This is a genomic window from Anaerorudis cellulosivorans, assembly GCF_025943985.1.
Taxonomy (GTDB): Bacteria; Bacteroidota; Bacteroidia; order Bacteroidales; family Dysgonomonadaceae; genus Anaerorudis; species Anaerorudis cellulosivorans.
This window is the reverse complement of record NZ_JAPCWE010000012.1, coordinates 57,672-100,735: the sequence shown is the minus strand read 5'-3', so window position 1 is coordinate 100,735 and position 43,064 is coordinate 57,672. Positions and strand designations below refer to the sequence as shown.

The 43,064-nt window shown below is 39.3% G+C and carries 35 protein-coding genes (1 of these 35 only partly in view); 28 read left to right on the top strand and 7 right to left on the bottom strand.

Annotated features, from left to right (window positions below; translation table 11 throughout):
- Nucleotides 1–88 (bottom strand): DUF4372 domain-containing protein (locus OLM34_RS08175; RefSeq protein ID WP_264405325.1); only part of this gene is annotated, 88 nt, incomplete at its 3' end.
- A 134-nt stretch (nt 89–222) separates the two neighbouring features.
- On the opposite strand from OLM34_RS08175, the gene OLM34_RS08170 reads away from it, so the two are divergent.
- The 6 genes from OLM34_RS08170 to tdh all read left to right on the top strand — a co-directional run bounded on the left by OLM34_RS08170 (nt 223) and on the right by tdh (nt 6,772).
- Nucleotides 223–1,677 (top strand): glycoside hydrolase family 10 protein, encoded by a 1,455-nt coding sequence (locus OLM34_RS08170; RefSeq protein WP_264406511.1) that lies wholly within the window; start codon nt 223–225, stop codon nt 1,675–1,677.
- A 66-nt stretch (nt 1,678–1,743) separates the two neighbouring features.
- Nucleotides 1,744–2,277: a Fur family transcriptional regulator gene (locus OLM34_RS08165; RefSeq protein ID WP_264406509.1), complete on the top strand. Its 534-nt coding sequence runs from the start codon at nt 1,744–1,746 to the stop codon at nt 2,275–2,277.
- Nucleotides 2,277–3,539 (top strand): adenylosuccinate synthase, encoded by a 1,263-nt coding sequence (locus OLM34_RS08160; RefSeq protein ID WP_264406508.1) that lies wholly within the window; start codon nt 2,277–2,279, stop codon nt 3,537–3,539. Before OLM34_RS08165 ends, OLM34_RS08160 begins: the two co-directional genes overlap by 1 nt.
- A gap of 110 nt (nt 3,540–3,649) precedes the next feature.
- Nucleotides 3,650–4,330, top strand: a complete 681-nt coding sequence (locus tag OLM34_RS08155; RefSeq protein WP_264406507.1) for a zinc metallopeptidase — start codon at nt 3,650–3,652, stop codon at nt 4,328–4,330.
- Nucleotides 4,331–4,502: 172 nt separating this feature from the next.
- A complete protein-coding gene (kbl, locus tag OLM34_RS08150) occupies nt 4,503–5,693 on the top strand; it encodes a glycine C-acetyltransferase (RefSeq protein WP_264406505.1) in 1,191 nt (396 codons plus the stop codon).
- A gap of 53 nt (nt 5,694–5,746) precedes the next feature.
- Nucleotides 5,747–6,772, top strand: coding sequence for an L-threonine 3-dehydrogenase (gene tdh, locus OLM34_RS08145; protein ID WP_264406504.1), 1,026 nt, complete (start codon nt 5,747–5,749; stop codon nt 6,770–6,772).
- Nucleotides 6,773–6,819: 47 nt separating this feature from the next.
- Here the strand turns inward: tdh and OLM34_RS08140 are convergent, their stop codons facing one another.
- On the bottom strand, nt 6,820–8,004 hold the full coding sequence (locus tag OLM34_RS08140) for a lactonase family protein (protein ID WP_264406503.1): 1,185 nt from the start codon (nt 8,002–8,004) through the stop codon (nt 6,820–6,822).
- Between the two features lie 174 nt (nt 8,005–8,178).
- On the opposite strand from OLM34_RS08140, the gene OLM34_RS08135 reads away from it, so the two are divergent.
- The 3 genes from OLM34_RS08135 to OLM34_RS08125 all read left to right on the top strand — a co-directional run bounded on the left by OLM34_RS08135 (nt 8,179) and on the right by OLM34_RS08125 (nt 9,962).
- On the top strand, nt 8,179–8,628 hold the full coding sequence (locus OLM34_RS08135) for a DUF5606 family protein (protein ID WP_264406502.1): 450 nt from the start codon (nt 8,179–8,181) through the stop codon (nt 8,626–8,628).
- A gap of 63 nt (nt 8,629–8,691) precedes the next feature.
- Complete coding sequence (locus tag OLM34_RS08130) at nt 8,692–9,546, top strand: phosphatidate cytidylyltransferase (protein WP_264406500.1); 855 nt, start codon at nt 8,692–8,694, stop codon at nt 9,544–9,546.
- Between the two features lie 200 nt (nt 9,547–9,746).
- Nucleotides 9,747–9,962, top strand: coding sequence for a winged helix-turn-helix domain-containing protein (locus tag OLM34_RS08125; protein WP_264406499.1), 216 nt, complete (start codon nt 9,747–9,749; stop codon nt 9,960–9,962).
- A gap of 167 nt (nt 9,963–10,129) precedes the next feature.
- Here the strand turns inward: OLM34_RS08125 and galE are convergent, their stop codons facing one another.
- The gene (galE, locus tag OLM34_RS08120) at nt 10,130–11,164 is read right to left on the bottom strand and encodes a UDP-glucose 4-epimerase GalE (RefSeq protein ID WP_264406497.1); all 1,035 of its coding nucleotides are present in this window, start codon (nt 11,162–11,164) and stop codon (nt 10,130–10,132) included.
- Nucleotides 11,165–11,351: 187 nt separating this feature from the next.
- On the opposite strand from galE, the gene OLM34_RS08115 reads away from it, so the two are divergent.
- Nucleotides 11,352–12,335, top strand: coding sequence for a GNAT family N-acetyltransferase (locus OLM34_RS08115; protein ID WP_264406494.1), 984 nt, complete (start codon nt 11,352–11,354; stop codon nt 12,333–12,335).
- Between the two features lie 290 nt (nt 12,336–12,625).
- On the opposite strand, the gene OLM34_RS08110 is transcribed toward OLM34_RS08115, so the two are convergent.
- Nucleotides 12,626–13,375: a lysophospholipid acyltransferase family protein gene (locus tag OLM34_RS08110; RefSeq protein ID WP_413777209.1), complete on the bottom strand. Its 750-nt coding sequence runs from the start codon at nt 13,373–13,375 to the stop codon at nt 12,626–12,628.
- 186 nt (nt 13,376–13,561) lie between these two features.
- Between OLM34_RS08110 and OLM34_RS08105 the strand changes: the two genes are divergently transcribed.
- Nucleotides 13,562–13,849, top strand: coding sequence for a hypothetical protein (locus tag OLM34_RS08105; protein ID WP_264406492.1), 288 nt, complete (start codon nt 13,562–13,564; stop codon nt 13,847–13,849).
- A 63-nt stretch (nt 13,850–13,912) separates the two neighbouring features.
- Here OLM34_RS08105 and kdsB read toward each other — a convergent pair whose 3' ends face one another.
- The 3 genes from kdsB to OLM34_RS08090 form a co-directional block, all read right to left on the bottom strand.
- Nucleotides 13,913–14,677: a 3-deoxy-manno-octulosonate cytidylyltransferase gene (gene kdsB, locus OLM34_RS08100; protein WP_264406490.1), complete on the bottom strand. Its 765-nt coding sequence runs from the start codon at nt 14,675–14,677 to the stop codon at nt 13,913–13,915.
- Nucleotides 14,674–16,065 carry an NfeD family protein gene (locus OLM34_RS08095; protein WP_264406489.1) on the bottom strand — a complete coding sequence of 464 codons (1,392 nt, stop codon included), beginning with the start codon at nt 16,063–16,065 and terminating at the stop codon, nt 14,674–14,676. Before OLM34_RS08095 ends, kdsB begins: the two co-directional genes overlap by 4 nt.
- 79 nt (nt 16,066–16,144) lie before the next feature.
- Nucleotides 16,145–18,352: a RelA/SpoT family protein gene (locus OLM34_RS08090; protein ID WP_264406523.1), complete on the bottom strand. Its 2,208-nt coding sequence runs from the start codon at nt 18,350–18,352 to the stop codon at nt 16,145–16,147.
- A gap of 677 nt (nt 18,353–19,029) precedes the next feature.
- On the opposite strand from OLM34_RS08090, the gene OLM34_RS08085 reads away from it, so the two are divergent.
- The 17 genes from OLM34_RS08085 to OLM34_RS08005 form a co-directional block, all read left to right on the top strand.
- The gene (locus OLM34_RS08085; RefSeq protein WP_264406488.1) at nt 19,030–20,220 is read left to right on the top strand and encodes a n-acyl-d-glucosamine 2-epimerase; all 1,191 of its coding nucleotides are present in this window, start codon (nt 19,030–19,032) and stop codon (nt 20,218–20,220) included.
- Nucleotides 20,221–20,284: 64 nt separating this feature from the next.
- Entirely contained in the window at nt 20,285–23,671 is a 3,387-nt protein-coding gene (locus tag OLM34_RS08080) for a SusC/RagA family TonB-linked outer membrane protein (RefSeq protein WP_264406487.1), read from the top strand.
- A gap of 18 nt (nt 23,672–23,689) precedes the next feature.
- On the top strand, nt 23,690–25,291 hold the full coding sequence (locus tag OLM34_RS08075; RefSeq protein WP_264406486.1) for a RagB/SusD family nutrient uptake outer membrane protein: 1,602 nt from the start codon (nt 23,690–23,692) through the stop codon (nt 25,289–25,291).
- Between the two features lie 149 nt (nt 25,292–25,440).
- Nucleotides 25,441–26,514: an SGNH/GDSL hydrolase family protein gene (locus OLM34_RS08070; RefSeq protein WP_264406485.1), complete on the top strand. Its 1,074-nt coding sequence runs from the start codon at nt 25,441–25,443 to the stop codon at nt 26,512–26,514.
- A gap of 111 nt (nt 26,515–26,625) precedes the next feature.
- Nucleotides 26,626–28,251: a sialidase family protein gene (locus OLM34_RS08065; RefSeq protein ID WP_264406484.1), complete on the top strand. Its 1,626-nt coding sequence runs from the start codon at nt 26,626–26,628 to the stop codon at nt 28,249–28,251.
- A gap of 110 nt (nt 28,252–28,361) precedes the next feature.
- Complete coding sequence (locus OLM34_RS08060) at nt 28,362–29,501, top strand: cyclically-permuted mutarotase family protein (protein WP_264406483.1); 1,140 nt, start codon at nt 28,362–28,364, stop codon at nt 29,499–29,501.
- A gap of 18 nt (nt 29,502–29,519) precedes the next feature.
- Nucleotides 29,520–31,493: a family 20 glycosylhydrolase gene (locus OLM34_RS08055; protein WP_413777210.1), complete on the top strand. Its 1,974-nt coding sequence runs from the start codon at nt 29,520–29,522 to the stop codon at nt 31,491–31,493.
- Nucleotides 31,483–32,742 carry an MFS transporter gene (locus OLM34_RS08050; RefSeq protein ID WP_264406481.1) on the top strand — a complete coding sequence of 420 codons (1,260 nt, stop codon included), beginning with the start codon at nt 31,483–31,485 and terminating at the stop codon, nt 32,740–32,742. The genes OLM34_RS08055 and OLM34_RS08050 overlap by 11 nt, the downstream gene beginning before the upstream one ends.
- 31 nt (nt 32,743–32,773) lie before the next feature.
- Nucleotides 32,774–33,697 carry a dihydrodipicolinate synthase family protein gene (locus OLM34_RS08045; protein WP_264406480.1) on the top strand — a complete coding sequence of 308 codons (924 nt, stop codon included), beginning with the start codon at nt 32,774–32,776 and terminating at the stop codon, nt 33,695–33,697.
- 174 nt (nt 33,698–33,871) lie between these two features.
- The gene (rimP, locus tag OLM34_RS08040) at nt 33,872–34,339 is read left to right on the top strand and encodes a ribosome assembly cofactor RimP (RefSeq protein WP_264406521.1); all 468 of its coding nucleotides are present in this window, start codon (nt 33,872–33,874) and stop codon (nt 34,337–34,339) included.
- A 90-nt stretch (nt 34,340–34,429) separates the two neighbouring features.
- Entirely contained in the window at nt 34,430–35,704 is a 1,275-nt protein-coding gene (gene nusA, locus OLM34_RS08035) for a transcription termination factor NusA (protein WP_264406479.1), read from the top strand.
- 69 nt (nt 35,705–35,773) lie between these two features.
- On the top strand, nt 35,774–38,752 hold the full coding sequence (infB, locus tag OLM34_RS08030) for a translation initiation factor IF-2 (protein WP_264406478.1): 2,979 nt from the start codon (nt 35,774–35,776) through the stop codon (nt 38,750–38,752).
- Nucleotides 38,753–38,922: 170 nt separating this feature from the next.
- A complete protein-coding gene (locus OLM34_RS08025) occupies nt 38,923–39,441 on the top strand; it encodes an OmpH/Skp family outer membrane protein (RefSeq protein WP_264406477.1) in 519 nt (172 codons plus the stop codon).
- A 24-nt stretch (nt 39,442–39,465) separates the two neighbouring features.
- A complete protein-coding gene (gene murI / locus OLM34_RS08020) occupies nt 39,466–40,317 on the top strand; it encodes a glutamate racemase (RefSeq protein ID WP_264406474.1) in 852 nt (283 codons plus the stop codon).
- The gene (locus OLM34_RS08015) at nt 40,311–40,913 is read left to right on the top strand and encodes a CvpA family protein (RefSeq protein ID WP_264406472.1); all 603 of its coding nucleotides are present in this window, start codon (nt 40,311–40,313) and stop codon (nt 40,911–40,913) included. The genes murI and OLM34_RS08015 overlap by 7 nt, the downstream gene beginning before the upstream one ends.
- On the top strand, nt 40,907–41,587 hold the full coding sequence (locus OLM34_RS08010; RefSeq protein ID WP_264406470.1) for a phosphatidylserine decarboxylase family protein: 681 nt from the start codon (nt 40,907–40,909) through the stop codon (nt 41,585–41,587). The genes OLM34_RS08015 and OLM34_RS08010 overlap by 7 nt, the downstream gene beginning before the upstream one ends.
- Nucleotides 41,588–41,719: 132 nt before the next feature.
- Nucleotides 41,720–43,064: the 5' portion of a glutamine synthetase III family protein gene (locus OLM34_RS08005; protein ID WP_264406469.1), read on the top strand. The gene runs 851 nt beyond the window's last position; the window shows 1,345 of its 2,196 coding nt (coding positions 1–1,345); its start codon is at nt 41,720–41,722; its stop codon lies beyond the right edge, outside the window.

Sequence of the window (43,064 nt, the reverse complement as noted above, 5' to 3'; positions counted from 1 at the left end):
CACCCTTGTGTCTAGTGATAATTTCGTTGAATTCTCTACGAGGTATGAGCTGCATAATTTGGGAGAAAACTGTTTTGCCGGAATTCATGTCGTACGCTATTTGAAGGGAAACGCAAAAGTAACCAATCCAAATCGTGTACAAGAAATTCAGGACGCATATTATTAAATATAAAATATTTACAAACAATAAACATTATTTTAACGGGACACTAGTGATTAACAATGAAGAAAATAGTCCTTCTTTTTATCGTTTTAATTACTGCTGCAGTAAAAATTTTTTCGCAGACATACCCGGCAACAGAAATAAGAGCCGTATGGTTAACGACAAATTATAATCTGGATTGGCCAAAAAATATGTTCAGCGTAGACGCCCAAAAAAATGAGCTTATTCAACTATTGGACGAGCTGAAAAGCCTGCATATCAATATGGTACTTTTCCAGACACGTACCAACGATGAAGTATTGTATCGATCGCAAATAGAACCGATGTGCCAAAGCATTGCTAAAAATTACGGAGGTGAAGCGTTTGACCCATTGGCTTTTGTGATAGAAGAATGCCACAAGCGGGGAATGGAATGCCATGCATGGCTTATTACATATCCGCTGGGGTCTAAAAAACACATAAAAAGTTTGGGCAACGCATCCGCAGTAAAAAAACACCCCCAAATTGTTACGCTATATAAAAACCAATGGTATCTTGATCCCGGGAATCCAAAAACAGACGATTACCTGTTATCTATCGTAAAAGAAATCGTTACCAATTACGACGTAGACGGCATTCATTTCGATTATATCCGCTACCCGGCCAACTGCACTAACTTTTTCGATCAATCGGAATACAATTGTTATGGGAAAAGTCAACCACGCGATAATTGGCGCAGAAGCAACATCAATCGTTTTGTAGGAAAAGTTTATGATTGGGTTAAAAGCGTAAAACCTTGGGTTATGATAAGCAGTTCACCCGTTGGAAGATATCGACCTCTTCTGAACAACCCCAATGATGGGTGGACGGCATACAACAGCGTATATCAGGATCCTATTCAGTGGTTAAATTCGGGTAAACACGATGCCATTTTCCCCATGATGTATTATCGCGACAGCCTTTTTTATCCCTACCTTAACGACTGGGTGAATAACGGAAAAGGACGTTTTGTAGTACCGGGATTGGGTATTTATCAGATTCAGGAATTGGGATGGCAACAAAAAGATATAATCGATCAGATGGAATACTCACGAACTAAAAATGCATCCGGAAACGCCTTCTTTCGTACCGAGCATTTGTTGAAACATAATCGTGAAATCCTTCATGCAATGAACACTGTGTATTATCGTTATCCGGCTAAATTACCGCCAATGAAGTGGTTATCGGATACCCTGCCGGAACCTCCTTACGACTTGAGAGCAGAAAAAACGGCAACTAATTTTCAACTTCGTTGGAAAGTAAAAGACCCTACTGCACGCCTTACTTTCAATGTGTATCGTACCAAAACCGATAGGTTGGACTTGAACAACGGTGCTACACTCCTTGCCACCGGAATAAGACAACCCGTTTTTACCTACTTCCCTCCCGAAGATGACCAAGCGTACTATTATTTCATTACTGCATCCGACTCATTTCATAATGAAAGCAGTCCCTGTATCCCTGCATTTTTCTGGCATTCCGAAACCGTAAAATAAAGAGTATCTTACAAAATAAACAACGAATAAAAAGGAAATATCATAAAAAAGAAATATTTTTGTACTATGGATAATGCAAAATTAAGAAAACAGGTGAAAGACGAATTTATGGAATATCTGACGCTCCATAAATATCGAAAAACACCTGAACGTTTTGCCATCCTCGATCATATTTATTCCACAAAAGGACATTTCGATATGGATTCATTATATAAATCCATGATTGATGTAAATTTTCGTGTGAGTAGGGCAACATTATACAACACCATTGAATTGCTCCTCGATTGCGGATTAGTTGTAAAACATCAATTCGGGAGCAATGTCTCTACGTATGAACGAGCATATGGCAATGATAATCACAGCCATCTGATCTGTATGTCATGCGGAAATGTTCGGGAAATAAAGAACGGCAATTTGTTTACACAAACTCAACAAAAAAAACTCAGAAATTTTACCGTACACTATTACAGTATGTATATTTACGGCATTTGCAACAAATGCAGTCACGATAAGAAAATGGAAATGGAGAAACTTGTCAGGGAATCGAATGACGAGAAATCTTCAGCCAACAACACCGATAAGAAACAAGACAAAAAATAATGAAAGTAGATGTAATTTTAGGCCTTCAGTGGGGTGACGAAGGCAAGGGAAAAATTGTGGACGTATTAACCCCTAACTATCAAATCGTAGCACGTTTTCAAGGTGGACCTAATGCTGGTCACACGTTGGAATTTGAAAAGCAAAAATACATACTGAAATCGATCCCGTCAGGGATTTTTCAGGAAGGAAAAATAAATATTATCGGCAACGGCATGGTGATCGATCCTGCCTTGTTCAAACAAGAAGTAGATGCACTGGAAGCTTCAGGACATAAACTTACCGACCGACTTTTCATTTCAAAAAAGGCACATCTCATTCTGCCTACCCACCGCTTGCTCGATTCAGCATCAGAAAAAGAAAAGGGAGTTTCGATGATCGGAACCACAGGCAAAGGCATAGGCCCTGCCTATACCGATAAGATAGCAAGAAACGGATTAAGAGTAGGTGATATATTTCACAATTTTGAAGAAAAATACAAACAAGCAACCGATCGACACAAAAAGATATTGTCGCAATATCCCTTATCGTATGATTTGGATGCGATTGAAAAAGAATGGTTTGAGGGTATAGAAAAAATAAAAACATTTAACATCATCGATAGCGAACATTTCATCAATAACCGCCTTTCAGAAGGAGACAACGTATTGGCTGAAGGAGCGCAAGGGACTATGCTCGATATCGATTTCGGCACATACCCTTTCGTTACTTCATCCAACACCGTCTGTGCTGGTGCATGCACCGGTCTTGGAATAGCCCCACACAAAATCGGTGAAGTTTACGGCGTTTTTAAAGCATATTGTACCCGCGTAGGTAGCGGACCCTTTCCAACCGAATTGCTTGACGATACCGGGAAATTGCTTCGGGATAGAGGTTACGAGTATGGTTCGGTGACAAAACGGCCACGTCGTTGCGGTTGGATCGACCTGGTTGCACTGCGATATGCCATCATGCTGAATGGAGTAACCAAATTGGTAATGATGAAAAGCGATGTGCTCGATACGTTTGACACCATTAAAGCTTGCGTGGCTTATGAGGCAAACGGCAAAGAAACAGAAAATCTGCCGTTTGATCTCTCAGATAACATTAAACCTATCTATGTTGAATTGCCGGGGTGGAAAACCGATATAACAAACATAAAATCGGAAGACGAATTCCCCGAAGAATTCAATTCCTATCTTGCATTCCTCGAAGAAGAACTGGGTATCCCCATCGCTCTTGTTTCGGTGGGACCAAGTAGGGAACAGACGATCATCCGGCAATAAAGTAAAAAACTTGTTGTCACATCCTTGTTACTACAACGTACTGAACTGAACTTTTCATTATAAAGAGGTGTTTTATTAACATAAACACAAGTATTAAATTATTAAGTGATATGATTATTTGGATTTTATTTATTGCCATAGCACTGGCAAGCTATGCAGTTTCGGCAACACTGCAACAACGATTTAAAAAATACGCAAAAATCCCCCTTCGCAACGGGATGACCGGACGAGATGTCGCTGAAAAAATGTTGAGAGATCACAATATTTATGACGTGCAAATCATCTCAACAAGAGGGAAACTTACCGACCATTATAATCCACTCAACAAAACAATAAACCTCAGCGAAGAGGTTTACGCTAGCAAGAGTGTGGCAGCAGCTGCCGTTGCAGCGCACGAAACCGGTCATGCCGTGCAACATGCCACCCAATATGCCCCCTTGAAAATGCGCTCTGCACTTGTACCGGTAGTTTCCATTACGTCTCAATGGGTAACATGGGTGTTGTTGGCGGGCATTATTCTTATTCAAACTTTCCCTGCACTCATCTGGATAGGAATTGCCATGTTTGCCATGACCACATTGTTTAGTTTCATTACGCTACCCGTTGAGATAAACGCTTCACAACGCGCATTAGCATGGTTGAGTCGGGCAGGAATAACCGATGTTACAAATGAGGCACAAGCTCGTGATGCACTGAAATGGGCAGCATATACCTACGTTATAGCTGCATTGGGATCATTGGCTACCCTCATTTATTATATATTAATTGCTTTAGGAGGTAACAGAAGATAAATATCATCATCAATAAAACGACTCATTCTAAATTAGCACTAAAAAGACGGCATTATTTAGCCGTCTTTTTAGTTTTATTTTGACTGAAAACACAAAAACGATTATCTTTACACAATTAAAAAAAAGAGGCACAAAAAATAACATTAATAAATATACCTAAAACGAAAAAACGATGTACGGAAAAATGCAAAAACACCTGCAAGACGAATTAACCGCCATTAAAGATGCAGGACTTTACAAAGAGGAGCGCGTTATTGTTACACCGCAAAAAGCGGAGATCAAAGTAAAATCGGGTCAACAAGTTTTGAACTTTTGTGCCAACAACTATCTGGGATTATCGGCTAGTCCGCAATTGATAGAGGCTGCAAAAAAAGCCCTCGATGAACGTGGCTATGGCATGTCGTCCGTGCGTTTCATCTGTGGGACACAAGATCTTCACAAGGAGCTTGAAGCACGAATCAGCAAATTTTTCGGAACGGAAGATACCATTTTGTATGCCTCATGTTTCGACGCCAATGGCGGACTTTTTGAGCCTCTTTTCACCGAAGAAGATGCCATTATTTCAGACACCCTAAACCATGCTTCTATCATCGATGGAATACGCTTATGTAAAGCAAAACGCTATCGGTATGCCAATGCCGATATGACCGATCTGGAAGAGAAGCTGAAGATAGCCCAATCGCAACGATTTCGCATTATTGCCACTGACGGTGTGTTTTCTATGGATGGCAATGCTGCTCCGCTCGACAAAATATTGGAACTAGCCGAAAAATACGACGCTCTTGTCATGGTTGACGAAAGCCATTCAGCCGGGGTGGTAGGGAAAACAGGGCGTGGACTTACTGAAGTATATGGTTGCAAAGGCAAGGTAGACATCATCACCGGAACACTGGGAAAAGCTTTTGGTGGTGCCATAGGCGGCTTTACCACAGGACACAAGGAAATTATCGATTTGCTGCGTCAGCGTTCAAGGCCATATCTTTTTTCCAATTCCATTCCACCGATGGTGGTTGCAGCCAGTATCAAAATGTTTGACTTGTTGGAAGAATCAAATACCCTACAAGACAAGCTTCATGAAAATGTGGATTATTTTGTAAGTAAAATGAAAGAAGCCCATTTCGATATCAAACCTACCCAATCGGCCATTTGCGCAGTAATGCTCTATGATGCGCGCCTTTCACAGGAATTTGCTGCCGAACTGCTGAACGAAGGAATATACGTAACAGGTTTTTCTTATCCGGTTGTTCCCAAAGGCGAAGCGCGCATCCGTGTGCAAATCTCCGCCGGACATGAGCGTGAACACCTCGATAAAGCTATCACGGCTTTCATAAAAGTAGGTAAAAAACTAAACGTAATAAAATAAATTTCCAAAAAGAAACTTCCATTTTCTTAAACAAATTAATGAGGAAATAAATCATGAAAGCCCTGGTAAAATTACGCCCCGAAAAGGGGATTTGGATGGAAGATGTTCCTGTGCCATCCATCGGTGTAAATGATGTACTTATCAAAATCAAAAAAACGGCTATTTGCGGTACCGATTTACACATCTATAAATGGGACGACTGGTCGAAAAAAACCATCAAAACGCCACTGATTATCGGCCACGAATATGTAGGAGAAATCGTGGATATGGGAACCGGCGTGGAAAATCTGAAGATAGGAGACCGTGTGACGGGAGAGGGACATATTGCCTGCGGGCACTGCCGTAACTGCCGAAGAGGTAAACTGCACGTATGTGAAAACTCCATTGGTGTAGGGGTCAATCGTGACGGTGCTTTTGCCGAATATCTCTCCCTACCTGCAGCCAACGTCGTTAAGCTCGATTCGCGCATTCCCGACGAGATTGCAGCCATTATGGATCCTTTTGGCAATGCCACCCATACCGCACTGGCTTTTCCGGTATTGGGTGAGGATGTACTCATTACCGGCGCAGGTCTCATCGGTAATATGGCCACCGCTATCTGCCGCTTTGCCGGAGCACGCTATATCGTTGTGAGCGATATGAGCGAATATAGGCTGAATATTGCTAAAAAAATGGGAGCTACCATCACCGTAAATTTGTCGAAAGGAGAAACCATTGACCAAGCCGTAAAAGACTTGAAAATGCGCGGATTCGACGTTGGGCTCGAAATGTCGGGTGCGCCGGCCGCTTTTTGCGATATGATCAATCACATGTACAACGGATCCAAAATAGCTCTGCTGGGCATCCTGCCGAATTCCACTACCGTAGATTGGAACACTATTATCTTTAAAGCACTTACCCTGAAAGGAATTTATGGACGCGAAATGTGGGAGACTTGGTATAAAATGGAGCAAATGCTTATCTCCGGACTCGACCTTACACCCGTTATCACCCATCGTTTCTCGATAGACGATTTTCAAAAAGGATTCGATGTTATGGAAAGCGGACAATGTGGTAAAGTGATTCTGAATTGGGAATAATTAATTTTCTCTATATTATTCTTTTCATTCATAATCCGGTAAGTCCTCTAGTCCATCGAGGCAAATTTTAAACAAACAGGCTTATTTATCAGAATATCTTGAGAGGTATTGGTCAGTAAGCCTGTTTTGTTGTTAATCGCAAATACCTGTATTTTATTATCATCACGACTAGCCACAAGTAAAAATTTACCATTAGGAGTAATCACAAAATTACGTGGATGACGTGCCGTTGATTGATAACCTACTTTTGTTAACTTCCCATCATCGGGGTTGATTGAAAAAATAGCAATTCCGTCGGCCTTCAACCGATTCGATGTATAAAGAAATTTTCCGTCGGGCGAAACATGAATATCTGCGCTGCCATGAGCTGCAACCGTATCAGAAGCAATGTCCTGCTTCATTTTAAGATGTCCTTCATTGTAGTCATATACAATTACCTTACCGGATAATTCGCCTAGCAGGTAAACGTAATCTCCGCCAGGATAAAAATCGAAATGCCTCGGACCTGTTGCCGAAGGAGTAACAAATGCCACAAGAGTACTTTCGGAAATGGAAGGTTGACCTTCGAATGCAGCCTCCATCGCATCCATACGGTATATTTTATCGGTACCCAAATCGGTGGCAAAAAGATATTTTCCGTCAGGCGAATACTGAACACAATGTACATGAGGACTTTTTTGACGAACGGTATCGGCTCCCGAGCCTTTAAACTGAATCAACGAAACCAATTCGCTCAAACCGCCGTCATTTTTTACCTGAAAAGAAGAAATGCTCCCTCCCCCATAATTAGCCGTGTGAACATTCTTCCCTTTTTTATCAATCGTAATGTAACAGGGACCTGCACTTTGTGTACTCTGTGAATTTATCATGGAAAGTTGACCGATTTTTTTATCAAACGAAAAAGCATAGGCCATGCCATCTCCTCCTGCATTCTCACCTACTGAATACACAAACTTTTCATCGGGACTTAATGTAAGGTACGATGGGTTATCAACTTCCGTCATGGATATCTCCCCGCTTTCTCCTGTTTCAGTATCAAAGCGATATACATAAATACCTTTGCTCCCTTTATCGGAAGTATATGTGCCAACCAAAAGATACATTTTTCCGGTTTGTGGAAGGACAATACCCGTCTGCTTACTTTTTTCCGAGCTCTCTTTTTCGTTCTTTTTAGCGGTACAAGAAAACAACAAAAGCATCAACGAAAGAACATAAATACTATTTTTATTCATTCTGAATAATTTATGCGATTTTGAATTGCGAATGTAATGCATTTTTCTGAAAAAGCGGATAAGAACCGAACAATTTAAGCATAATTGAAAATGAAAAGTTGCAAATATGGCTTTCTCTAACTACTTTTGCATTTTATTTGTGGTATATTGAATGATTAGTAACCTATAAACATTATGCTTACAAAAATTTTAACGGTTTCAGGAAAACCGGGATTATATAAACTCGTATCAACCGGTAAAAATTTGAATGTGGTAGAATCGTTAACCGATGGCAAACGTTTTCCTGTTTACATAACAGAAAAAGTGATCGCCTTAAGTGATGTTTCTATTTATACGGAAGAAGGCGACGTTCCTCTAAAAAATGTACTCGCCAAAATAAAAGAAAAAGAAAAGGGAGGAAAAGTTTCGCTTAATTCAAAAACAGCAAACAAAGAGCTCTTCGCTTATTTGGCAGAAGTACTTCCCAATTACGATAAAGACCGGGTATATGCCTCAGATATCAAAAAACTGATTAATTGGTACAATATTCTGATTGACAATAAGATTGATTTCGAGACCGAAGAAAAAGAGAGCTCCGAAGAATCTGCCGATAAAGGAGATATCTCTCCGGAAACCTCAAAATAAAACAAGATAAGGCATTATTTTGAAATAATGCCTTATCGATTACGATTCCTAAAAGACGTTGACTTGAATACAAAAAATCTTCTCACTCGAGCAGGCGCAGGTATCATTTATATAGTTGTCTTACTTGGTGGTATACTGGGAGGAAAATATTCCTTCCTGATTGTCTTCGGCACTATGCTGGGATTCGGATTATATGAATTTTATAATGCTGTAGAAAAAAATACATCCCATGCCATTAGTAAAATATTCAACATTGCGTCAGGAATAATTATTTTTCTTTCTGCATATCTTTATCTTGAAAACATCAATGCCTATTTGTTCCCTGCAACATCACTGACATATATGCTTGCGCTAACTGCATCTGCAGTGCTGATTAATCGGGACGATATTTTTCATGCCATCATTTATTCGGTATTCGGACAAATCTACATTACCCTTCCCCTATCTTTGCTGATGCTCCTTTCTTATCAGTATAACATTTGGGCAAAAGAATACCATTATCTGTTGGTACTTGCCATTTTTGTTCTTATTTGGGTAAACGATACGGCAGCCTATTTTATTGGCTCTCTCTTTGGCAAACATAAACTTATAGAACGCATTTCTCCAAAAAAATCGGTTGAAGGTTTTTTCAGTGGCATTATTTTTACGCTTCTCGCATCCTTAATTTTTGCCCATTACTATTCTCAATATCCGCTAAATTTTTGGCTAGGTTTTGCTTTGGTCATTTCCCTTTTTGGTACCATAGGAGATTTATTTGAATCGCTTATAAAACGAACGTATGGAATAAAAGATGCGGGAAACCTTATACCCGGACACGGTGGAATTCTCGATCGTATAGACAGCCTCCTCATTGCTATTCCTGCTATCTATCTGTATCTGATACTATTTGCCCAACTGATTGACGGCATACAACCTTAAAGACTTACGAATTCCAATTTTTTTTTAAATTTTGTCAATTCATCACTTGTTTATTGAACAAAGATAATCTTAAAAGCGTTTATAAAACAATTAAAAAGTTAATATACATATTCTCTAACAAGCTATAAAACATAAAAATTCCATAAAAAGCAAGAAACTCGATAAGAATAAACCAACATAATCTTTTAAAAATATTTGCTATGAACAAAAAAAATATCGGAATAAATGCCGGCATTATTTGGAATTTGCTGAGCGACAACGAGAAATGGGATGTAAAAAAATTGAAAAAAGCGTCCGGATTATCAGAGAAAGAAATTTATGCCGCAATAGGATGGTTGGCTAGGGAAAACAAAATTGAATTTGAAGAAGGGGAAGATAACGAGTACTATTACCTTATCATCGAATATTATTTTTAATCACATCGTTTCCATCCTTATAAAAAAGACAGTATCAAAATAAAAAATAAGCTGCAGAGAATTGAATAGTTGAAATTGTTTTCCGGTAAGGATACAAATACAAAAGAGGGTGAAATCACATGACGATATACCCTCTTTTAATTTTTGTCGTTTGGAAGTAAAAAAAATCACATAATACCCTTTTCGCGCAATTTAAGCTGCCACTTCCATGCAGAGGCCAACGTATCTTCTAGTGGCGTCTCAGCTTTCCAGCCAAGCACTTTATTGGCTTTTTCCGGATTTGCCCATATTTGTTCAATATCCCCTTCTCGACGACCTACAATTTTATAATTTAACGGCTTACCTGATACTTTCTCGAATACGCGAATCAATTCCAGTACCGAAACTCCCCTACCCGTACCTAAATTGAATATTTCCATCTTTTCATCCGACTTATCCTCTAATATACGATCCATGGCAACCAAATGTGCTCTTGAAAGATCCATCACATCGATAAAATCACGAATACATGAACCATCGGGCGTATTGTAATCATTCCCGAAAACTTTTAAGTAGGGTCGAATGCCAATGGCCGTTTGGGTTATATAAGGAACCAAGTTTTGGGGTTCACCTAACGGTAATTCGCCAATTTCGGCCGATGGATGCGCACCGATGGGATTGAAATAGCGCAAAATGATGCTTTTGATAGGAGCTCCGGAATGAATATAATCCCGAATGATTTCTTCGTTGATTTGCTTCGTATTACCGTATGGTGATGTTGCCGGTTTTATGGGAGCATTTTCGTCGATAGGATTTTTATCGGGTTCCCCATAGACGGTACACGAAGAAGAAAACACCAGCCCTTTTACATTAAATTCCGGCATCAGTTCCAATAAATTCAACAATGAAACAATATTATTCCGATAATACAACAACGGTTTCTGAACCGATTCGCCTACAGCTTTACTTGCAGCAAAATGAATGATGCCATCAATACCCGGATATTTCTCAAAAAAAGACCTCATGCCTTCCCTATCGGTGCAGTCCAGCTTTTCGAAAACAGGACGAATATGCGTTATACGGGTGATCCCATCAATAACGTCAATATTGGAATTCGATAAATTATCAACGATAAGCACCTCATACCCTGCCTCTTGAAGAACTACTACAGTATGCGAACCAATATATCCGGTTCCGCCGGTTACCAGAATTTTTTTTGCCATTTATTTTTCGATTTAATAATAAAAACGTATTGTTCTTTTCGTCACACAAATATAGAAAATAAAACAAGAAGAGATGGTAAATTCCAAGAAAATAAAAAATAAACGCATTTTTTTGACAGTATATTAAAAAGAGTGTATATTTGTAAAGTTTATCTCCAATTTTCCCCTTCATTTTTTTATTTCTTAAATGGGTTACAAATTAAAAACATATTACAACAAAGAAGATTTGCCGCCTCTGGATGATGTCAATTTTTGCCATTACTCCTCGTCATTCGATTTATATGAGAAAGTACCCTGCCACCGTCCACTCATGATTGTTGCATTTGACGATGAAAAACCGGTAGCTTGTATGTTTGCTCTCATCAAACGCTTACACCGTTTTTTATTCGGACCTCTTTTTAAACAATGTTATGTCTCTCAAAAACCCTCTTTTTTTTCGGACGACATTCCACAAGAAGAGATATTTCACCAATTAGTGAAAACGTTACTTCAAGAAGTTCGGCGCAAAGTTTTTTTTATCCAATTTCGAAATCTCGATGATCCCATTTTCGGATACAAAGCATTCCGCGATCAGGGCTTTTATTCCATCAAATGGATCAGCATAAAAAACTCGCTTCAACGAAAAAGAAAAATATGGGACCAACTTTCACCTTCGCGAAAAAATCAAGTGAATAAGGCTAAAAGAAAAGGAGTAATCGTAGAAGAACTCTCATCGGAAGAAAAATTGCCGGAAGTTTATCGATGCATCAAAAAAGAAAGAGGATCAAAATTTTTCAGGTATTTTCCTCCTTACCAATGTCTGGTAAATTTTTATCGTCATTACGTTTGCCAAAACAAAGGAAAAATATTTATCACAAAATATGGTCAAAAAATTATCGGAGGTATTATTCTAGGCTTTGAAAAAAACAAAGTATACTGTCTGTATTATTGGAGAAAAAAGAAAAAATACAAAAAATTATATCCTTCTATCTATAGTATCTGGAGTGCGTTACAATTTGCTGAAAATGAAGGTTATCTTTATTTTGACTTTATGGATGCCGGGCGTATTCACAAAAAAAAAGGGAGAGCCCTTTTTCTCCTTCAGTTTGGAGGCAAACAAAAAGCAACGAGACGTTGGAATCGATTTACCTCTTGTTTGATTAACGTCATAGCAAATTGGATTCACAATTAACCATTCTAATGGCTAATTCCATCGGCATTTCGTTATTAATGAATGCAAAATGAAAAGGTATTATTCCAATAAGCCTAATCTTATATTAAATGATGTTATAAATGGGAATTTAAGGACACAAATATTTGGAAAGAAAAAAAATAACCCGTTACTTTGCAACGTGTTTTTCATGGTATTAGATTTAAGGTTAACAATGAAGATTGGTTGTCGTGAGACAACCATTTCTTTTTTATAGGATAGGGTGTAATACTACGGCTTATCTGATTAGCTGAAAGACTCAACATAAATCCTTACTTATATTTCTCCCATAAATCGGCATAAATAATATCTCTCGTCTGTTGTATCAGAGTCGGAATATCATTGTCGGTGAGATTTTCTGTAGAAATTGGCTTGTGAATGATCAATTCCATTTTCCCCGGATGAATAATGCAACTTTGTGCATTCAATACATCGTACGAACCATTAATGGTGAGAGGGACGATCGGAAGACCCATATCAATAGCCATTTGAAACGCCCCTCTTTTAAAGCGTCCCAATTTACCGTTTCGCGTACGCGAACCCTCAGGAAACATCATCATGGAAACACCATCCACAATTTGTTTTTTTGCTTTTTGAATGGTAATTGCCCGAGATACTGCACTCGAATTATCAACAAAAACATGTCCCGCAATTTCGGAGGCTTTACCCACCAACGGAATTTTCCTCAAACTTTGTTTTTGTACCCACTTAATATTCTGATTCAAAAAACCATATACCAAAAAAATATCGAAAGCTCCCTGGTGATTAGCTACAAAAACATAGGATTGTTTGGGATCCAAATTGTCATGTTCTGTAACCTTTACACGACACAATGCCAACCAACAGGTTAACCTCGACCACCATTTGGGGGGATAATATCCCCAAAATTTGTTGCCAAAAAGAGGGGAAAAAATCATTACGGTGATCGCCGTAAGAATGGTCAAAATAATGAAGATAGGGAGAAAAACCAACCATTGATACAAAAAGAATACAACATCTTTTATGATTTTTACAACTTTCATTGCAATCAAAATTATTCTATGCAAAAATACGTAAATCCTCAGATTTTCACTAAAAAATGCCGGTTTTTTTTCTATTGTGCGATTTTTTTGCCTTTAAATAAATTTTTCTCTCAAATTATTTTATTGTTTGTCGAATTTTGTGTTTATTTGCGTTGCGAAACAAAAATATCATAATTATATACACACATGAAAGAATTAGCAAAATATTCCGGCGCAATTGTAATGCTTATTGGCATACTTGTATTGGCAATCCCATTTTTTCAGGGCACTACAACCAACACGAATTTAATTGTTGGATTCATTATTATTATTGAGGGATTTTTGGGTTACCTCTATGTAAACAATATGAAAAAAGGTTCTACCTTGAGCAATATCATATGGGCAATTTTGCTTTTGATTATCCCGTTTATCATTTTCTATTTTGCAAAGAAAAAAGCGTATAGCGAAGAAGAATTGGCACTTTACAACGAATAATCCAAAATAGCCATCGTTTAAAAGAAAAAAGAAAATGGAGAAGAAAAACCTTGAGAATATTTCTTAAGGTTTTTTTGTTTGTTGGTTCTCCAAAAAACGAAGAGCACGCTCCATGTCTTGTGGTGTATCTATACCGATAGTCTCTATATCAGTAACTCCCACCTTTATCCGATAACCGTTTTCTATCCATCGAAGCTGCTCGAGCGATTCGGCTTTCTCGAGCGTCGACTGTGGCAAAGAAACAATTTCTCTCAAAATATCAGTCCGGTACCCATAAATGCCTATGTGCTTGTAAAATACGTGGTGGTCCAACCAACGACTCTCCTCAATATCGCGAACATAAGGGATTACTGACCGACTGAAATAAAGTGCTTCAAAATTTTTATCGATAACAACTTTAGGCGATGCCGGGTTAAACAACGCTTCAATGCCATCTTTCCGGAAAAAAGGTTTGACCAAAGTGGCCAATTGTACCGCCGGCGAATCGAAACAGTTTATCAGGACTTCAATTTGTTCAGGTTGAATGAAAGGTTCATCACCCTGAATATTGATCACAACATCCGCATTGGTTCCGATTTTTTCGTACGCTTCAAAACACCGATCGGTGCCACTTCGAAGCTGAGCGGAAGTCATTACCGCATCTCCCCCGAACGATTGCACTACATCAAAAATCCGATTGTCATCAGTTGCTACCCATACATCGGCAATGGTTTTTTTCACCTGTTCATATACCCGTTGAATCATCGGCTTACCTGCCATATCGACCAATGGTTTACCCGGAAAACGTGTTGAAGCATATCGCGAAGGTATAATCGCTATAAATTTCATTGTTCACTATTTTTACTTACATATAACTGAGCGTTCTCATATTTATGGACGAAAACCGATTCTCCTTTTTCAATGAAGCCGTTAATTGAAACCGCATCATAATATTCGCCATTGACTTCTACCCTCCCCGAAGGGCGTAAAACGGAAGAAGCCACACCTGTTTTTCCTACCAGCGATGCCGGTTCTGACGAAACCGACAGATAACCTTCTTCATCGGCATGCAAAGCCACATTTTTCAATATCCCTCTTCTCCCTATCCTACTCGACAGGTAAACAATCAAAACCAGCCCCACTCCTATTCCGGCAAATGCCGTAATCAAAGCTTTATAAAAATGGCGTAAAGGGACATCTTTAAAATCGAAATGAATATTTTCAATCATGGCAAAAAACAGCCCAAGCACCATGAGTATAATTCCCGAAATCCCGGCTACGCCAAAACCCGGTATCACAAAAAGTTCAAAAACAATTAAAATTAAACCGAATACAAAAATCAAGATTTCCCAGTTTTGAGCATAGCCGGTAAGATAAAGTGGTGTAAAATATAAAATAGCTGCTGTTATGGCTACTGCTCCGGGCAAACCTACGCCGGGAGAATTCAATTCCAAATAAATACCCCCCATAATCAACATAATAAGTAATGCTTGCACAAAAGCGTTCATCAGAAACCCCCTTATCCGATCGAATGCCGTAGGATTATAGGTTTTTATTGCATAGTGGTCAAACCCCAAATATCGGGTAACAATTTCATCGATATTTTCCGCAATTCCTGCACAATAACCCAATTCAACAGCCTGATCAGCCGTAAGGGTCAACACCTGAGTAGAATCTACCAAACCGGGTATAACCACACGTTCGTCCACCATAGCCTCAGCCACTTTGGGATCGCGTTTCCATACATAAAGGGTATCTCCGTCGCGGATAATCGTATCTTTACCATGACTTTCTGCAGTAGCACGAATCATCCCCTTCATGTACGATTGATATTTGTCGGGGGCCGCTGCACCATCGGCCGTAACAACAGTTGCAGCCCCTATCGTTGCACTCCGGCGCATATAAATGTTGTCGCATGCAATGGAAATAAGTGCTCCGGCCGAAGCTGCATTATTATCGACAAAGGCATATACCGGAATTGGCGAATTAAGAATGGCTGTACGCATCGAATCTGCTTCTTTCACACCTCCTCCGTAAGTATTGATATGCAGAATAACACAATCGGCATTTTCGGCTATTGCTTTATGCAACCCGTTTTGCAAATATACCCACGTATTGCTGCCAATATTTTCGTTTATATTGATACGATAGATAAGCTTGGCATCCTGTGCAACCGCATGAAAAGGCCGGAACATTACGCCTAACAACACCAATAAAAACCACCTTATATATTTCATTCTTACCAATTTGTTGAAGCAAAGATAAATGATTTCGAAAGGAAAAAGCAGTTTTATGAAAAAATATAACCACTTGTGATCAATTCAAACGTGAAATCGACTTCACCCCTTTTACGGCACTTAGTTTTCGGATAAGCTGTTCGAGCATTTGTGTATTTGCAACTGAAATGGTGATATTTCCCTGGAAAAGTCCGTCGGTTGAATCAATGTTAATCGAACGCATGAGCACACCCTCTTCTTTGGAAATAATCGACATCAGGGTTGAAACAATATTGATCTGATCATTGCCAACTACACGCAAAACAGCAGAGTAATTGGCATTGCTCGACGAATGGCCGGACCAACGGGCATTGAGTATCCGATAACCATAGCGGGAAAAAAGATTGTGTGCATTAGGGCAATTGACCCGATGAATTCGAATTCCCTGCGACGACACAAAAGCAAATATTTCGTCTCCGTAAATGGGGTTGCAACATTTAGCCAGTTTGTAATCCACACCCGTAAGGTTTTGATCGATGATCAACTCATCGCGTGTAGTCAAATCCTGCAAAGGCGAATGCATTACAAAACTCTCGGCAGGTGCAGGGGCGGGCACTTCTCGTAATTCGCCTTCTTTACTTTCAAGTTCGAGATACCTGTCGATAATCCAATTGACATCCAGTTTTTCAGCAGCTATGTCTACATAGAAATCGGTTACGGTTTTGTATTTGAGTTTTTTGATCAATTGCATCAACACAGCATCGTTCTGCTCAATCTTGCGATTCTTCATTCGGCGCGCCAACATTTCCTTGGCAATATCCACCTGTTTTCCGGCTTCTTCTTTTAACAACTGTCGGATTTTTGTTTTTGCTTTTGCCGTAACCACAAAATTCAGCCAATCCTGTTTGGGCGTTTGGTGAGGTGAAGTAACAATTTCTACCTGGTCGCCACTTTTTAGGACATGTTTGATGGGAACATTTTTTTTGTTCACCATTCCCGATACACAAGTAGCTCCCAACTTAGAATGGATAGCAAAAGCAAAATCGAGAACCGTAGCACCTTTTGGCAGTTTGATAAGATCGCCTTTCGGAGTAAAAACAAAAATCTCTTCTTCATACAGGTTTAGCTTGAAATTGCCCAACTTCTCCTTTAAATCGTCCTCTTTATTATCGAGCGATTCCCGAAGCGTACTCAACCAGTTATCTAGCGTAGACTCTTCTTTTATCCCTTTATATTTCCAGTGTGCAGCCAACCCCCGCTCGGCAATCTCGTCCATCCGGCGGGTGCGTATTTGCACTTCCACCCACCGCGATTGCGGACCTAGGACGGTGATATGGAGCGATTCGTATCCGTTGCTTTTCGGAATCGAAAGCCAATCTCTCAAACGCATGGGATTGGGCTGATACATATCGGTGATGATGGAATAAACTTGCCAACACTGCGCTTTTTCGCGTTCGGGAGGCGAATCCAGGATAATGCGGATGGCAAAAAGATCATAGATATCTTCAAATTCCACTTTTTGCTTTTTGAGCTTGTTGTTGATGGAATAAATGGATTTTGTACGACCTTTAATATCGTATTTCAATCCGGTTTTGTCGAGTCGCTCTTTTACCGGTTTGATAAATTCCTGAATATACTTATCCCGCGAACGTTTGGTTTCATTGAGTTTGCGGGCAATGTAATCATAGGTTTCCCTGTCGGTATATTTCAACGACAAATCCTCGAGTTCCGATTTTATGGTATATAAACCCAACCGATGAGCAAGGGGAGCGTACAGATAAGAGGATTCAACAGAGAGAGCAAGGCGGATGGACTGATCTTTAGAAGCGGCATCACGCATTTTCTGAAGATGTTGGGCTATCATAATGAATACCACACGAATATCCTCAGCCAGTGAAAGCAGCAGCTTCAAATAATTTTCAGATTCGACTGCCGATTTCTTGTCACTGAACTCATTCACTTTCATCAAACCCCGCAAAATCGTCACTACTTCTTCCCCAAAATGATCCTTAACCTCCGAAATATCATAATGGCCTTTCGTTACAGCATGAAAAAGAAAAACAGCACCCACTGTCGGTTGTTTTAAGCCAATCTCATCCATGATAATGGTGGCCGTTTTCATAATAAGGAGCAATTGCTCTTCTCTCTCCTTTTCCGACATTTCAGAAGCACGGCTCATCGAATCGCCAAGAATATTTTTCAGCAACGTAACTTTCTGGGGATCCCACTCATTTCTCAGAAAACGATAGATTTTTCTGTAAAGTGCCAAAAATTCTTCGTTTTTTATTTTCACCTCGTTATTATTCATGCCATTTAAAATATCCGGGAAATCCACATTTTTATTTCCCAACAAATTTACATTTTTTTTCCATATAATCCTTCAAAGTCATGTAAAGACACCTTATTAAATTATTTAATTATAGATTGCCAATAATCATGATGTTTTTAACTAAATTATTTTTCAATTTCATTTTCAAATGATCTCGATTCCGATCAAAAAATTATCGGAACATTAATTTTCCAGACAGTGGATTTGAGTTAGTTATTGTTTACACCGGCCTTCAGAAAAGAGATAAAATTTTCGCACACACTCATTCAATTTTCCAACGAAAGATAAAAATTTATTTCGGTACAGAAGGAAAATCCGATTTAACCAATAATTCGCGAATGACCATGACAAAAATCGATTCACTACCCAAAAATACACCCCAATATCAATCTATCTCTAATATTAAAATTACCGCTAACATTAAGCAATCATTTACTCTGATATCCCCCATTTACACTTAATATATTGATATCGCAAATTATTTAACATCATTATTATAAATATTTTTATTAAAAGATTTGCATATATAAAAAATGCATCATATATTTGGCAAAAAAAATAAAAATCAAAGAGGATATTTATAAATTCCGGTGAAGAATCAATGAGAATAGTTGATTTTTTTGAAAAAAATATAATGACAAATTAATAGCGAACTTATGAATCTAACAAAACTGGAACAACAGTACAAAAACGAACTTATCGACAATATCGTCCCTTTTTGGCTCAATCAATCGCAAGACAAGGAATGCGGTGGATATTTTACATGTCTCGACCGCAAAGGCAATGTGTTCGACACCGACAAATTCATGTGGCTGCAAGGACGGCAGGTGTGGATGTTTTCCACCCTCTACAATAAAGTGGAAAAACGGTCGGAATGGCTTGATTGTGCCATCGGTGGAGCAGAATTTTTAAAAAAATACGGGCACGACGGGAATTACAACTGGTATTTTTCCCTTACCCGCGAAGGAAAACCCTTGATTGAACCCTACAACATTTTCTCTCACATGTTTGTCGCGATGGGATTTGGGCAGTTAAGTCTTGCCACAAACAATGATGAATATGCCAAAATCGCCAAAAAAACCTTCGATGTCATCCTCGCGCGAATGGATAATCCCAAAGATCGGTGGAATAAAGTCTATCCGGGAACCCGCGATTTGAAAACGCTTTCGTTGCCCATGATTTTATGCAACCTGTCGCTGGAAATCGAGCACCTGCTTGACGGAGAGTTCATCGAAAAAATCATGGATCACTGCGTTCACGAAGTGATGGAGGTTTTTCTCAGACCCGAATTGGGGGGCATCCTCGTGGAAAACGTGCATAAGGACGGTTCTCTTTCCGACTCTTTCGACGGACGACAGGTCAATCCCGGACATGCAATCGAAGCCATGTGGTTCATTATGGATCTGGCGGTAAGGCTCAACCGCCACGATTTAATCGAAAAGGCAGTAAAAACGACGCTTACAATGATCGAATACGGATGGGACAAGCAATATGGCGGAATCTTCTATTTCATGGACAGAAAAGGCTGTCCTCCTCTTCAATTGGAATGGGATCAGAAATTATGGTGGGTACATATCGAGACGTTGATATCGCTGATCAAAGGGTATCAACTGACAGGTTCTGAAGAATGCCTCTCATGGTTCGAAAAAATACACGACTACACCTGGAGTCGTTTCAAGGACCCCGATTATCCTGAATGGTGGGGATATCTCAACCGGCGAGGGGAAGTGCTTCTGGAACTGAAAGGTGGAAAATGGAAAGGCTGTTTCCATGTGCCCCGCGGATTGTATCAATGTTGGAAGACACTGGAAAAAATAAATCATACAAAACATGAATTAATCCATTAAATAATAAAGGAATATCGCACCAAAACGATATAAATATCAATGTTTAACATTAATAGGAGAGAATATGAACAAAAACAGAACATTTAATGTAAAGAGGGATTTTTTAATCATCATGACTTTTCTTTGGTTAAGCTCCCTAGCAATATGTGCTCAAAACATCACCGTTAAAGGGAATGTTGTTGATGAGCAAAAAGAACCATTAATCGGAGTTTCGGTAAAAATACAAGGGACAGCTACCGGAACCGTAACGGATTATGATGGCAATTTTGAACTTCCTAATGTTCCGCCGACAGTAAAATTGGAGTTTTCGTATGTCGGTATGAAAACATTGGTTGTACCGGTAAATGGCAGGACAGTGATTAATGTCACCATGCAAGAAGATGTTGAAATGCTTGAAGAAGTAGTTATTACCGGTTATGGAGGAACGCAATTACGATCAAGAAGTACCAATTCCATTGCTAAAGTTGAAAACAAGAAATTGGAGGTTGGAATATTTTCCAATCCTGCACAAGCTCTTTCCGGTGCAGTTTCCGGTTTACGTGTAGTCCAATATTCCGGTAATCCGGGTGCAACACCTTCTATAATATTACGTGGAGGGACAAATCTGGACGGTTCGGGTTCTCCACTGATTATAGTTGACGGACAAGTCAGAGGAAGCCTTTCGGATATAAATCCAGAAGATATCGAGAACATGCAAGTAATGAAAGATGCAGGAGCTACAGCTATTTATGGAGCACGAGCAAATAATGGGGTTATTCTTATCCAAACGAAAAGAGGGAAAAAAGGCGTTTCGGAAATGAATTTCAAAATGAAGGTTGGAGCTAACTATCTAAACCTCCCTTATGAGTTTTGCAATGCTGAAGAATACCTTACTTGGATGCGTCCATCTTATGTAAAATCGGCACAAATATGGCAACGAGAAAATGGCACATGGGTGGGATATTCGAACCCCATTACACTAACCGGAACACAACCGTATGGAACAGGAAATGCATATTTTGCCGCAGATGGTGTAACACCTTTGGAAAACACCATGAATTCTGTGTGGAGCACTATGTATTATGAAGATCGATATCAATTTTTAATTGATAAATATGGTTGGCAAAAAATGAAAGACCCTGTATATGAATACATAAAAAGCATCAGTAATGACCCAAATTCAGTACCCGAATATTTGATTTTTAAAAATACTTATCCAGGAGATTTCAACTTTAAAGATCCATCCTATTCACAAGATTACAACTGGAATATGTCGGGTGGAAACGACAAAGGAAGTTATTATGCAGGGTTAGGCTACAACTATTCACAAGGATTACCTATTTCTTCATATTACAAACGTTATTCGATTATTATCAATGGAGATTATAAAATCAAACCGTGGCTTACCTCGCTGTCAAGCTTCAACTTTAACAGGGCTAATTGGCAATCGATGCCCGCATCACAAACAAGTGAAGCCAATTATTTCAGTAGAATATTGACAGTTCCTCCTACCGTCCGCTATACCAACGACCATGATGGTTCGTACCGACTGGGAAATAATTATAGTGATGGCAATCAAGCTTATCAGCCCGAAAAGTTCTATCGCTTCAATCAAACGGACAAATTTACGATGAACCAAACATTAAAAATTGATTTTTCCAAAAATATTTATCTGAAGCTTTCTGGAAATTGGTATTATAGTGAAGGGTTTTACGAAGCATTTAATAAGGATTTTAGAGAAAACCCCACAAAGATAAATACCACAAGAAATACCTCAGGTGAATTCGGACGAACGTTGGATCAAACCTATAATGCGATTTTCAATTTCGATAAACAAATAAATGATCATTATCTTTCGGCAATGGTTGGTTCCGAATATTATGATACTTACTCATATGGCATTTATGCAGCCGGATCCGGCGCACCTACGGATGATTTTCGTGACTTGCAATTGACCTCCAGTGAAAAAGATAAAAGAAGCATTGATTCATACCATACCAAACAACGCATTTTATCATTTTTTGGTCGTGCCAATTACAATTATCAGGAAAAATATCTCCTTTCGATGGTTTTACGACATGATGGGTACTCCAGATTAGTAAACAAACGATGGGGAACATTTCCCGGTATATCGGCCGGATGGGTTTTCAGCAAAGAATCTTTCATGAAAGAATTTGACGATATCATTTCTTTCGGTAAGTTGAGAACCAGCTACGGATTAAACGGAAATGTATCGGGCATCGGCGCATATGAATTGCAAGGCAGCTATGTTGCTTCAACAAAATATAACGGACTTGCTACTTTTGTTTTAGGCTCTGTTCCCAACCCCGACCTGCGCTGGGAAAAAACAAGAACATTTGAAGTCGGACTTGATCTTAGTTATTTAAAAAACAGGTATTCCACCAATTTTACCTTTTATGATCGTCTAACATCAGATAAATTCGCCACTTTGAGTCTTCCCAGTTCATCCGGAATTAGCGGAATTCGCACAAATAATGGAGAATTTCGCAATAGAGGAGTTGAAATCGAACTTTCTGCGACACCTATTCAAAACACGAATTGGTATTGGAACATAGGGGCAAATATTTCATACAACAAAAATACGGTTGTGAGTTTACCTTATAATGGCCTTCCATTGAACCGACAAGGTGGTTTTCAAGTATATTCGGGGAAAGACAAAACCGATTTGATTTGGGTAGGAGGTTATCAAGAAGGGCAAGAGCCGGGTGTGCTCTATGTATTTAAAGCTGAAGGTATTTATAAAGATGAAAGTGAAATACCGGATGACATGATCGTAAAATCCCATTCCTTTCAAGGGGGTACTACCCGTACCCTTTATGGTAAAAGTAATTGGGCAAAAATGACCGAACAAGAAAAAATTAACGGTAGAGGATTTCCTATTCAACCCGGTGATGTAAAATGGAAAGATATCAATGGAGATAATATAATAGACGATTATGATTTGGTGAAAGTAGGAAATACAACTCCACACTGGTTTGGAGGGTTCAACACCACTCTTACATGGAAACAACTTTCGTTGTACTGTGCTTTTGATTACGCTTTTGATTTTTGGGTAATGGATTATCGTTTGCCATGGATCATGGGCAATATGCAAGGTACCTATAATATGACCACCGATGTGAGAAAAACATGGACCCCGGAAAATCCAAATGCAAAATATCCGACTTACATGTGGGCGGATCAGTTAGGAAAAGGAAACTATCGCAATTCCACTTTATTTACTTACAAAGGCGATTATTTATCGCTACGACAAGTATCGCTATCCTATTCCTTGCCGAAATCGCTTATTAATAAAGCTTTTATAGAAAAATTGGATCTTTCGATTACCGGTCAGAATTTGGGTTATATAACGGCTGCAAAAACAATTGCTACTCCAGAACAAGGTGGAATTCAAGATGCTACGTATACCTTGCCACGTACAGTGACATTCGGTTTAAATATTACTTTCTAATCTTTAATATTAAAAAATATGAAAAAAATAATTTATACATTAGGTGTGTTTATCCTGGTAATCTTTACCAATACCTCCTGTAAGGATACACTTGATTTAGCACCGATAGACTATTATGGAAGCGGCAACTTTTGGAAAACTTTGCCGCAAACGGAAGCCTATGTAAACGGCATTCACTTGGATCTACGTTCTACAAATTTTACCCGTAAATTCTTAATGGGTGAAGCTCGTGGCGGTCTCCAAAAAATCGGTACCAGCTCTCAAGGTTTATCTACCTACAACGATATTATAAAAAATAATTCTCTCGATGGTAATAATCCCGGTCTTACCTCCTGGGCAGGTTTATATGGTAATATCTTTGATTGCAATTTGGTAATTCAAATGGTAGAAGGAAGCGACATCCATAAAAATAATAAAGAAAAAGTAGATATACTTCTAGGACAGACTTACGGCATTCGGGCACTCTATTATTTTACACTTTATAGAGCCTATGGCGGAGTACCATTGGTTAGACGGGTAAAAGTACTCGACGGTCAAGTTTCACCAACCGATTTATATACCGGACGTGCTACTCCGAAAACGGTTATGGATTCTATAAAATCGGATATACAAAAATCACTGGCTTATTTCGGAACATACCAAGATGCAGGAACCATTGATAATGTCATGTGGTCTAAAGTTGCTTCACAAATGCTTGCAGCCGAAATATATTTATGGTCAGCCAAAGTAAGTTTGGGCGATCAAAAACCTGCAGCAGACGATTTATCAAAAGCTGAAAATTATTTACTGGCAGTAAAAAATGATTCTCGTTTCGGAATGTTAAATAATTTTGCAGATGTTTTTTCAACAAACAACGAAAAAAACAAAGAAATCATTTTCGCCATAAACTATGCGGATGGGGAAGCAACAAGCAATGCAGGCGATTTTGTATATGCCCCTCAAAACATGATAGGAATTTTCTACGATCGCAATGGAAAAAAGATTGATACAGATATTTTGGATTTAAGAGGAACAGGATGGCAACGCTACGAATACACAAATGAATTTTGGCTTTCATTTGAGGAAAAAGACAAAAGACGTGATGCTACTTTTATGGATTATTACAATGATAAGGGTAAATTGGAAGGTACGGTCTTGAAGAAATTTCTCGGCTCTATTAACGCCACCGGGAACAGGGTGTTCGACACCAACGAACCTTTGTATCGCTACGCAGATGTTCTTCTTATGCTGGCAGAAATCGAGAATATGAAGAGTGGTGATCCTGCCAAATACATTAATGAAATACGTAAACGCGCCTACGGAAACGACTTTGATGCTGTCACAGATGGTTATCACAATAGCGATTTCAAAACCAACGAGTTGGAAATATTAAAAGAACGCGATAGGGAGTTTGTATATGAAGGAAAACGTTGGTATGATGTCTGCCGCTTGAAAGATGCAAAAGACGGAAAACCTTTGGCATTTGATAACGCATCAACATACCGTGGTATGCCTGTGCTCAAATCCAATGAAACACATAAGCTCTTGTGGCCAGTGGATAAAAACACATTAAATGCTGATCCATTACTCAAGCAAACTCCGGGTTATAAAGTTGGTGATCAAGAAGAAGAAATGTGGTAAATAGCACTAAAATTATATTGGATATGTTCTTTAAAATTTTTAGACTACAAATTTAAATTTTTAAGCAGTAAATTTGCTATTGAGAATTTACTGCTTAATTTTTGTCCCAATAAAGTTTTCAAGTCTCGCTAAAAAAACAAGCAATCGATATGAAAAAATGGATAATTTTTTTGGGATGTATAAGCTGGTTTATCCCTACTTATTCTCAAATACGATACGTAAATGCCGATCAATTCCCGCTTATCGGAAAAATTTCCGATAAAACGGAAACACGCTATGAGCGTTTACCTGCAACGTTAAAAGAGCAATGCAGGCCCCCTTTATGGAAACTGGGTAAAAATACATCTGGACTTGCTGTCCGTTTTTGTTCGAACAGCACCACCATTGCGGCTAAATGGGAAGTGTTAGACAATACACATATGGATCACATGACCGATGTTGGTTGCAAAGGACTCGACCTTTATGCATGGGAAGGCGATCATTGGCAATTTGTAAATTCAGCACGTCCAACAGGGAAGGTAAATGAAAAACAAATTATCGCAAACATGACATCAAAAGAACGAGAGTACCTGTTATTTCTTCCCTTATATGATGGAGTCGTTTCGCTTTCCATAGGGGTTGACTCTCTCGCAACGCTCAAACAACCCAGCTTGACATACCCTAAAACCGACGCTCCAATTATTATTTATGGTACAAGCATAACTCAAGGCGGTTGTGCCGCTCGTCCCGGAATGTCATTTTCCAACATCTTAACTCGTCGTCTGAATCGAGAAGTGATTAATTTGGGATTTAGCGGAAACGGCAAACTGGATTACGAAATAGCTGAAACGATGACCAAAAGACACGATGCTGCACTGTTTATCCTTGATTTTATCCCTAATGTAAATGAGGAGCAAATCAAAGAAAAAACCGCTACTTTTGTAAAAATACTTCGGAAAGAAAACCCGAACACACCCATACTGTTCGTAGAATCGGTAATTTTTCCGCATTCATTGTACGACAAAATTGCTTTTGATGTGGTTGCAAAAAAGAATAGGGTGTTAAAACAGGAAGTCGAAAAATTGAAACAGACCGGAGATATTAATATCTACTACCTTTCAAGCGACAATTTGATTTGTGATGATGGCGAAGCAACGGTTGACGGCATACATTTTACCGATCTCGGTTTTGTTAGGATGGCCGAAAAACTGCAGGAAAAGATATTCACGATTCTGCCATATTAACGCTCCATTCTTACCCTGTCTCTTTAACTTTAAGAATTCAAAATATAGGTATATTTATCTCTTTTGGAAAATAGTAAAATAGTGTTCATGAAAACAAAAAAACCGATTGAAATGAAAAAAACGACATTGACTCTTTTATTTTTCTCTATTTTTATAGGATGCTTCTCTTCCCATAAAGAAATGCATTCCATCCCGGGAATCGAAAAAATCACAATAGATGCGCCCACACAAGCACTTTTCCGGGGAAAGCCAAATGATAATGTGGTCAGAATCCAAATAACTCCTACTCATAATAGTCGGAAAAAAATCTCCAACATTAAGTTCTCATTCAACGATCGAATTGATTCTATTTTTAAAAAAGCTTGCTTACACATGCAAAACGATGAAATAAACGATTGGATAGCCGAAACTGACAATTTCCCTTTGAATACAGAAATCCGGTTTGATTTGAATGAAGAAATAACAAATGAAAAAACACGTGTTTTTGCACTTGAGCTAAATTTAAATCCCAAAGTCAATCTGTCTGCGAAAGCTTCTTTATCCAAAATTCAAATCACCTTTGAAGACGGCAGTACGTATGTGTCGACACCTGACGCGGTTTTCAGACCGGCAATAGAATTACGGGCCGCGGGTCAGGACAATTGCCATACCTATCGGATTCCGGGAATAATAACCACCAATAAAGGTACGCTGATTGCTGTTTACGATAACCGTTATACACGAAGTAAAGATCTTCAGGAAGATATCGATATCGGCATGAGCCGAAGTGAGGATGGAGGCGAAACATGGGAACCCATGAAAGTCATAATGGATATGGATGAGTGGGGTGGAAAGCCGGAATATCTCAACGGCGTGGGAGATCCGGCCATTCTCTACGATCATAAAAACAATACGATATGGGTGGCAGCATTATGGATACATGGATTTAACAGGGATGATATGGCCTGGTGGGTTTCTCAACCCGGAATGACGCCAGAAAAGACCGGGCAATTTATGCTTGTCAAAAGCACGGATGACGGAAAAACATGGTCAAAACCCATCAATATTACTCAACAAATAAAAGACCCTTCCTGGCAGTTACTCCTGCAAGGACCGGGGCGGGGCATTTGTATGGACGACGGAACACTCGTCTTTCCGGCACAATTTAAGGCCGATATCGGCACAAAGGCGATAGATGGAGGAAAATTCACCAGCCATTCTACCATCATATATAGCAAAGATGGGGGAAATACCTGGCATATCGGCACAGGTGCCAAGCCCAATACCACCGAAGCGCAAGTAGTACAACTCAGCGATGGTAGTTTGATGTTGAACATGCGCGACGACAGAAACAGACAAATAAAAGACGATACCAATGGGCGCGCCGTAGCTGTCACGAACGATATGGGAAAAACATGGACCGTGCATCCTTCATCAAACGGCGCTCTGCCTGAGTCTAACTGCATGGCAAGTATTATCGGAGCGAATGTGTGGGTAGGAAAAGAAAATAAAAAAGTTCTTTTCTTCTCGAATCCTGCCGACAAATATCGTCGCATCAATATGACTATAAAGGCCAGTTTGGATGAAGGCATGACTTGGCCCGAACACTATCATCTTCTTATTCATGCGCCTGAAGGTTTTGGATATTCTTGCCTGACGATGGTTGACGAACAACATGTCGGAATAGTGTATGAAGGAAATAGAAATCTCATTTTTCAAAAAATACCCGTTTCGGATATAATTGCCGACCAAAAATAAAAATAACCCGTAATAATAATGATGCGAAATTCATGTCCCGATTTCAACAGATAGTAATACGCTCAACGTTTATCGTATTAATGAGCTGCATTTTTTCATCATGTAAAGAAATGAATAAAACAACAACTAATTTGACCATCATCTGGCACAAGGTCCCCACAGAAGGCCTGACAGGAAATTTACAAAAAGGTGTTTCAGCATCATATGCTGCTATTATTCAAGATAAACTTTTAGTGGCAGGAGGTTGTAACTTCCCTGATAAGCTCGGTTTTGAAGGGGGAGCAAAAGTGTACTATGACGATATCTTGATGATGGATACTACAACCCTCGACAAATGGACGTGGGTAGGCAAACTTCCTAAACCTGCTGCATACGGGGTTTCCATTCGGCTATCATCCAACGAAACACTCTGGGTCGGAGGAAACACAGGAAAAGAATCATTGAAAAATGGATATAGCGTATCGTTGCAGAGATCGGGAGAACCCAAATTGGATGCTCTCCCGGTATTACCGACAGCGATGGATAATTTTGCCGGTTGTGCCATAAAAAACTCCGTTTTTGTTGGAGGTGGAAATGTCAACGATAAGCCAAGTAACGATTTTTATTCCATCGACATAAAAAATGACTCAACATGGAAAAAACTTCCTCCCTTTCCGGGTATACCTCGCGTGCAACCGGTAATGGCAGGAATTAAAAATAATGAAAAAAATTATGTTTATTTGCTGGGAGGTTTTTTCGGGGGAGATGAAATTCACTCACCCGAAATGGCAAAAGATGTATTTCGGTATTGCGTTGAAGATAGAACATGGGAAAAAGTAGGAGAACAAATTGATCCCGACACGCAAAAACCATTCTCTCTGGCCGGAGCCGTTGCAATGCCCATACAAGACCGATATATTTTATGTATGGGAGGGGTTAATTACGACATATTCCTAAATGCCATCAACACACAATATAACATCCATTTTAATCGGCTACTTACTGACGAAGAAAAAGAACAGAAAAACAACGCATTTTCAAAAACATACATGAATCAGCCGATAGCATATTACAAGTTCAACCCCGAATGCCGAATCTTTGATACAAAAACCAATCGATGGAAAACCATAGACGTCACCCCAAATGCCGCACGTGCAGGAGCTACTCTTGTTTTTGAGAACGATACTTTTTATCTCGTACAAGGAGAATTGAAGCCGGGTGTTCGTACGCCAATCACATGGAAAGGAGAAATCAGATTAAACGCAAACTGAATGAGAAAACAACATAAAATAAAAAAACATCTTCTTATTTTCATCTCTTTTATTTGCAGTATAACAACGCTTCATGCTGATTACGTTGATCATGCTCAGAACACCTTAATGCTAATACCAAAACCTCAGTCCATAAAAATTCAACATGCAATACACACATTTGAAGATACAATTAACAACAATAAAATTACTATATACTACGTTTCCTCCATACCTCAGGCATTTGTAAATCAAAGAGAAGCATATCATTTGACAATTACTCCCGACAGTATTCTTATAAAGGCAACTGCCGAACAAGGTGCCTATTGGGCTAAACAAACATTAAACCAGCTCATTACACAATATCGCAGCAAGCACTATTTGCCGTGTTGCGAAATTGTCGACTGGCCTGCTTTTCATATACGTGGTTTCATGCATGATGTGGGAAGAAGCTACATCTCGCCCGATGAACTGAAACAGGAAATCGCAATTTTATCCACTTACAAAATAAATACATTTCATTGGCATCTAACCGAAGATTTAGGGTGGAGATTAGAAAGTAAAATTTACCCTCAACTCAATGATAGTGCCAACTTCGGTCGCCTCCCGGGAAAATATTATACCATAGACGAAGCTAAAGATATTGCGGAATTTTGCAAAGCACACCACGTGTTGCTTATCCCGGAAATAGATATGCCGGGGCATAGTGCTGCTTTCAGAAAAGCATTCGGTTGCGATATGCAAAGTCCTGAAGGAATGGATATTCTGAAACAATTGCTCAAAGAAATTTGCATCGAGATTTTTCCCGATCTGCCTTATCTTCATATCGGTACCGATGAAGTAGAAATCTCAAATCCGGAATTTGTGCCCGAAATGGTTCAACACATTCGTTCAATGGGGAAAAAAGTGATTTCCTGGAATCCCGGATATACCTACCATCCGGGAGAAATCGATAAGATACAAATGTGGAGTTCACGCGGAAAACCATTAACCAATACACCGGCTATTGATTCTCGGTACCATTATATCAATCATTTTGACAATTTTGCCGATTTAATTGCTCTGTATAATAGCAACATCGGCAACCGGGAATATGAAGAAGATAACATCATAGGAGCAATAATAGCTGTATGGAACGATCGATTTGTATATCCCGAAAAACATATTTTGATCGAAAATGCTTTCTATCCTTTAATGCTGACTTTTGCCGAAAGTTCATGGCAAGGCGGACGCAAAAAATATTTCGAACAACAAGGCACATTGTTAAAAGAAGGTACCCCGGAATACCCGCTTTTTATTGATTTTGAAAATCGATTGCTCTGGCATAAACAAAGCATATTCAAAGATTTACCTTTTCCCTATGTACGCCAAACAAACGTGAAATGGCGCATCACGGATGCTTTCCCCAATTACGGAAATCTGCAACAATCATTTCCACCCGAAAAAAAACTAAAAACACACTATACCTATCAAGGGAAAACATACCATACCCGCGAAGCTATTGGTGCTGCCATATACCTACGTCATGTATGGGGAGAGGTGATACCCTCATTTTACGATAACCCTAAGCCCAATCATACAGCATATGCATATACATGGGTTTGGTCGCCAAAAAAACAAACCGTTGGGGCATGGATAAGCACACAAAATTATAGCAGGTCGGAAAAAGATTTGCCTCCTCCTCAAGGAGAATGGGATTATCGGAAAAGTAAAATAATGATCAACGATAAAGAAATTCAACCGCCGGTTTGGAGTAATAGTCACACCATTCTCTCAAATGAAATCCCACTTGGAAACGAAAATTTTGCCGTGCGTCCACCTATTCCCGTAACCTTGAAAAAAGGTTGGAATAAAATAGTATTGAAATTGCCGATAGGCGAATTTTCCACAAAGGAAGTGCGTCTGCAAAAATGGATGTTTACGTGTGTGTTTGTTACCCTCGACGGTATGGATGAAGTGAAAGGACTTATTTATAACCCCGATAAAAAAATCAATGGAAAAAATGAAAAATAGTAAAGCTTATCCGTGGATTGTAGTAGGATTACTCTGGGTGGTAGCATTGCTTAACTATCTTGACCGGCAGATGCTTTCCACTATGCAGGCGGCAATGGCTGTTGATATTAAAGAACTGTCAATTGCAGAAAATTTCGGTCGCCTAATGGGAATATTTTTGCTTGTTTATGGTTTTTTAAGCCCGGCTGCAGGAGCCGTAGCAGATAGAATAAATCGGAAATGGCTTATTGCGGGCAGTTTATTTGTATGGTCAGCCGTAACGTATTCCATGGGTTACGCTACTTCTTTCAACCAATTATATTGGCTCAGGGCTTTTATGGGGATAAGTGAAGCATTGTACCTTCCTGCAGCATTGTCCATGATTGCCGATTATCACACGAATAAAACCCGCTCTTTGGCAATCGGTATTCATATGACAGGACTTTATACAGGCCAAGCACTGGGTGGCTTTGGTGCTGCAATAGCTGCCAATTATTCGTGGCGAACAGTGTTTCATGGGTTTGGTATCATTGGAGTTGTATACGCAGTTATTCTCATTTTGTTTCTTAATGACAAAAAAAATCATACCAATCGGATTTCTGAAATGCAACCCCAAAGCGTAAAAGCTGAAAAAGAACCTTTTTGGAAACCCTTCGTTGTACTTTTAAGTACAGCATCTTTCTGGATCATGTTATTCTACTTCATCGTTCCAAGTCTTCCCGGATGGGCAACTAAAAATTGGCTTCCCACATTATTTACAAAAAACCTGGGCATCCCCATGACAATGGCAGGACCAATGGCAACGATTTCCATTGCCGTCGCATCTCTCATCGGCGTTTTTATTGGCGGACCTCTATCTGACCGATGGGTACTCAAAAACATCAAAGGCCGCATCTACACGAGTGCTATCGGATTAACCCTGACTGTACCCTCACTCATACTCTTGGGTTTTGGGCATACCTATACAAGTCTCATTTGTTCAGCCTTTTTGTTCGGGATTGGGTATGGAATGTTCGACGCCAATAACATGCCCATTCTTTGCCAAATCATCTCTCCCAAATATCGGGCAACAGCCTACGGTATAATGAATATGATGGGAGTTTTTGGAGGATACGCCATTACAATATTACTTGGATCTTCTACCGACAAAGGAAGTTTAGGCTCCGATTTCAGCAAATTAGCTTTCTTGGTTTTATTGGCAGTCATTATGGTATTGCTTTTCTTAAAGCCTAAAAAAGAGTATACTTACACGGAAGAAAATAACATTTAACTTAATAAATCAACATATAAAAAATTACATTATGAATTTCGAAAAAATAAAAGGATTGATCGTTGCTCCGTTTACGCCATTTGATAAAAAAGGCGAAATTGATTTAAGCCCTATCGGGGATTATGCGACGATGTTGCAAAAAAACGGAATAATAGGGGTTTTCATCAACGGTTCTTCAGGTGAAGGTTACATGATGACCGTTGAAGAGCGTATGAAACTGGCAGAAAAATGGATATCGGTTGTAGATAAAGAATTCAAAGTTATCGTTCATGTCGGATCAACATGTATAAAAGACAGCTATAAAATGGCACAACATGCTGCTGAAATCGGAGCATTCGGTATAGGTGCTATGGCTTCACCTTTCCCAAAAGCCGGGCGCGTTGAAGAACTTGTGAAATATTGCGAAGAAATTGCATGTGCCGCTCCTTCCCTGCCCTTCTATTTTTATCATATCCCTGCTTTGAGTGGTGTATACTTACCAATGTTGCCCTTCTTGAAAGCAGCAGAAGACAGGATTCCAAATCTGGCAGGGATTAAATATACCTACGAAAGTTTATATGAATATAACCAATGTATGTTATACAAAAATGGCAAATTCGACATGTTGCACGGACAAGATGAAACCATCCTTTCTGCACTAGTCATGGGGGGAGCGCAAGGGGGAATTAGCGGCACCGGAAACTACATCGGTAACGTACTGGTGGGTGTAATTAACGAATTCAATAAAGGCAATATTGAAAAAGCACGTGAATTACAAAATTACGCCCAAAAAGTCATTAATGTAATTGTAAATTATCGAGGAAACATCGTTGGAGGGAAACGCATTATGAAATTAATCGGCATTGACCTAGGCATTAACCGTACCCCATTTCAAAACATATCAGATGCTGAAGAAAATTCTCTGGCGAAAGAATTGGAAGCGATAAACTTCTTTGCGTATTGCAATAAGTTTTAGTAGAATCTGATCACGAGATGAAAATTTACGAAATCAAAAGAAAAGGAGTAATGCTCCGACTAATCAAAAAATAAGAGAAACATTTTGCCAATTCATTTGAAAATAATATCTTTGCAAAGGAAAATTGAAAGGGAAGCAGAAAAGATGGCTTCCTTTTTTATTATTCATTTTGAAATGATTGATAAAAACGAGCTGAGCAAAATTGCAGAAGCCTATCTGGAAGGGAAACCCGATTATCTGGTCGACGTACAGATAGCTCCGGGAAACATCATTACAGTAGAGATCGATAACGATATGGGAGTAAACATTGACGACTGTGTGGCGTTGAGCCAGCATATCGAATCGAAGATTGACCGCAATATAGAAGATTTTGAGCTCACCGTGACATCCGTGGGACTAACAACACCGTTTAAAACGTTGCGTCAATACAAAAAATTTGAAGGTAAAGAAGTAGAAGTTCTCACGAAAAAAGGTGATAAGCTGAAAGGTATCCTGAAATCGGCCAATGAAGACAGGTTTACAATAACCATTACAAAAAAAATCAAACAAGAAGGAGCTAAACACAAAACCGAAATAAAAGAAGATTTGCCGTTTACATACGACGAAATTAAATATACAAAATATTTTCTTCACTTTAAATAGCGCCTCTTCTGCGACAAATATATTCTCGAAGAAAATCCGAATAATAAAAACGAATACATAATTTTGAAAATAAAATATTGAGAACAATCCATGGGCAAAAAGAAAGAGACCATTAGCCTTGTAGATACTTTTTCTGAATTCAACGAGCTGAAAAATATCGATAAAACCACCATGATCAGCGTGTTGGAAGAGTCATTCCGAAGCGTAATAGCAAAAATAAACGGAACCGACGAGAATTACGATATCATCATTAATCCCGATAAGGGTGACCTTGAAATTTGGCGCAATCGCACAGTGGTGGAAGACGATAAATTGCAAGATCCTAATAGAGAAATTCCCCTTTCGGAAGCAAGAAAAATAGACGAAGATTTTGAGGTTGGCGAAGAAGTGACCGATGAAGTTTCGCTTGACCATTTTGGTCGACGTACTATTCTGAATCTTCGTCAAACTTTGGCTTCTAAAATTCTGGAATTGGAAAAAGATAACCTCTACAACAAATATAAAGAGAAAGTCGGACAAATTGTCTCGGGTGAGGTATATCAAATATGGAAAAAAGAAATCTTGCTGCTTGATGACGAACACAACGAACTTATTCTTCCGAAAACCGAACAAATTCCAAGCGATTTCTTCCATAAAGGAGAACATGTTCGTGCAGTAGTCGCCCGTGTAGAAAACAAAAACAATAATCCGAAAATCATTCTTTCCCGTACATCACCGGTATTCCTCGAAAGACTTTTCGAAACGGAAATACCCGAGATTGCCGACGGATTGATCACCATAAAGGGTATAGCACGAATTCCCGGAGAACGTGCAAAAGTAGCCGTGGAAGCTTATGATGACCGCATCGATCCCGTTGGTGCTTGCGTTGGAATGAAAGGATTCCGCATCCATGGAATTGTACGCGAATTGCGTAACGAAAACATTGATGTCATCAATTACACCAATAATACTACTTTATATATTCAGCGTTCCCTCAGTCCCGCAAAAATCAATTCCATCGTGGTGAAAGAAGACGAACGCCGAGCCGAAGTGTTTCTTCCTCCCGAAGAAGTATCACTGGCAATTGGCAAGGGTGGCGCCAACATTAAACTAGCATCCATGCTTACCGGTTACAATATCGAAGTATTCCGTGACATTGAAGGCACGGACGAAGAAGACATCTATTTGGACGAATTCCGTGACGAAATAGACGGGTGGGTAATTGATCAGCTCAAACGCATTGGCTGCTCGACAGCCAAAAACGTATTGGCAATGGATCGCGAAAAACTTATACGAGAAGCCGATCTCGAAGAAAGCACCGTTGATGAAGTGTTGCAAATATTGGCTTCGGAATTCGAAAACGATGACGATGAAGACGAAAATTAATTCACACTAATTTGCATCTTCATGGCAACACTCACTGTTCACAAATCATAAAAAGTCTAATTTAATTATATGTCTATAAGGTTAATAAAAGCATCGAAAAATTTAAATGTAGGGATCAATAGTCTGGTTGAATTTCTACACAAAAAAGGTATTAACATAGAAGCTAACCCAAACGCCAAAATCGAAGAAGAACAGTATGAGTTGTTAATTGCAGAGTTTGGTAAAGATAAAAATATCAGAAAAGAAGTCGATAAAACACTCGAAAAACTTCACAATAAAGAAAGTAAAAAAGAAACTGTTGCTATTGAAGGATATGAATTGCAGGAAACCGAACAAAAAAAGAAAGTTGAGAAGGAAACCATAAAAACCGAAATACCGGAAAGTTTAAAACCCCATATCAATATTATTGGAAATATTGAACTGGACGAGCATAAGAAGAAAAAAGAAACAAAACCGGAAGAAAAGCCTCAAGAAAAAGAAATGGTAGAAGCTGAAACAGCAATAGAGTCTGCCCCCAAGACCATCATAGAAGAAGAAAAAGAAGAAATCGCAGTCGAGACAAAAAACGAACCGGAAAAAGTTGAATTTGCCGGAGAAAAAATTGTGACTGAAGAAATAGAGGGTAAAGAAAATGAATCAACGTTGGAAACCGAAACTATAAAAGAAGAAGTTGCCAAAGAAGAACAAGCTTTCGAAGAAAAAATCGTTCCGGAGGAAATAATTATCGCTGAAGAGGAATCTGCCGATAAAAGCAATAATGAAAAAGAGGAGGAAATTTTTCGCATTCATAAAAAGAAATTAGAACCCAATTTAGTAATAAAAGGCTCAATTGATCTGGATGCCATTAACGATAAAACCCGACCGGCACGGAAAAGTCGTACACAGCGCAAAAAAGAAAGACTTGAAAGGGAACAAAAAGCTCTCGACAGCAAAAGATTAAAAGAAGAAAATGTGAAGCTTTTGAAAAAAGAAAGCATCGAAGAAAAAAGAAAACCGGTCGATGAATTAGAAGATAAAGGGAAGAAAAAACGTAAACGTATTCGTAAAAGCAAAGTTAATATCGATAGACCCAATACTTTTGACTCTTCTCCCAAAGAGGTAGGGCGACGCCGTCCAATACTCAGAAAACCGAATAAAACGGAAGTAAGCGACGAAGAAGTACAAAAACAAATCAAAGAAACATTAGCACGTCTCACAGAAAAAAGGGGCGGGAAAGGTGGCGCAAAATATCGCCGCGAAAAACGCGAAGCTTTATCTTATAAACAACAACAACAAAATCTGCAAAAAGAACGCGAAAGCCATGTACTTGAATTAACTGAATTTGTTACAGCTAACGACTTAGCCAACATGATGGATGTTCCTGTAACCGATGTTATCTCCACTTGCATGAGTTTGGGGGTCATGGTTGCAATCAATCAACGCCTGGATGCAGAAACCATTAACATTGTAGCTGAAGAATACGGTTTCAAGACCAAATTTGTAAGTGCAGATGTAATAGAAGCTATCGCCGAAGAAGAAGACGATCCCAACGATTTGGTTCCTCGTCCACCTATCGTTACCGTCATGGGACATGTGGATCACGGTAAAACATCCTTATTGGATAATATCCGGAATACCAATGTAATTGCAGGTGAAGCCGGAGGAATCACACAACATATAGGCGCCTACAATGTTCAATTAAATGATGGAAGAAAAATTACTTTCCTCGATACACCCGGACACGAAGCATTTACTGCTATGCGTGCACGAGGAGCTCAGGTCACAGACGTAGCTATCATTATTATTGCTGCCGACGATGATATTATGCCTCAAACCGTTGAGGCAATTAACCATGCCAAAGCTGCAGGGGTACCTATTGTCTTTGCAATCAATAAAATAGATAAACCGGAAGCCAACCCCAACAAAATAAAAGAAAGATTGGCTGAAATGAACTATTTGGTAGAAGAATGGGGAGGGAAGTATCAATCTCAAGATATATCGGCAAAAAAAGGAATCGGGGTGCAGGAACTGATGGAAAAAGTATTGCTCGAGGCCGACCTGCTCGAACTGAAAGCAAATCCCAATCGTAATGCAAAAGGCTCCGTTATTGAATCTTCCCTTGATAAAGGCCGTGGATATATAGCAACCGTCCTTGTTCAAAACGGGACATTGAAACAGGGAGACATCGTGTTGGCAGGCACATACTATGGACGTATAAAAGCCATGTTCAACGAACGCAATCAACGTATAGAAAAAGCAGGCCCTTCAGAACCGGCACTTATTCTGGGACTAAACGGTGCACCTCAGGCAGGGGATATTTTTTACGTAATGGAGAACGAACAGGAAGCTCGTGCCATTGCAAGCCGACGTGAACAATTACAACGCGAACAGTCAATTCGTACGCAAAAATTGCTTTCACTTGACGATATTGGCCGCCGCATTGCCATCGGAAATTTCAAACAACTGAACATTATTGTAAAAGGCGATGTGGATGGTTCGGTAGAAGCACTCTCAGACTCGCTCATCCGATTATCCACCGATGAAATACAGATCAACGTTATTCATAAAGCTGTCGGCCAAATCTCCGAATCAGATGTTACGCTGGCAGCAGCATCAGATGCCGTTATTATTGGTTTCCAGGTACGTCCCTCAATGGCAGCTCGCAAAGAAGCAGAGAAAGAAGGAGTCGAAATTCGTTTATACTCTATCATTTACGATGCTATAGAAGATGTAAAATCCGCTATGGAAGGTATGCTTTCGCCCGATATCAAAGAAGAAATTATTGCCAATCTGGAAGTGCGCGAAGTCTTCAAGATTACCAAAGTGGGGACAGTTGCCGGCTGTATGGTTAAAGAAGGTAAAATCAAACGTACAAGCAAAATTCGGCTGATCCGTGACGGTATCGTTATTTATACGGGAGAATTGGATTCGCTGAAACGTTTCAAAGAAGACGTAAAGGAAGTAGCTGCAGGTTACGAATGCGGATTGAACATCAAAAATTTCAACGATATAAAAATAGGCGATATTATAGAAGCTTATGAAGAGGTGGAAGTAAAGAAAACATTGTAAAAGCAATGCTTTATAATATATTGAAAACCAGTTGACATTGTAATTTAAATTCTCTACCTTGAGATAGCAGCATCTGCTGCAACCTGCAGATGCTGCTACAACACACAGAGAAATAAGTTGCATATGTTGACTGGGAAAACAACAAACAAAATCATAAAATTGTATTTATTATGACAAAAAAAATTCTATTAACTGCAAGTGTACTCATCTTCGTGATAACCGCAACTGCAATTGCTCAAAATGCTTATGTGGTAGCTTATGTAAATACGATTGAATTGATTAATGCTGTCCCGGAAAAAACCAGAGCCACCGAAAAACTTACCACACTCAGTAATAATTATAAGGAAGAATTACAGTTGATGCAAAATGAATACAACAAAAAATATTCCGATTTCATCACGTATCAAAACTCACTGGCCGAGAACATCAAACTACGCAGAATGCAAGAATTAACTGATTTGGAAAATAAGATTAACGAATTCATGAAATTAGCGCAGAAAGATATCGAAGAACAGGAAAAGATTTTGTTGGAACCCATAAAAGAAAGAATCAAAGAAGCCGTGCGCATCGTGGGCATTGAGCAAAACTTTACGGTGATTTACGACTTAGCCGATCCGGCTATAATTTTTGTTACTCCCAATGCTGTAGATGCCAATCCATTTGTAAAAGCGAAACTGGGTATAAAATAATAGTTAACTCCAAAATAAAAGGCAGTGGAGAATAGTTTTAGCCGAAAAGAAGGAGCTATCGGTATTTTCGATTCGGGGTATGGCGGACTCACCATATTATCTGAAATCCGTTCCTTAATGCCCCGATACGATTATATTTATTTGGGAGACAATGCTCGAGCCCCCTACGGAAACCGTTCATTTGATGTTGTGTACCGATTTACACTTCAATCGGTTAAATGGTTTTTTTCTCAAGGCTGCCATTTGGTTATTCTGGCATGTAACACAGCATCAGCCAAAGCGCTACGAAGTATTCAACAAAACAACCTTCCGCATCTTGATCCCACGCGACGAGTATTGGGTATCATACGACCGACAGTTGAAAACATAGATACATATACTAAAACCGGACATATAGGAGTTATGGGTACCGAAGGCACTATTCAATCACAATCATACAATTTAGAAATCAAAAAACTGCACCCTCATCTCATCGTCACCGGCGAAGCCTGCCCGATGTGGGTACCTTTAGTGGAAAACCATGAGTACGATAAACCCGGTGCAGATTATTTTGTGAAACAACATATCGACCGCTTATTAAAAAAAGATCCCGATATCGATACCATTATTCTTGGTTGCACGCATTATCCCTTGCTGATAAAAAAAATAAAACACTATCTGCCGGAATATATTCGTGTAATTGCGCAAGGCAAGTATGTAGCCAAAAGCCTGGAAAACTATCTCGAACGCCATCCCGAAATGGATGAAAAATGTACAAAAAACGGTACAATTCGTTTTTTTACTACCGAATCGCCAAAAAAATTCTCCCAACAAGCATCACTTTTCCTTAATGAAAAAATAGAAGCTCAAAACATTAATATCGATACGCTGTGTTAAATTGGTTTGACATCATTATAACAATCGCATTGATCTGGGCCTTTGCGAGTGGATTCAGGCAAGGATTAATCAGGCAATTAATAAACCTTTGCGGACTGATTTTGGCAGTTGTTTTTGCAGGGCAAACAGCAAAAATCATTCTTCCATGGTTATTGCAAATCACGCATATGTCACAAAACACCGCATCAGTAGTCTCCTATCTTATAAGTTTTGCCATTATTATGGCTATCGTAACACTACTTGGCAGCATCATTCAAAAATTCATAGCAATCATTCATCTTGGTTTTTTTAATAAAATATTAGGCTCTATTGTATCCATAGGAACAGCTGCAGTAGTACTCAGTTTGATTCTCAACGTTGTATTGATGCTCGATCCTAAAGAAAACATCATAAAAAAAGAGACAAAGAAATCTTCTTTTTTTTTCGAACGCATACAAATAGTTATTCCTACGATTGTGCCATACCTTAACGAAGAAGTTTGGAAGCAATATATTCCCGAACAACAAAAGGAAACAATTCAAACTTTTTCACCCGCTTTGCAAAAGAACCTCAATCAAATGTTTATCCCCAACTCATACAGGAGGCAATTATGTTGATACACAAAGAAGGCAGACACGTACTCATTAAATGGTTAATAACATTTATTTTGTTGAATATAATCCTGTTTGTCTTTTGTCAGGTAAAAATTCTCAATCATACTATCTTTGCGTTAACTGCCATTCTATACGCAACAATGGTAAATTTCTACAAAAAACCCAAAAGAATATATACGGGCCAACTTCTCGGCTGGGTAAATGCACCTGCCGACGGAAAAATCGTAACCATAGAAAAAGTATTTGAAAAAGATTTCCTACAGCAAGAGTGCATACAGATATCCATTTTTATGTCGTTATTCAATGCTCATTCCAATTGGGTCCCCGTAACCGGTAAAATAATCCATTTATCACACGATATGGGCCGATTTCATGCAGCATATCTACCAAAATCGAGTAAAGACAACGAACGAACAAACATCATTTTTGAAACTCCCGACGGTTATCGAATACTAACACGGCAAATAGCCGGAGCGGTAGCAAAGCGCATCGTGACTTATGTAAAAGAAGGCGAAAGTTATAATATTGCTGATCCTCTAGGATTTATAAAATTAGGTTCCCGAGTAGACGTCTTCCTCCCCACTGATAGTGAAATTCTGGTAACGATGAAACAGGAAGTACGTGCAAACAAAACCTTTTTGGCTCGATTGCCTCAAAAAAATCCAAAAATTAAATGATACAAATTTTCGAATTAAGATACCTCCCTAAGTTTCGGAAAAATAAAAATTCAATTACTTTTGTGTCGTCAAATATATTACTAAGTTATTGAGATTGAATAAATCTCAAATCATAAAATTATACATCCAATTATGTCGACATTACGATTTACAGCAATAGAAAAAGCAACACAACATCTACCCCTCGAAATTTCGGCACCGGACAAATTGCCATCCGATTATTACGGGAAATACGTGTTCAACAAAAAACAAATGGCCAAATTCCTTTCGAAAGAAACAATGCGGACAGTCCTGGAAGCTATAGACAAAGGTACAACCCTTCAACGGGAAATTGCCGACCATGTGGCCGTAGGCATGAAGATGTGGGCGCTGGAAATGGGTGCGACACACTATACCCATTGGTTTCAACCACTGACAGACGGAACTGCCGAAAAGCACGATTCGTTTATCGAATATGCAGATGGATCGACACTGGATGTAATCGAAACATTTTCCGGAAAACTTCTTGCACAACAGGAACCCGATGCTTCGAGTTTCCCCAGCGGCGGTATCCGCAACACGTTTGAAGCACGTGGCTATACCGCATGGGACCCTTCGTCTCCGGCTTTCATTATGGGCGACACACTGTGTATCCCCACTGTTTTTATTTCATATACAGGGGAAGCGCTCGACTATAAAACTCCTTTATTGAAAGCACTTTCAGCCGTAGACAAAGCAGCCGTTGATGTCTGCAAACTCTTCGATCCCAATGTCAAAAGAGTATATTCGTATTTGGGATGGGAACAAGAATATTTTCTTGTAGATCAGGCATTGTATGAAGCACGTCCCGATCTGGTACTCACCGGAAGAACGTTGATGGGTCATGAAAGTGCCAAAAACCAGCAACTGGAAGATCATTACTTCGGTGCGATTCCTCCCCGGGTGGCCGCCTTCATGCGCGAAGTGGAATTTGAAGCCTATAAATACGGCATCCCCTTAAAAACCCGGCACAATGAAGTGGCTCCAAACCAGTATGAATTGGCTCCCATTTTCGGTGAAACCAATTTGGCGGTAGATCAAAATTTGCTGATTATGATGCTCATGAACAAAATCGCGACTAAGCATCATTTCAAACTCCTGTTGCACGAAAAACCATTTGCAGGAATCAATGGTTCGGGCAAACACAACAACTGGTCGCTGGGAACAGACACCGGGGTGGGATTGTTCACTCCCGGAAAAACCGCCAACGAGAATCTTCAGTTTGTTACCTTCCTGGTAAATACACTGATGGCTGTTTACAAATATAACGGACTGCTGAAGGCGTCGATCATGTCTGCCCAAAATGCACACCGATTAGGCGCAAACGAAGCGCCGCCGGCCATCATTTCGGTATTTCTCGGCAAACAGATTTCGGCAGTTTTGGATAAAATCGAATATAGCTCGGAAGACGACGAAATCACGGTCGAAGAATTAAAGAAAATGAAATTGGGGGTAACTC

What these genes read in the sequence shown, in the direction of transcription:
- OLM34_RS08170 (WP_264406511.1), top strand. Translation starts at nt 223, where the DNA reads ATGAAGAAAATAGTCCTTCTTTTTATCGTTTTAATTACTGCTGCAGTA.
- OLM34_RS08165 (WP_264406509.1), top strand. Translation starts at nt 1,744, where the DNA reads ATGGATAATGCAAAATTAAGAAAACAGGTGAAAGACGAATTTATGGAA.
- OLM34_RS08160 (WP_264406508.1), top strand. Translation starts at nt 2,277, where the DNA reads ATGAAAGTAGATGTAATTTTAGGCCTTCAGTGGGGTGACGAAGGCAAG.
- OLM34_RS08155 (WP_264406507.1), top strand. Translation starts at nt 3,650, where the DNA reads ATGATTATTTGGATTTTATTTATTGCCATAGCACTGGCAAGCTATGCA.
- kbl (WP_264406505.1), top strand. Translation starts at nt 4,503, where the DNA reads ATGTACGGAAAAATGCAAAAACACCTGCAAGACGAATTAACCGCCATT.
- tdh (WP_264406504.1), top strand. Translation starts at nt 5,747, where the DNA reads ATGAAAGCCCTGGTAAAATTACGCCCCGAAAAGGGGATTTGGATGGAA.
- OLM34_RS08140 (WP_264406503.1), bottom strand. Translation starts at nt 8,004, where the DNA reads ATGAATAAAAATAGTATTTATGTTCTTTCGTTGATGCTTTTGTTGTTT.
- OLM34_RS08135 (WP_264406502.1), top strand. Translation starts at nt 8,179, where the DNA reads ATGCTTACAAAAATTTTAACGGTTTCAGGAAAACCGGGATTATATAAA.
- OLM34_RS08125 (WP_264406499.1), top strand. Translation starts at nt 9,747, where the DNA reads ATGAACAAAAAAAATATCGGAATAAATGCCGGCATTATTTGGAATTTG.
- galE (WP_264406497.1), bottom strand. Translation starts at nt 11,164, where the DNA reads ATGGCAAAAAAAATTCTGGTAACCGGCGGAACCGGATATATTGGTTCG.
- OLM34_RS08115 (WP_264406494.1), top strand. Translation starts at nt 11,352, where the DNA reads ATGGGTTACAAATTAAAAACATATTACAACAAAGAAGATTTGCCGCCT.
- OLM34_RS08110 (WP_413777209.1), bottom strand. Translation starts at nt 13,375, where the DNA reads ATGAAAGTTGTAAAAATCATAAAAGATGTTGTATTCTTTTTGTATCAA.
- OLM34_RS08105 (WP_264406492.1), top strand. Translation starts at nt 13,562, where the DNA reads ATGAAAGAATTAGCAAAATATTCCGGCGCAATTGTAATGCTTATTGGC.
- kdsB (WP_264406490.1), bottom strand. Translation starts at nt 14,677, where the DNA reads ATGAAATTTATAGCGATTATACCTTCGCGATATGCTTCAACACGTTTT.
- OLM34_RS08095 (WP_264406489.1), bottom strand. Translation starts at nt 16,065, where the DNA reads ATGAAATATATAAGGTGGTTTTTATTGGTGTTGTTAGGCGTAATGTTC.
- OLM34_RS08090 (WP_264406523.1), bottom strand. Translation starts at nt 18,352, where the DNA reads ATGAATAATAACGAGGTGAAAATAAAAAACGAAGAATTTTTGGCACTT.
- OLM34_RS08085 (WP_264406488.1), top strand. Translation starts at nt 19,030, where the DNA reads ATGAATCTAACAAAACTGGAACAACAGTACAAAAACGAACTTATCGAC.
- OLM34_RS08080 (WP_264406487.1), top strand. Translation starts at nt 20,285, where the DNA reads ATGAACAAAAACAGAACATTTAATGTAAAGAGGGATTTTTTAATCATC.
- OLM34_RS08075 (WP_264406486.1), top strand. Translation starts at nt 23,690, where the DNA reads ATGAAAAAAATAATTTATACATTAGGTGTGTTTATCCTGGTAATCTTT.
- OLM34_RS08070 (WP_264406485.1), top strand. Translation starts at nt 25,441, where the DNA reads ATGAAAAAATGGATAATTTTTTTGGGATGTATAAGCTGGTTTATCCCT.
- OLM34_RS08065 (WP_264406484.1), top strand. Translation starts at nt 26,626, where the DNA reads ATGAAAAAAACGACATTGACTCTTTTATTTTTCTCTATTTTTATAGGA.
- OLM34_RS08060 (WP_264406483.1), top strand. Translation starts at nt 28,362, where the DNA reads ATGAATAAAACAACAACTAATTTGACCATCATCTGGCACAAGGTCCCC.
- OLM34_RS08050 (WP_264406481.1), top strand. Translation starts at nt 31,483, where the DNA reads ATGAAAAATAGTAAAGCTTATCCGTGGATTGTAGTAGGATTACTCTGG.
- OLM34_RS08045 (WP_264406480.1), top strand. Translation starts at nt 32,774, where the DNA reads ATGAATTTCGAAAAAATAAAAGGATTGATCGTTGCTCCGTTTACGCCA.
- rimP (WP_264406521.1), top strand. Translation starts at nt 33,872, where the DNA reads ATGATTGATAAAAACGAGCTGAGCAAAATTGCAGAAGCCTATCTGGAA.
- nusA (WP_264406479.1), top strand. Translation starts at nt 34,430, where the DNA reads ATGGGCAAAAAGAAAGAGACCATTAGCCTTGTAGATACTTTTTCTGAA.
- infB (WP_264406478.1), top strand. Translation starts at nt 35,774, where the DNA reads ATGTCTATAAGGTTAATAAAAGCATCGAAAAATTTAAATGTAGGGATC.
- OLM34_RS08025 (WP_264406477.1), top strand. Translation starts at nt 38,923, where the DNA reads ATGACAAAAAAAATTCTATTAACTGCAAGTGTACTCATCTTCGTGATA.
- OLM34_RS08010 (WP_264406470.1), top strand. Translation starts at nt 40,907, where the DNA reads ATGTTGATACACAAAGAAGGCAGACACGTACTCATTAAATGGTTAATA.